At 64.6% G+C, this 57,347-nt stretch carries 50 protein-coding genes (1 of these 50 running past the window's edge); 23 read left to right on the top strand and 27 right to left on the bottom strand.

Features of this window, described 5'->3' with window-relative positions; genetic code table 11:
* The 6 genes from C84B14_RS14815 to C84B14_RS14790 all read left to right on the top strand — a co-directional run.
* Positions 1-285 carry the 3' portion of a GNAT family N-acetyltransferase gene (locus tag C84B14_RS14815; protein ID WP_353225235.1) on the top strand. It extends 165 nt beyond the left edge of the window, so the window shows 285 of its 450 coding nt (coding positions 166-450); its start codon lies off the left edge, out of view; it ends in the stop codon at positions 283-285.
* Positions 282-893: an FMN-dependent NADH-azoreductase gene (locus C84B14_RS14810; protein ID WP_353225233.1), complete on the top strand. Its 612-nt coding sequence runs from the start codon at positions 282-284 to the stop codon at positions 891-893. The genes C84B14_RS14815 and C84B14_RS14810 overlap by 4 nt, the downstream gene beginning before the upstream one ends.
* A gap of 57 nt (positions 894-950) precedes the next feature.
* A complete protein-coding gene (locus C84B14_RS14805) occupies positions 951-1,382 on the top strand; it encodes a carboxymuconolactone decarboxylase family protein (protein ID WP_353225231.1) in 432 nt (143 codons plus the stop codon).
* A gap of 236 nt (positions 1,383-1,618) precedes the next feature.
* Positions 1,619-1,720: a Rho termination factor N-terminal domain-containing protein gene (locus C84B14_RS14800; RefSeq protein ID WP_348766377.1), complete on the top strand. Its 102-nt coding sequence runs from the start codon at positions 1,619-1,621 to the stop codon at positions 1,718-1,720.
* Between the two features lie 244 nt (positions 1,721-1,964).
* On the top strand, positions 1,965-3,395 hold the full coding sequence (locus C84B14_RS14795) for a sodium/glutamate symporter (protein ID WP_353225229.1): 1,431 nt from the start codon (positions 1,965-1,967) through the stop codon (positions 3,393-3,395).
* A gap of 261 nt (positions 3,396-3,656) precedes the next feature.
* On the top strand, positions 3,657-4,577 hold the full coding sequence (locus C84B14_RS14790) for an alpha/beta hydrolase (RefSeq protein WP_353225227.1): 921 nt from the start codon (positions 3,657-3,659) through the stop codon (positions 4,575-4,577).
* Between the two features lie 248 nt (positions 4,578-4,825).
* Here the strand turns inward: C84B14_RS14790 and ligD (C84B14_RS14785) are convergent, their stop codons facing one another.
* From ligD (C84B14_RS14785) to C84B14_RS14775, 3 genes are read right to left on the bottom strand one after another with little or no spacing between them, the layout of a single operon-like run.
* Positions 4,826-5,698, bottom strand: coding sequence for a non-homologous end-joining DNA ligase (gene ligD, locus C84B14_RS14785; RefSeq protein ID WP_353225225.1), 873 nt, complete (start codon positions 5,696-5,698; stop codon positions 4,826-4,828).
* Entirely contained in the window at positions 5,695-6,708 is a 1,014-nt protein-coding gene (gene ligD / locus C84B14_RS14780) for a non-homologous end-joining DNA ligase (RefSeq protein ID WP_353225223.1), read from the bottom strand. Before ligD (C84B14_RS14780) ends, ligD (C84B14_RS14785) begins: the two co-directional genes overlap by 4 nt.
* The gene (locus tag C84B14_RS14775) at positions 6,701-7,318 is read right to left on the bottom strand and encodes a DNA polymerase ligase N-terminal domain-containing protein (RefSeq protein ID WP_353225221.1); all 618 of its coding nucleotides are present in this window, start codon (positions 7,316-7,318) and stop codon (positions 6,701-6,703) included. Before C84B14_RS14775 ends, ligD (C84B14_RS14780) begins: the two co-directional genes overlap by 8 nt.
* 156 nt (positions 7,319-7,474) lie before the next feature.
* On the opposite strand from C84B14_RS14775, the gene C84B14_RS14770 reads away from it, so the two are divergent.
* On the top strand, positions 7,475-7,918 hold the full coding sequence (locus C84B14_RS14770) for a nucleoside deaminase (protein WP_353225219.1): 444 nt from the start codon (positions 7,475-7,477) through the stop codon (positions 7,916-7,918).
* Positions 7,919-8,288: 370 nt separating this feature from the next.
* On the opposite strand, the gene C84B14_RS14765 is transcribed toward C84B14_RS14770, so the two are convergent.
* Complete coding sequence (locus tag C84B14_RS14765) at positions 8,289-10,448, bottom strand: ATP-dependent helicase (protein ID WP_353225217.1); 2,160 nt, start codon at positions 10,446-10,448, stop codon at positions 8,289-8,291.
* 83 nt (positions 10,449-10,531) lie between these two features.
* Here C84B14_RS14765 and C84B14_RS14760 point away from each other — a divergent pair, with 83 nt between their 5' ends.
* Together C84B14_RS14760 and C84B14_RS14755 are read left to right on the top strand one after the other, a co-directional pair.
* Positions 10,532-11,722, top strand: coding sequence for an amino acid aminotransferase (locus C84B14_RS14760; RefSeq protein WP_353225215.1), 1,191 nt, complete (start codon positions 10,532-10,534; stop codon positions 11,720-11,722).
* Positions 11,723-11,815: 93 nt separating this feature from the next.
* Positions 11,816-12,730 (top strand): DMT family transporter, encoded by a 915-nt coding sequence (locus C84B14_RS14755; protein WP_353225213.1) that lies wholly within the window; start codon positions 11,816-11,818, stop codon positions 12,728-12,730.
* A 152-nt stretch (positions 12,731-12,882) separates the two neighbouring features.
* Here C84B14_RS14755 and C84B14_RS14750 read toward each other — a convergent pair whose 3' ends face one another.
* The 4 genes from C84B14_RS14750 to C84B14_RS14735 all read right to left on the bottom strand — a co-directional run bounded on the left by C84B14_RS14750 (position 12,883) and on the right by C84B14_RS14735 (position 17,470).
* Positions 12,883-14,373 carry a flavin-containing monooxygenase gene (locus C84B14_RS14750; protein ID WP_353225211.1) on the bottom strand — a complete coding sequence of 497 codons (1,491 nt, stop codon included), beginning with the start codon at positions 14,371-14,373 and terminating at the stop codon, positions 12,883-12,885.
* Between the two features lie 61 nt (positions 14,374-14,434).
* Positions 14,435-15,700 carry a uracil-xanthine permease family protein gene (locus tag C84B14_RS14745; RefSeq protein ID WP_353225209.1) on the bottom strand — a complete coding sequence of 422 codons (1,266 nt, stop codon included), beginning with the start codon at positions 15,698-15,700 and terminating at the stop codon, positions 14,435-14,437.
* 62 nt (positions 15,701-15,762) lie between these two features.
* Positions 15,763-16,395, bottom strand: coding sequence for a uracil phosphoribosyltransferase (upp, locus tag C84B14_RS14740; protein ID WP_348765949.1), 633 nt, complete (start codon positions 16,393-16,395; stop codon positions 15,763-15,765).
* Positions 16,396-16,501: 106 nt separating this feature from the next.
* Entirely contained in the window at positions 16,502-17,470 is a 969-nt protein-coding gene (locus C84B14_RS14735; protein ID WP_353225207.1) for a LysR substrate-binding domain-containing protein, read from the bottom strand.
* A gap of 99 nt (positions 17,471-17,569) precedes the next feature.
* Between C84B14_RS14735 and C84B14_RS14730 the strand changes: the two genes are divergently transcribed.
* Complete coding sequence (locus C84B14_RS14730; RefSeq protein WP_353225205.1) at positions 17,570-18,529, top strand: DMT family transporter; 960 nt, start codon at positions 17,570-17,572, stop codon at positions 18,527-18,529.
* Between the two features lie 180 nt (positions 18,530-18,709).
* Here the strand turns inward: C84B14_RS14730 and C84B14_RS14725 are convergent, their stop codons facing one another.
* The 5 genes from C84B14_RS14725 to fdhD form a co-directional block, all read right to left on the bottom strand.
* Positions 18,710-18,910, bottom strand: coding sequence for a hypothetical protein (locus C84B14_RS14725; protein WP_293626642.1), 201 nt, complete (start codon positions 18,908-18,910; stop codon positions 18,710-18,712).
* Positions 18,911-19,002: 92 nt separating this feature from the next.
* Positions 19,003-21,186, bottom strand: a complete 2,184-nt coding sequence (locus C84B14_RS14720) for a TRAP transporter permease (protein WP_353225203.1) — start codon at positions 21,184-21,186, stop codon at positions 19,003-19,005.
* Positions 21,183-21,704: a DUF1850 domain-containing protein gene (locus tag C84B14_RS14715; protein ID WP_353225201.1), complete on the bottom strand. Its 522-nt coding sequence runs from the start codon at positions 21,702-21,704 to the stop codon at positions 21,183-21,185. Before C84B14_RS14715 ends, C84B14_RS14720 begins: the two co-directional genes overlap by 4 nt.
* 15 nt (positions 21,705-21,719) lie before the next feature.
* Complete coding sequence (locus tag C84B14_RS14710) at positions 21,720-22,817, bottom strand: TAXI family TRAP transporter solute-binding subunit (RefSeq protein ID WP_353225199.1); 1,098 nt, start codon at positions 22,815-22,817, stop codon at positions 21,720-21,722.
* Positions 22,818-22,950: 133 nt separating this feature from the next.
* Positions 22,951-23,799 (bottom strand): formate dehydrogenase accessory sulfurtransferase FdhD, encoded by an 849-nt coding sequence (gene fdhD, locus C84B14_RS14705; protein WP_353225197.1) that lies wholly within the window; start codon positions 23,797-23,799, stop codon positions 22,951-22,953.
* Positions 23,800-23,964: 165 nt separating this feature from the next.
* On the opposite strand from fdhD, the gene C84B14_RS14700 reads away from it, so the two are divergent.
* Entirely contained in the window at positions 23,965-24,921 is a 957-nt protein-coding gene (locus C84B14_RS14700) for an AEC family transporter (RefSeq protein WP_353225195.1), read from the top strand.
* Between the two features lie 9 nt (positions 24,922-24,930).
* On the opposite strand, the gene C84B14_RS14695 is transcribed toward C84B14_RS14700, so the two are convergent.
* The 6 genes from C84B14_RS14695 to mobA form a co-directional block, all read right to left on the bottom strand.
* Positions 24,931-25,437 (bottom strand): helical membrane plugin domain-containing protein, encoded by a 507-nt coding sequence (locus C84B14_RS14695; protein WP_353225193.1) that lies wholly within the window; start codon positions 25,435-25,437, stop codon positions 24,931-24,933.
* Positions 25,438-25,476: 39 nt separating this feature from the next.
* Positions 25,477-28,473, bottom strand: coding sequence for a formate dehydrogenase subunit alpha (fdhF, locus tag C84B14_RS14690; protein WP_353225191.1), 2,997 nt, complete (start codon positions 28,471-28,473; stop codon positions 25,477-25,479).
* A 135-nt stretch (positions 28,474-28,608) separates the two neighbouring features.
* Complete coding sequence (locus C84B14_RS14685; RefSeq protein WP_353225189.1) at positions 28,609-28,743, bottom strand: MFS transporter small subunit; 135 nt, start codon at positions 28,741-28,743, stop codon at positions 28,609-28,611.
* Between the two features lie 69 nt (positions 28,744-28,812).
* Complete coding sequence (locus C84B14_RS14680; protein WP_348765938.1) at positions 28,813-30,174, bottom strand: L-lactate MFS transporter; 1,362 nt, start codon at positions 30,172-30,174, stop codon at positions 28,813-28,815.
* A gap of 117 nt (positions 30,175-30,291) precedes the next feature.
* Positions 30,292-31,566 carry a molybdopterin molybdotransferase MoeA gene (moeA, locus tag C84B14_RS14675; protein WP_353225188.1) on the bottom strand — a complete coding sequence of 425 codons (1,275 nt, stop codon included), beginning with the start codon at positions 31,564-31,566 and terminating at the stop codon, positions 30,292-30,294.
* 4 nt (positions 31,567-31,570) lie between these two features.
* Positions 31,571-32,188 (bottom strand): molybdenum cofactor guanylyltransferase MobA, encoded by a 618-nt coding sequence (mobA, locus tag C84B14_RS14670; protein ID WP_353225186.1) that lies wholly within the window; start codon positions 32,186-32,188, stop codon positions 31,571-31,573.
* 227 nt (positions 32,189-32,415) lie between these two features.
* Here mobA and C84B14_RS14665 point away from each other — a divergent pair, with 227 nt between their 5' ends.
* Entirely contained in the window at positions 32,416-33,174 is a 759-nt protein-coding gene (locus C84B14_RS14665) for a DUF4197 domain-containing protein (protein WP_353225184.1), read from the top strand.
* Positions 33,175-33,184: 10 nt separating this feature from the next.
* Here the strand turns inward: C84B14_RS14665 and C84B14_RS14660 are convergent, their stop codons facing one another.
* Positions 33,185-33,760, bottom strand: a complete 576-nt coding sequence (locus tag C84B14_RS14660) for an HNH endonuclease (RefSeq protein ID WP_348765934.1) — start codon at positions 33,758-33,760, stop codon at positions 33,185-33,187.
* 223 nt (positions 33,761-33,983) lie between these two features.
* Here C84B14_RS14660 and C84B14_RS14655 point away from each other — a divergent pair, with 223 nt between their 5' ends.
* The 4 genes from C84B14_RS14655 (at position 33,984) to C84B14_RS14640 (ending at position 41,724) form a co-directional block, all read left to right on the top strand.
* Entirely contained in the window at positions 33,984-35,180 is a 1,197-nt protein-coding gene (locus tag C84B14_RS14655; RefSeq protein ID WP_353225182.1) for an efflux RND transporter periplasmic adaptor subunit, read from the top strand.
* The gene (locus tag C84B14_RS14650) at positions 35,177-38,269 is read left to right on the top strand and encodes an efflux RND transporter permease subunit (protein ID WP_353225180.1); all 3,093 of its coding nucleotides are present in this window, start codon (positions 35,177-35,179) and stop codon (positions 38,267-38,269) included. The genes C84B14_RS14655 and C84B14_RS14650 overlap by 4 nt, the downstream gene beginning before the upstream one ends.
* On the top strand, positions 38,266-39,885 hold the full coding sequence (locus tag C84B14_RS14645) for a TolC family protein (protein WP_353225178.1): 1,620 nt from the start codon (positions 38,266-38,268) through the stop codon (positions 39,883-39,885). Before C84B14_RS14650 ends, C84B14_RS14645 begins: the two co-directional genes overlap by 4 nt.
* A 126-nt stretch (positions 39,886-40,011) precedes the next feature.
* Positions 40,012-41,724 carry a methyl-accepting chemotaxis protein gene (locus C84B14_RS14640; RefSeq protein ID WP_353225176.1) on the top strand — a complete coding sequence of 571 codons (1,713 nt, stop codon included), beginning with the start codon at positions 40,012-40,014 and terminating at the stop codon, positions 41,722-41,724.
* Between the two features lie 390 nt (positions 41,725-42,114).
* On the opposite strand, the gene C84B14_RS14635 is transcribed toward C84B14_RS14640, so the two are convergent.
* Complete coding sequence (locus C84B14_RS14635; RefSeq protein WP_353225174.1) at positions 42,115-43,296, bottom strand: acetyl-CoA C-acetyltransferase; 1,182 nt, start codon at positions 43,294-43,296, stop codon at positions 42,115-42,117.
* Positions 43,297-43,626: 330 nt separating this feature from the next.
* A complete protein-coding gene (acs, locus tag C84B14_RS14630; protein WP_353225172.1) occupies positions 43,627-45,582 on the bottom strand; it encodes an acetate--CoA ligase in 1,956 nt (651 codons plus the stop codon).
* A 212-nt stretch (positions 45,583-45,794) separates the two neighbouring features.
* Between acs and C84B14_RS14625 the strand changes: the two genes are divergently transcribed.
* The 4 genes from C84B14_RS14625 to C84B14_RS14610 are packed head-to-tail and all read left to right on the top strand — an operon-like array spanning position 45,795 to position 48,210.
* Positions 45,795-46,520 carry a MotA/TolQ/ExbB proton channel family protein gene (locus C84B14_RS14625; RefSeq protein ID WP_353225171.1) on the top strand — a complete coding sequence of 242 codons (726 nt, stop codon included), beginning with the start codon at positions 45,795-45,797 and terminating at the stop codon, positions 46,518-46,520.
* Between the two features lie 9 nt (positions 46,521-46,529).
* Positions 46,530-46,940: an ExbD/TolR family protein gene (locus C84B14_RS14620; RefSeq protein WP_353225169.1), complete on the top strand. Its 411-nt coding sequence runs from the start codon at positions 46,530-46,532 to the stop codon at positions 46,938-46,940.
* Positions 46,937-47,338, top strand: coding sequence for an ExbD/TolR family protein (locus C84B14_RS14615; RefSeq protein WP_353225168.1), 402 nt, complete (start codon positions 46,937-46,939; stop codon positions 47,336-47,338). The genes C84B14_RS14620 and C84B14_RS14615 overlap by 4 nt, the downstream gene beginning before the upstream one ends.
* Positions 47,335-48,210 (top strand): energy transducer TonB, encoded by an 876-nt coding sequence (locus C84B14_RS14610; protein WP_353225166.1) that lies wholly within the window; start codon positions 47,335-47,337, stop codon positions 48,208-48,210. Before C84B14_RS14615 ends, C84B14_RS14610 begins: the two co-directional genes overlap by 4 nt.
* A gap of 202 nt (positions 48,211-48,412) precedes the next feature.
* On the opposite strand, the gene C84B14_RS14605 is transcribed toward C84B14_RS14610, so the two are convergent.
* Positions 48,413-48,913, bottom strand: a complete 501-nt coding sequence (locus C84B14_RS14605; protein WP_348766264.1) for a CC0125/CC1285 family lipoprotein — start codon at positions 48,911-48,913, stop codon at positions 48,413-48,415.
* A 202-nt stretch (positions 48,914-49,115) separates the two neighbouring features.
* On the opposite strand from C84B14_RS14605, the gene C84B14_RS14600 reads away from it, so the two are divergent.
* The 3 genes from C84B14_RS14600 (at position 49,116) to C84B14_RS14590 (ending at position 54,031) form a co-directional block, all read left to right on the top strand.
* Positions 49,116-51,860: a penicillin acylase family protein gene (locus tag C84B14_RS14600; RefSeq protein ID WP_353225164.1), complete on the top strand. Its 2,745-nt coding sequence runs from the start codon at positions 49,116-49,118 to the stop codon at positions 51,858-51,860.
* 184 nt (positions 51,861-52,044) lie between these two features.
* Positions 52,045-52,617 carry a TRAP transporter small permease subunit gene (locus C84B14_RS14595; protein WP_353225162.1) on the top strand — a complete coding sequence of 191 codons (573 nt, stop codon included), beginning with the start codon at positions 52,045-52,047 and terminating at the stop codon, positions 52,615-52,617.
* Between the two features lie 37 nt (positions 52,618-52,654).
* Complete coding sequence (locus C84B14_RS14590; protein ID WP_348766266.1) at positions 52,655-54,031, top strand: TRAP transporter large permease; 1,377 nt, start codon at positions 52,655-52,657, stop codon at positions 54,029-54,031.
* A gap of 55 nt (positions 54,032-54,086) precedes the next feature.
* On the opposite strand, the gene C84B14_RS14585 is transcribed toward C84B14_RS14590, so the two are convergent.
* The 4 genes from C84B14_RS14585 to C84B14_RS14570 all read right to left on the bottom strand — a co-directional run bounded on the left by C84B14_RS14585 (position 54,087) and on the right by C84B14_RS14570 (position 57,228).
* Positions 54,087-54,614 carry an ankyrin repeat domain-containing protein gene (locus C84B14_RS14585; protein WP_353225160.1) on the bottom strand — a complete coding sequence of 176 codons (528 nt, stop codon included), beginning with the start codon at positions 54,612-54,614 and terminating at the stop codon, positions 54,087-54,089.
* Between the two features lie 4 nt (positions 54,615-54,618).
* Entirely contained in the window at positions 54,619-55,095 is a 477-nt protein-coding gene (locus C84B14_RS14580; protein ID WP_353225158.1) for a hypothetical protein, read from the bottom strand.
* A 37-nt stretch (positions 55,096-55,132) separates the two neighbouring features.
* Positions 55,133-56,224, bottom strand: coding sequence for a TRAP transporter substrate-binding protein (locus C84B14_RS14575; protein ID WP_348766261.1), 1,092 nt, complete (start codon positions 56,222-56,224; stop codon positions 55,133-55,135).
* Positions 56,225-56,574: 350 nt separating this feature from the next.
* On the bottom strand, positions 56,575-57,228 hold the full coding sequence (locus C84B14_RS14570) for a rhomboid family intramembrane serine protease (RefSeq protein WP_348766260.1): 654 nt from the start codon (positions 57,226-57,228) through the stop codon (positions 56,575-56,577).
* Between the last annotated feature and the right edge of the window lie 119 nt (positions 57,229-57,347).

The following is a 57,347-nucleotide window of genomic DNA, read 5'->3' as shown; positions in this document are numbered from 1 at the left end:
GACACGGCGATCGGCCTGATCGGTTATCGCATACAGGAAAACCTGATGAACGGGCGTTTTCTGTTCGTCGACGATCTTGTCGTGCGGTCGGACTACCGAGGTGGCGCCGTAGGCGCACAGCTGCTCGACTTTGTTCGTAATGAGGCGCGTGCCCGCGACTGCCGGCAACTGGTGCTCGATACCGGGCTCGGCATGGCACGCGCGCAGCGCTTTTATTTCCGCCAGGGGATGCTGACCCGAAGCATCGGCTTCTACGAAGATCTCGACGCCGGTGACGCGACATGACGTGCACGCTATTCGTTCATTGCAGCCCGCATCGTGGGCAAGCACACGGCTACCGGCTCGCACAGGAGATACTCCGGCACATCTCGCGTCATGATGCGCAGGCAGCCGTCCTCGAACGCGATCTGACCTGCCCGGCATTACCACCGCTCGACGCCGGATATGCCGCCGCGCTGACGGGTAATGCAGCGACAAATGACGCCCGATTTACCCTGTCCGAGCATTTGATCGGCGAACTCGAGCGCAGCGATCGCACCCTGATCGCCCTGCCCATGCACAACTTCGCCGTGCCGGCCGCGTTCAAGCTCTGGATCGATTACGTGGTGCGTATTCACCGCAGCTTCGCGCCGACTGCACAAGGCAAAGCGGGTTTACTGGCCGATCGCCCGACCACCGTGCTGGTCAGCTCCGGCGGCTTTCACCGCGGCACACACGCCCAGCCCGATTTCCTTTCGCCCTACGTGCAGCAGGTGCTGGCCACCATCGGGATTCGCGATGTCACCTTCCATTACCTGCAAGGGCTGACGTGCGACGCGGCAACGATTGCCACAACGCTCGACGCCGTGCGTGATCAGCTGCGCAGCGCCGGTTTGCTGGATCAGCCCGCCTGACCCTTCGCCGGCCTGCACCACCCTCGCCAACCGCCCATCCAACACCACGAGATCGTCATGAACGCACTTCGCCTGCCGTATAACGAACTGTCCGCTGCTGCCTACCAGGGGCTTTTGCAGACCAAAAAAGCCCTGGCGGACGGCCCGCTCGACCCATGCTTGATCGAATTGACCCACCTGCGCGTGTCGCAGATCAACGGCTGTTCCTACTGTACCCAGATGCATTCTCAGGCACTGCGCAGGCGCGGCGTCGAAAACGCCAAGATCGACAGCGTGGCCGGGTGGCGCGTCAGCCCGCGTTTTGACCATACAGAACGCGCCGCGCTTGCCTGGGCGGAATCGCTGACCCATGTCGAGGCAACGGCTGCTCCGGATGTCGATTACGAAGCACTCAAATCGTACTTCAGCGATGCCGAAATCTCGGATCTGACGATTTCGGTCGCACTCATGAACGCCTTCAATCGGCTGGCTGTCGGCCTGCGTCTTTAATCGATCGGCACGTTCGCTCACGTCCGGAAACCGACCGCGGTTTCAACCGAGCGATCCGTTCTCGTGGCGATATCCACACCCGGGCAGGCAATCGGTGCGTCAGGCACTCACGTCATCTCGGGTTATTTGCGGACTGCGTAGCGGTCCACTTTCAATCATAGTCGTCCAAGAACAAACCGCAGAAATCGAATAAGAAAGCGAATAAACCGGGCGACTGCGCCCTGGCAGGCACCGAGATGACGCGCGACGAGCTCTACGATCGCGCTCAGCAGCTCGATATCAAAGGCCGCAGCCGCATGACGAAAGAAGAACTGGCCGCCGCGATCGACGTCGACTAAAGACTAATGAAATAAAATTTCTTTTATCTTTAGCGGGTTATATTCGTTCAAACTCGACCGCTTGGGGATTGACCACAAACCGGGCGCATCGGCACGAAAGCTGCGTTTGCCTGTGCCATGGAACAGACTACGCTGACAGCCAGGGGTGCCCGCGCCGGCAACGGTTCGCGGGCCGAGCCGTTGGCGGGCCGGATTCCAACGACATCACGACAACAACAAGCACACCGATAAAACAGGGGGCTTCATGACGGCCGATCAGATTGGTTTTTCCTTGCTCATGCTGGCGATATTGCTCTACGCCGGCAAATGGGTGCGCATGCACTGGGCGCCGGCCCAGAAACTGTTTCTACCGGCCTCGATTCTGGCCGGCGCCATCGGGCTGATTCTGGGCCCCGGCGTACTCGGCGCCATCGCGCGTGCGGTGGGCGGTGAGGAAGCAGCGCTCGCGCAGGGGGCAATTCCCGAATCCATGCTTTCGATATGGAGTGACCTGCCCGGATTGCTGATCAACGTGGTGTTCGCCACGTTGCTGCTCGGCGTGCCGCTGCCCAACTTCAATCGCGTCTGGAGCCTGGCCGGGCCGCAGCTGGCCTTCGGCATCACCCTGGGCGCCGGTCAGTACGTCATCGGTATTCTTATCGCTGCCCTCGTTCTGGCACCGTTTTTCGGCGTGCCGATCATGGCCGGTGCACTGATCGAAATCGGCTTCGAAGGCGGCCACGGCACCGCGGCCGGCCTGCAGGGCACGTTTGCCGAACTCGGCTTTGCCGACGGCGCCGATCTGGCGGTGGGCATGGCCACGGTCGGCGTGGTGTCGGGCATCGTGTTCGGCATCATCCTGATCAACTGGGGCGTGCGTACCGGCAAGAGTGCCGTGCTCGACAAGAGCGTCGCCAGCATCCCGCACGATCAGCGCCGGGGTCTGGTTCCCCACGACGATCGCCCGTTATCGGCCGGTAACATGACGGTACGCTCGGAGTCGATCGAACCGTTGACCCTGCATTTCAGCTTCATCGCCATGGCCATTCTCGTGGGCCTGGGCATTCTCGAAGCCATGAGCTGGGTCGAGAGCGTGACCTGGGGCGCAGGCGAGAACGGCATCGAACTGCTCAGTGCCGTGCCGCTGTTCCCGCTGGCCATGATCGGCGGTCTGGTCGTACAACAGATTCTCACGCGCTTCGACAAACACAACCTGCTCGATCGCGGCCTGATGGAGCGCATCCAGGGCTTCGCGCTGGATCTGCTCATCGCCGCCGCCATCGCCAGTCTGTCGCTGACGGTGATCGCCGATCACTGGGCGGCTTTCCTGATGCTCGGTATGGCCGGCATCGCCTGGAACGTGGGCATGTTCCTGTGGCTCGCACCGCGGGTCATCCCGAAGTACTGGTTCGAGCGCGGCATCGGCGATATCGGCCAGTCCATGGGTGTGACCGCCACCGGCCTGATCCTCATGAAGATCGCCGATCCGGACAACAAGACCCCGGCCTACGAGGCCTTCGGCTACAAGCAGATGGTGTTCGAGCCCTTCTTTGGCGGCGGCCTCGTGACCGGCCTGTCCCTGCCCATCATCTACAACTTCGGCCCCTGGCCGTTCTTTGCCGTGATGCTCGCACTCGTGGTCCTGGGCATCGGCTCCGGGCTGCTCTACTTCGGGCGCTTGAAGCAGGACTACTAACGCGAGCGCCGCCTCGTTTGACAACGCCACGCCGCACGCCTGAACAGCGTAGCGGCGTGGCCGACCAGGCTGCCTGGCCCTTCAACGCGGCGGGCAGCCCAGATGCAGGGCTGCACACGGCCGGCGAACTACAGGGCGATTCGCGCTCGTGCCTTTTCCACGCTTGGCGTATTATCAGAAAATAATAATTTTTGCATATGCGCCGCCCTGGCCTGCGCGACCCGCGCTGAACAGGGCCGATGACGCGAACAGGGAGCACGCATGGGTTCGCACAAAAAACGAAACGTCCCCTTCAAGAGCCAGGGCGCGAACTGCGCGGCCACGCTGCATGTGCCCGATAGCGGCGATAACGCCCCCTACCCGACGATTGTCATGGTGCATGGCTGGGGCGGTACCCAGCTATTGCTGGTCACGCCCTTCATCGAAGCGTTCAACGACGCCGGATTCGCGGTTCTGACCTTCGATTACCCCGGCTGGGGCGACAGCGAGGGCGAGCCACGCCACACCATCAACCCTTGGAAGCGCGAGCAAGTGGTCGAGCGCGCAATCGCCCACGTGCGCACACTGGAGGAAGTCGATGATCGCCGGATCATCCTCTGGGGCACGTCGTTCGGCGGCGGCCACGTAGTCAAGATCGCGACCACCCATCCCGAGCTTTACGCTGCGATCGCCCAGGTGCCGATGCTCGACGGCCTACGCGCGGTGACCGCGGTACCGGCCCCACGCATGCTGCGATTCGGGCTGGACATGGTGCGCGACTTCGCCAGCAAAGGGCGTACCCATTACATCCCGATCATCGCCCCGAAAGGCGAGTATGCCTCCATGGACCGGGACGGGGCCTGGCGAATAGATGCCTGGATCGCCTCGCATCTCGACGCGGAATACGACAACCGCGTGTCGGCCGCTTCGCTTGCCACCATGGGCTTCTATCGCCCGTTCAAGCATTTGAAATCCATTCGTATTCCCACACTGATCATCGGCGCGACACGGGATACGGTCGCACCCTTCGACCAACGCCGGGTGGCAGCCCAGGCATCGGATAGCGTCACCATAAAGACGATCGACGCCAACCACTTCGATCCGTACCTGCCACCTTGGTACGAAACGAACATCGGCCTGCAGCTCGATTTTCTGCGCGCGCTGGTGCCGCAACCCACACATGACGCCGATCGCGTCGCGTAGGCGGATAGCAGGCGACGACCAAGCAGGGCGTAGGTTGGATTAGCGCAGCGTAATCCAACAAAGAACGCAGCCGGCGGAGCCGGTCCGCCCCACGCGCCGAGCCGGGCAGACAGGCGTTGCCGTGTTGGCTTACGGCCTTCGGCTCAAGCCAACCTGCACGGATGGGAACGCGCCCCGGCGGTCGTCCTGTTCTGGCACCGTCTTTTCTTACGTCCGCGGCCTACCGGCCCAGCCGTTCGCCGCGGGCATCAATCATCCAGCCGGCGAATCGCGGGCGTCAGACTTTGTGCCTGGCGGTCGATACCGGCCCAGGGGCAATCCCGCTGCGCAAGCCGGCGAAAGATATTGCCCAGATGAAAGCGCTGCGGGCCGATCTTGGCGTCGCCAAGTTCATCCCAATCCAGCGGCGTGGCGATGGGCGCGCCGGGTTTTGCGCGTAGCGAATACGGCGCGATACCGGTCTGGGCGTAGGCATTGCGCCGAATATCCAGATACAGCCGGCCCCGCCGCTTGTCCTTGCGATGCGCGGTCGTGAACTCGTCGGGATGATCGGCCGCAAGGCCTTCGGCAATCCGCTCGGCAAAATCGCGAACCGTGTCGAAGTCGGCGCTGCGATCCAGGGGTACGACAACATGCAGGCCGGAGGAGCCGGTCGTCATCACGAACGCCTGAAGATCGAGGTCGTGCAGACGTTTCCGTAGGCAACGCGCTGCCTTGATCACGAGGCGGAAATCGTCGCCGGGCGGGTCCAGGTCGAAGATCAGCCGGTCCGGATGGTGCGGCGTGTCGGCGCGCGAGAGCCAGACATGAAAGGCAATCGTGCCCTGGTCGACCAACCAGGCCAGCGTATCGGCATCGGGCGCCAGGGCGTGGGTAATCTCGCCGTCTTCCTTATCGACGGTCACCCGCTCGATCCAGTCCGGATAGTGGTCCTGAACGCTTTTCTGGATGAAGTTCACGCCGTCGATGCCGTCCGGAAAACGGTGCAGCGTCAACGGCCGGCCCTCGATCAGCGGCAGCATCTGGGCGGCGATCCGCTGGTAGTAGTCGACAAGATCGGCCTTCGTATAACCGGCATCCGGGTAGAACAGCTTGTCGGCGTTGTCGATTTCGATACTCATGGTGCGCTTTCGGGCTGTTCGCGTACGACTTCGCGTGCGTCCTTGTCGTCGCGTTCGCCAAGATAGCTCGGGTGGCGCAGCCGGCCGTCGTCCGTCCATTCGGTAAAGGCGAACTCTGCCACGCGCTCCGGCGTGACCCAGTGCACGCCGGCCTGCTGGGCGCCCGGGTCGATGAAGGGTGAGGTCTTGCGTTCGATGGCCTCAAGCGACCGGCGCAGACGCGCCAGTTCGTCTTCGTCGAAACCGGTGCCGACCCGGCCGGCATAGTGCAGATCACCGTTATCGTAATAACCGACCAACAACGCGCCGAGACCGCTACGGCTGCCCTGCGGCTCGGTAAAGCCGCCGATGACCAGCTCTTGGCCACGGCTACACTTGAGCTTGAGCCAGCGCCGGGAGCGTCCGCAGCGATAGGGGCTGTCGGCTTGTTTGGCAAGAATGCCTTCCCAGCCTTTGGCCCGTGCTTCGGCGAGATAGTCTTCGCCGCAGGCATTGCGATGCGCGGTATAGCGCAGCGCCTTGCCAAAGTCGAACTGGCTGCGCAGCAGCTGCTTGCGATCGCGCAGCGCCACGCGGCGCAAATCCAGTCCGTCCAGCCAGGGGCAGTCGAAGGCATAGAAATACACGGCCACCCCACTGGCCTTTGCGGCCTCGGGGTCGCTGATGCCGGCACGCTGCTGAAGACGCGAGAAACTGGTGACCTTGCCGTCGAAGGCCACCACTTCGCCGTCGAGCACGAAGCGCCGATGCGGCTGCTGGGCAAAACACGCCACCAACTCGGGGAAATGGTCGGTACGCGACTGGCCGTTGCGGGTGAGCAGCTCCACGTGATCGCCGTCGCGAAAGACCAGCAGGCGAATGCCGTCGAGCTTGCGTTCGAATATCCACTCCGCGTCCGAAAACGGCGTATCGGACAGCGTGGCCAGCATCGGCTCGAAGCGCCGCGGCATGGTCAGGTTGCGCGTATCGTCAAGCACGCGCTCGGGCAATTCATCGCGCCAGTCAGTCATTGTCCGGCCCCTGCGCGGCGATGTCGGCCAGACCGCGATCGCTCAAGACCGAGTCGGGCTCGGTGTTCACCGGGTTGCGGCGGGCATCGGCCGCATCATCATCCATTTTCACCAGCAGCCACTGGCGCTTGCCGTTTTCGCTGCGAAAATGGGTCAGCGAATAGCCGCCGCTTATTTTCTCCCCGTGCAGCACCACGGTGAGATGGCCGTCGGCAAAACAGTCGGCCAGGCTTTTTTCGATACGGCCGTCGTTGTCGCGCTTGGCGTTCTCGAAAGGCCCCGTATCCCAGACCAGCACCGTGCCGCCGCCGTATTGATCGCCGGGAATCACGCCTTCGAAATCGGCATAGTCGAGCGGGTGGTCCTCGGTTTCCACCGCCAGGCGCTTTTCGCGCGGGTCGGTCGAAGGGCCTTTGGGCACGGCCCACGACTTGAGCACGCCGTCGATCTCAAGCCGGAAATCGTAGTGCAGCGTGGAGGCGTCGTGCTTCTGGATCACGAAAATCGGCCGAGCGCCGCCCTTGCCCACGCCGGCCCTGCCCGACGGCTCCGGGCTGCGCTCGGGATCCCGGCGATCACGATAGCGGGCAAGCTTGTCTTGTGTGGTCATGTCGACTCTCTTGCTTGATACACGATTGATAGCGGCTTGCGCGCGTCCCGGCTATTCGCAGTTTTACTCATATGCAGGCGCGCGGGCGTGCAGCACCGGCTCGCTCGCCTGCCAGCGCTTGAGCGCCTAAACTCGCGCTTTTGCGGATCTTTTGCGATGAACCACAGCGATTACATGGCCCAGGCCCTGGCACAGGCACAGCTGGGCCTGGACGAAGGCGGCGTGCCCATCGGCTGCGTACTGGTACGCAACGGCGAGGTGGTCGGTGCCGGCCATAACCGCCGCGTACAGCGCGATAGCGCCATCCTGCACGCGGAAATGGACGCGCTCGAAGCCACCGGCCGCCGCCCCGGGTCGTTCTACAAGGACGTCACGCTCTACACCACGCTCTCGCCCTGTGCCATGTGTACCGGCGCGATTCTGCTCTACGGCATCCCGCGCGTGGTGATTGGCGAAAACGAAAGCTTCATGGGTGAAGAAACCCTGCTGGCCGAACGCGGCGTCGAAGTCGAGGTGCTGGGCGATGCCGGCTGTCGCCAGTTGATGGTCGACTTCATGCGCGAGCGCCCGGATCTCTGGAACGAGGATATCGGCGTTTAGGAAAGCTCTGCACAACCTGTCGCAGTCGCGCCAGGTGCGTTGCGCGCGATTGACAGACAAGTGAGAGCGTAGCGTGCCCAAGCCAATAAGCAAGTTCACGGTAGCGAACGCTGACGCCGATCAAGCGCGCGCAAAGCCCCGGCCCCGAAAGGGGTCGGCCTCACAGACGCCGCGGCCGCGTTGCCAAGCTTGACCTGCCAATAAGGCAGGCGCTGCGCCTGGACGCCTTGCCGCACCGTCTGTGAGCACGCGAACGCGATCCGCGAGAGGTTATGCAGAGCTCCCCTGAGCAATCTCTGCACACCCTGGCGTGGTCGCGCCGGCGTGCTTTGCGCGGGGCTGGCCGGAAGGTGGGCTTTAGCCAAAACGCTTACTGCCACAGCGCCCGTGCGCGGCCCGCGATATCGATCTGTGGCGGGCGCGGCGGTTGTGCTGCCGATGTGCGGGCGGCTTCGACCGCGCCGTCGGTCACCGCCTCGAAATGGCGCATGACGCGCGGGGTGAGAAAACGGCTGGTCGCGCCATAAACATGGCGGTCGCCGTGGCGATGCTGCTCGGTGACGTAGTAGCGCAGCGGCGAGACGATCTCGAGCGTGTTCTTCGCCCGGGTGAAGGCCACGTACATCAGCCGGCGTTCTTCATCGAGCGCGGCGTCGCTGGACGTCGAATATTCGTTCGGGAAGGTGCCATCGGCCACGTGCAGCAGATACACGCTATCGAACTCTCGCCCCTTGGCGCTGTGTACGGTCGATAGCACCAGATAATCCTCGTCGAGGTGGGCATCGTCGTTGTGATCCCCGGTCGCCGAGGGCGGATCGAGCGTGAGATCGGTCAGGAACGCGCCGCGATCGGCGTGCTGGCTGGCCATACGCATCAGGTCGTCGATATCGCCGGCCCGGGCCGTGGTCGGGGGCTCGAAGCGTTCGTCGAGGGTGCGCTTGTACCAGGCCGCCAGCGGTTCGACGCCGGCCGGCCAGTCGGCATGCACCGCGTCTGCCAGCTGGCCTGACAGGGCCTGCCATACGTCGCGATCGCCGCGCGGCAGGCGAAACCCGGCCAGGGCCGACAACGCGTCGTTCTGCGCTTGCAGGTATTCGAAGGCCTGGCGGGCGGTGCCGGGGCCGACACCGGGCACGAGCTGGAATACCCGATAGGCAGCGATCTCGTCGCGCGGGTTTTCGGCAAGGCGCAGCAGCGCGAGCAGATCCTTTACATGCGCGGCTTCGAGGAACTTCAGCCCGCCGTATTTGCGAAACGGGATATCGCGCCGGATCAGCTCGATCTCCAAGTCGTTGGCGTGATGCGAATTACGAAACAGCACCGCCTGTTGCTTGAGCTCAACGCCGGTTTCGCGGCGCTCGAGCACGCGGTCGACCACGTAACGGGCTTCGTCCACGCTGTCGCGCACGGTGACATGGCGCGGTTTCATACCGGCGCCGCGATCGCTGTAAAGGGTCTTGTGATAGCCGGTGCTCGCCTCGCCGATAAGCGCGTTGGCGGCATCGAGAATCGCGCCGGTCGAGCGATAGTTGCGCTCCAGGCGTACCGTCATGCAGCCGGGATAATCATCGGCAAAACCGAGAATATTGGCGACTTCGGCAGCACGGAACCCGTAGATCGCCTGGGCATCGTCGCCCACCACGCACAGCCCGCGACCGTCCGGGCACAGGCGCTTCAAAATCGCCGCCTGGAGGATGTTCGTGTCCTGATATTCGTCCACCAGCACGTGGTCGAAGCGTGCGGCCACGGCCTCCGCCAGGGCGTCGTGGCCCATCATCATCGCCCAGTAGAGCAGCAGGTCGTCATAGTCGAGCGTGGCCCGGGCGAGCTTGCGTTCGGTATAGGCCGCGAACAGCGCCTTGAGGCCGTCGTGATGCTCTGCGCACCAGGGGTAGCGCGTGGCCAGCACGTCCGCCAGCGTGGCCTGGCGATTGACCACCTGCGAATAAATGCCCAGGCAGGTGTCCTTGCGCGGAAAGCGGGTCTTGCCGGCGCCCAGATCCAGGCGCTGGCGGCAGACGTCGAGCAGATCGGCCGCGTCGCCGCGATCCAGAATCGAGAACTGTTCGTCCAGCCCGAGTGCGCCGGCCTCTTCACGCAGCAGCCGTGCGCCGATGGCATGAAACGTACCCGCCCAGGGCAACTTCAGACTGCCGGTACGACGCCCGCGGGCCGCAAACGCCGCGTCCACCACCGCATGCGCACGGCGGGTCATTTCGTCGGCGGCACGACGGGAAAAGGTCAGCAAAAGAATGCGGCGCGGATCCACGCCGGATAAAACGAGATGCGCGGCACGATGCGACAGCGCCTGGGTCTTGCCGCTGCCCGCGCCGGCAATCACCAGCAGCGGGTCGCAGTCGAAACGCCCCGCCACGCGCACGCCGTGGGTCACGGCCTCGCGCTGGGCGTCGTTGAGATCGTCGAGATAAGCCGTATCGGACATGCGCCCAGACTGACCCAGGCGGTGGGTCAGATCATGACCCACCGCCGCGGCGATGCGTGCCCGGGGCAGGCCGAGCCGCACCGACATTCGGCAGCGGCCAGCCGAGACGTTAAACTACGGAGCAACACCCGCGCGCGTTGTGCGTTGCGAAGCGAAACACGAGGAAAACGATGTTCGAATCGATTGAGCGAGTGCCCGGCGATGCCATTCTCGGGCTGATCGAAGCCTTCAAGAACGACAAGAACCCCAACAAGGTCGACCTGGGGGTGGGCGTCTATCGCGACGAGCAGGGCAGTACGCCGATCATGCGCGCGGTCAAGCAAGCCGAGAAGCTGCTCATCGACAACGAACAGACCAAGGCCTATATCGGCTCGCACGGCGATCCGGAATACGGCGCGGACATCCTCAAGACCGTGTTCGGCGCCGAAAGCGAGGTTCTGGCCGCCGATCGCGCCAGCGCCACCCAGTCGCCCGGCGGTACCGGCGCCCTGCGTCTGGCCGCGGATTTCATCAAGAGCAACCTGCCGGGCAAGTCGATCTGGCTGTCGGACCCGACCTGGCCCAACCATCTGGGCGTGTTCGGCGCAGCCGGGCTGAACATCGAAAAATATCCCTATGTCGATGCCGACAACCGGCTCGACTTCGACGGCATGCTCGCCGCCCTCAAGCAGATTCCGCAGGGCGACGTGGTGCTGCTGCATGCCTGCTGCCACAACCCGACCGGCTTCGACCTGTCGCAGGATCAGTGGCAACAGGTGCTGACCGTGCTGCAGGAGCGCGCGCTGCTGCCGCTGGTCGACTTTGCCTACCAGGGCTTTGGCGACGGCATGGACGAAGACGCCTACGGCGTGCGTCTGCTGGCGAACACGCTCGACGAGATGCTCATCACCCAGTCCTGCTCGAAGAACTTCGGCATCTATCGCGAGCGCACCGGCTGCTTCATCGCCGTGGCCAAGGACGCCGACGACATGGCCGACGTGCGCTCGCAGCTGGCGATCACGGCGCGCGAGAACTATTCCAACCCGCCCGGGCACGGCAGCGCGATCGTGGCCACCATCTTCAATTCGGATGAGCTGACCACGATGTGGCGCGAAGAGCTCGACGAAATGCGCGGGCGTATCAACGGCCTGCGCAACGACTTCGTGAAAGGCCTCGCCCCGCATGGCCTCGACCAGCGCTTCGCGCATGTCGCCGAGCAGCGCGGCATGTTCTCGTTTACCGGCCTCAAGCCCGAGCATGTGGAAAAGCTGCGCGACGAACACAGCATCTACATGGTCAAATCCGGCCGGGCGAACGTGGCCGGGCTCAACAGCGCCAACCTCGAGTATGTCTGCAACGCGATTGCCGACGTCGTGAAATAGAATCGTTGACGCCGTGCAAACGGCGGTGACAGGTATCACGAAGCCCGCCGCCCGGCGGGCTTCGTCGTTTCAGGCAAAGGTTGACTGACTGCGATGGCTGACCACACCAGGCCTGAACAATCGCGCTGGAAAATCCCGTTCGCGCTGTGTGTCGCGGTGCTCGGCGTTTCCTCCTCGGCGCCGCTGGTCAAGCTCGCCGACGCGCCGGCACCCGCGGTGGCGGCCTATCGGATGCTGTTTTCCGCGCTCCTGCTGTTACCGGTGGTGGCCTGGCGGCACCGCGCCGAACTCGCGACCATACGCCGCAGCGACCTGCTGCGCTGTATCGCGGCCGGCGTGCTGCTGGGCTTTCATTTTCTGAGCTGGTTCACGTCGCTGGACTACACCACGGTCGCCAGTGCGGTGACCCTGACCACGCTGCAGCCGCTGTTCGCCTTCGTGCTGGCCTATGCCATGTTCGGCGAACGGCTGCGCCTTGCGGCCTTCGCCGGCGCGCTGCTTTCGATCGCGGGCGCCATGATCATCGGCTGGGGCGATATCGCCGTCTCCGGTATGGCCCTGTTTGGCGATGCGCTGGCGCTGCTCGGCGCGGCGCTGGCCACCGGCTATTTCTTCGTGGGTTTTCGGGCGCGTCAGCATCTGTCGCTCAACGCCTATACCTTTCTTATCTATACCGCAGCGGCCGGCGTTCTGTTTGCCTACTGCGCCACGCTTGGCGTGCCCCTGGCCGGCTATGCCGATACCGACTGGGCCGTATTCCTGGGGCTGGCGATCTTTCCCACCCTGCTCGGCCACTCGGTATTCAACTGGAGCATGCGCTGGGTCAGCGCGACCGTGATCTCCATGGTGGTCCTATGCGAGCCGATCGGCGCGTCGGCGCTGGCCTGGCTGATCTTCGGCACCCTGCCCCAGCTCAGCCACTATATCGGCGGCACGGCCGTGCTGGTGGGGGTATTGATCTTCATGCGTTATCGCAACCCGCCGCCGGTGGCGAGCGGCGCTGGCTAGCGGCCGCATGTTGACCGCAAATGAACGCGAAGAAGCGCGAATAAGACAAAAAAGACAGATCGGTCGCAGGCGCGCGACGCGCCATGCCACGGCCATCACTGGCGGCCCGACGGGCAGGCGACCGGTCGCGCCTTATTTCATGACGACAGGCCCTAGCGCACGACCTCGTATTCGCCGAGCTTGAAGCGGCGCATCGACAGCGCGTATTCCGTGGCCAGGCCCGGAAACAGCGTATGGTTTTCGCCGTGCTCGTCGAGATACCAGCTCTGGCAGCCCGAGGTCCAGGAGGTATAGCGCATGCGGTTCTGCAGCTTTTCGTGATAGCGCTGCATGACGTCGGGCTTGACCACGATTGCGGTCAGTTCGTCTTCGAGCAGTTTTGAGATCGCCTGGGTGATATAGCGCGCCTGGGCTTCGGTATAGATGAGCACCGAGGTATGCCCCGGCCCGGTGTTCGGCCCGAGCATGAAAAACCAGTTCGGCACCCCGGCCGTGGCCACGCCCTTGTAGGCCTTGCCGCCCGGCCCGCTCCACAGGTCGGCCAGGCGCTGCCCCTGGCTGCCGATGATGGGAAACGGCGCACTGGCGATATTGATCTTGAAACCGGTGGCAGTAACGATTACGTCGGCCTCGATTTCGCGGCCGTTGCTCAGGCGCAGGCCATTTTCGGTAAAACGCTCGACGCCGGCTGTTTCGAGCTCGACGTTGTCGCGGGTGAAGGCCGGGTAGTAATTGCTGGAGAACAGCACCCGCTTGCAGCCGATTTCGTAGTCGGGCGTGAGTTTTTCACGCAGTACGGGGTCCTTCGCCGCCGAGCGCATGTTCCAGAGCGCGAGCTTTTTCATGCCGGTGGCCAGGGGTGAATCCAGAATCACCGCCGGGCCCACCACGCCTTCGGTAATGGCCAGAATCGCGCGCCGGAACGCGGTCTGGGCAAACGGCAGGCGCCGGAACGTGGTCTTCATCAGGTCCGGCAGCGCCTTGTCGAGCTTGGGCAGCACATAGGGCGCGCTGCGCTGGATGACGGTCAGGCGTTCGACCTCGGGCGCGATCGACGGTATCACCTGCGTGGCGCTGGCGCCGGTACCGATGATCGCCACCTTCTTGCCGGCCAGGGAGACGTCGTGATCCCAGCGCGCGGTATGCATGATTTCGCCGGCGAAATCCTGCATGCCGGCAAAATCCGGGGTGGACGGTTCGACCAACCCGCCCACCGCCGAGATCACGGCACGGGCGGTGTAGCGCGTGCCGTTGTCGCTGGTCAGATGCCAGATACCGCGTGCGTCGTCGAACTCGGCCTGCGCGACGCCCACGCCGAAATGCAGATGGGCATGCAGCCCGTATTTGTCGGCACAGCGCTGGATATAGGCATGAATCTCGGCCGACCCCGAATAGGTGGTCGACCAGTCCGGATTCTGCTCGAACGAGTAGGAATACAGATGCGAGGGCACGTCGCAGGCACAGCCGGGATAGGTATTGTCGCGCCAGGTGCCGCCGACGTCGTCGGCACGTTCGAGAATCACGAAATCCTCGATGCCTTTCTGCTTGAGACGAATACCGGCGTTGATGCCGGAAAAACCGGCGCCGATGACGATTACGTCGTGGGCGATCGCGGTGCGTTCACGTTCTGGGGCCTGCGGCATGATGATGTTCCGTGCCAATCCGACACGGCAGTAGATAACGTGCCATTGCACGCTGTCAACATCAGCGACCCATTCGGCCCCAGGGCAGCACGAGATTGAGCACCACGCCCAGCACGCCGGCCAGGGCAATGCCTTCCAGGACGAATTCCCCAGCCGAGAAGCTCAAGCCACCCACCCCGGTCACCAGAATGATGCCCACGATGGCCAGGTTGCGCGGTTCGGTGAGTTCTTCGTCCGTCTTGGCCAGGCTGTTCATGCCCACCACGATAATGGCGCCAAACAGCAGCACGATGATGCCGCCCATGACCGGCGTCGGAATGCTGGCCAGCAGCGCGCCCAGCTTGCCGACGAATGCGAACACGATGGCAAAGCCCGCCGCCCAGGTCATCAGGGCCGGATTGTAGGCCTTGGTCAGCGTGACGGCGCCGGTCACTTCGGAATACGTGGTATTGGGCGGCCCGCCCAGAGCGGCCGCCAGCGAGGTGGCCAGGCCATCGCCGAGCATGGTGCGATCGATGCCCGGGTCCTTCAGATAATCACGCCCGGTGACCGAACGAATCGCCACGATATCGCCGAAATGCTCGATCGCCGGGGCGATGGCGACCGGCACCATGAACAGCACCGCCTGCCAGTTCCATTCCGGCGCCACGAAGTTCGGCATCGCAAACCAGGGCGCGGCCGCGATCGGCGCGAAATCCACCAGCCCGAACGGCAGACTGACCAGATAGCCGGCCACCACGCCGCACAGAATCGGCACCAGCGAGAGAAAGCCGCGCCCGAACAGCGACACCGCCACCGTAACCGCCAGCGATACGAACGACACCGTCATCGCCGCCGCCGGCTCGACCAGCTGGCTATTGCCGTTGCCGTCCAGGCCCATCGCCAGATTGACCGCCACCGGCGCAAGCACGAGCCCGATGACCATGATCACCGGCCCGGTGACGATCGTGGGCAACAAACGCGTGATCACCCCCACACCGCGCACACGAATGAGCAGCGACAACAGCATGTAGACGCCGCCGGCGGCCATCAGCCCGCACAGCGTGCCCGGGATGCCCCAGGTTTGGACCCCGTAGATGATGGGCGCGATGAAGGCGAAGGACGAGGCCAGAAATACCGGCACCCGCCCGCGGGTGACGATCTGGAACACCAGCGTGCCGAGGCCGGCCGTGAACAGTGCCACGTTCGGATCCAGCCCGGTGAGCAGCGGCACCAGCACCAGCGAGCCGAAGGCCACGAACAGCATCTGCGCGCCCAGCAGGCCGTCGCGTGCACGAAAGCGATAGGCCAGGCCCGCCTCGTCGTCGTGTTTCGGTTCTACCGCCATCACTGCCCCCCTTGCTCAGCGGCCCGAACGCACCGACCCGCGGCCGCGCCCGGTGTCTCGTTTTACTTGGTGCCGTACATGCGGTCGCCGGCATCGCCCAGCCCGGGGCGGATATAACCGTGCTCGTCCAGGCGTTCATCGATGGCGGCGGTGAAGATCGGCACGTCCGGATGGGCTTCGCGCAGCGCGGCCACGCCTTCGGGGGCGGCCAGCAGGCACAGGAACTTCATGTTCTTGGCACCCTGTTTTTTCAGATGCGAGATCGAGGCGATGGCCGAATTGCCGGTGGCCAGCATCGGGTCGACCACGATCACGCGGCGCTCGCCGATATCCTGGGGCACCTTGCAGTAGTACTCGACCGCCTCCAGCGAATCCGGGTCGCGAAACATGCCGATATGGCCGACCCGTGCCGAGGGCATGAGCTCCACCATGCCTTCCAGCAGGCCGTTGCCCGCGCGCAGGATGGATACGAAGCACAGCTTCTTGCCGGCGAGCGTCGGCGCTTCCATCTCCTGCATCGGCGTTTCGATCAGCTCGGTGGTCATCTCGAGATCGCGGGTGATCTCGTAGGTGAGCAGATGGGCGACTTCGCGCAGCAGGCTGCGAAACTTCTGGGTGGACGAGTTCTTGCGGCGCATCAGCGTGAGCTTGTGCGCGATCAGCGGGTGGTTGATGACGGTAACGTTCTCGTCCATGGGCAGCTTCCTTTGTCGGGCGATTCGCGGGCGAACGCGCGCATTAGACCTGATCGGGCGCGCAATCGAAAACCCCGATCGCGCTACGCGCATCCATAGTACGTACTCACGGCCCCCTCGCGGGACTGCAAGATTCGTGCAACGAGGCATCGCGGCGAAAGCGCGCGGCCTGATCGATCAACCAGTCGGCAAACGCCGCGGCCGCGGCCGGCACTTCGCCCGCGGCCGGCATGAGCAATTCGTAGGAGAACGGCGAGTCGATCACATAGCGCGTACCGAACGGCGCGACGAGCACGCCGCTGGCCAGCCGATCGACCGCCAGTACGCTGGTGGCAAGCGCCACGCCCCGTCCGGCGATCGCCTGGTCTAGTGCCAGCCCGAACAGGGAATAGCGCCGGTGTACGGCAATATCCACATCGTGGGCGCCTGCCGCCTGCAGCCATTCGCGCCAGCCCGGGAACAGCTCGGCCTGGTTCGATAACCATTTCACGTGCAGCAGGGTGTGGCCGGCCAGATCCGCCGGCGTGTCGAGGCGCGGCCCGCGTTCCAGAAGCGAAGGCGCACAGACCGGAAAAAGCGTCTCCCGCATCAACGGCTGGCTGCGTACCCCCGTCCAGGGCCCCTGGCCGTAGCGGATGGCAAGCTGGGCACGATCCTCGTGCCAGCCCGGCTCGACCAGCTGGGCGCTGGCCTCCAGCGCCAGCGCGATATCCGGATGACGCGTTTCAAAATCGGCCAGCCGCGGCAGCAGCCAGTGCTGGATGAGCGACGGCGAGGCGCTCACGGTGAGCTGAGCACCGCCGCTGGCCGTCTTGCGGGCGGCTTCGACGCTGCGCGCCAGGCGCGAGAAAGCCTCATCGCACTCGTCGGCCAGACGCGCGCCGCGCTCGGTCAGGCTCACCCCCTGCGCATGACGCACGAAAAGATCTGCGCCGAGCAGCGTCTCCAGCTGCTTGACGTGGCGGCTGATCGCACCGGGGGTGACATGCAGCTCGAAAGCCGCGGCCTTGAAGCTTTCATGGCGCGCGGCAAACACGAACGCACGCAGGGCGTTCAAGGGCAGCCGTTCGATCATCGCGGTTGAGTTTTTCTGAGCCTCGGCGGCCAGTTTAATGGTTTGCGCGCATGCCGCCCGGCTGTTCTCCTTGGCGCCACGATTTTTACCGGCCCACCCATGACGACCCGTGCCGCCACACACCCGACCCGGAACACCCCAGCAACCCGGCGCGCGCTGGATATGCAGGGCAGCCTGCTCATGCTCGTATTCTGCCTGGCGCTGGGATTGCAGCAGGTAGCCATCAAATGGATTGCAGCCGATATCGCGCCGATCGCCCAGATTGCGATTCGTTCGCTTGTGGCCGCGGTGCTGGTCATCGGCGTGGCCTGGGCCCGCGGCGTGCGTCTGGCCGATGCCCGGGCCGTGTTCTGGCCGGGTGTGGCCGTGGGTATCGGCTTTACGGCAGAGTTCTGCTTCGTAGCACTCGGCCTGGAATACACCACGGCATCGCATATGTCGGTGTTTCTCTATACCGCGCCGGTATTCGCCGCGCTCGGGCTGCATTTTCTCGTGCCGGGCGAGCAGCTGGGTGTGCGTCACTGGATCGGTATCGCGATCGCCTTTGCCGGGATCGTGCTGGCGATGGCGCCGACCGGCGGTGGCGCGGCGGATGGCCCGGCGGTCACCTCGCTGATCATCGGCGATATCCTCGGCACGATGGCCGGCATGGGCTGGGCCGCGACGACCGTCGTGGTGCGCACCACTGCACTGTCCGAACAGCGGCCAACGCTGACGCTGGCGTTTCAGCTGACCATCGCCGGCATCTCGCTGCTGCTCATTGCCGCCGGGCTGGGCCATATCGGCGATATTCGTATCACCGCCCCGGTGCTGCTCAGCATGAGCTTTCAGACCTTCGGTATCGCCTTCGGCGTGCTGTTGCTGTGGTTCGCCCTGCTGCGCCGCTATCTGGCCTCGCGCCTGGGCGTGTTCTCGTTTCTATCGCCGGTGTTCGGCGTAATCTTCGGCGCCCTGCTGCTGGGCGAAGCGTTGACCTGGACCTTCGTGGTCGGCGGGGTGGCCATCATTGCAGGGGTGATCATCGTGAGCGCCCCGGCCCGCCGGACAGCCCCGGAATAGCATTAACCGCCCACAAAAACAGCCCGGCCCCGGCATGATTCACATACCGGGCAATCGGGCTTTCCGCACCGCGGGGGACTAGTGCCAGGCGTCACAGGAGATGCCGTCGCATTGCCCGTGCCGGGCGTGTCAGCCAAGGCGCGGTCGCCGATGCGACGGCTTATCTCGCGACGACAGGTCCTAACCCATCTTGGCCAGCTCACGGCCGGTTTCGATCGCTTCCTCGCGGGTCTTGGGCGTGCGGTCGGTGGTCCGGGATTCGGTTTCGTCATCGAAGCGGACTTCGATTTCCCAGCCGCCTTCCTTTTCGATGCCGATGGTTTCGAAGCCGCGGGTTTCGTCGCGTTCCAGGGTTTCCCAATCGGTCAGATTCTTGGTCATAGCGTCATTACGGTCGTATTGAGTGATTCGGCGCAGCCTAACAGGCCGTGGCGATGACCGAATCAGGTTGTTTGCGGAGTCGTGCCGCGGGGTTAGCCGGATAGCGTGCCGCGGCTCTGGCCGGCACCGCCGATCGTGAACAAGGCCAGCACGATCGCCCCCCCTATGCCATCGCTAACCCAGCCGGGGTAGATGAGCGCGAGCGCGCCCAACAGGGCAAGCACGCGCCACGGCGCCCCCAGCGGCCGGCGCAGATAGCCTTCCACCGCGACGGCGAGCAGCCCCACGCCGACCACACCAGTGACCGCTACCGTAGCCACATTCAGCCAGGTGGCATCGATCATGAGCATGCTGTGGGCGAACACGAACATATAGGGCACGACGAAGCCGGCAATCGCCAGCTTCATGGCCTGGACGCCGGTCGCGTTGGGCGAGCCGCCGGAAATACCGGCACCGGCATAGGCCGCAAGCGCCACCGGCGGGGTGAGATTGGCGAAGATGCCGAAATAGAACACGAACATATGGGCCACGAACACGGCCGTATCGTTCGAGCCGGCCAGCTCGCGGAACAGCGGCAGGTTGAGCAGAATCGGCGCGGCCATGGTCGAGGTGATGATGTAGCAGGGAATGCTGGGCAGGCCCATGCCCAGCACGATCGACGCGCCCATGGTCAGCGCCAGCGTCACCAGCAGGCGCAGCATGTCCGACGGAATGGCCTGGCCGAGGTTGACCACCGCATCGGCGGCATCCAGCGCGATGCCGGTGAGCGTGGCCACGCCCACCACAATCCCCACCGCCGCACAGGCGATCGCCACCGGGATCGAGTTGCGTACGCCCTCGGTCATGGCATCGCGACAATCGGCCAGATTCATGACCTCCGATTCGAGCTTCAGCTGGCTGCGGATCGCGTTAATGGCCATGGGCACCGCGATGATGGCGAACAGCCATAACCGCGAGGCCGGCAGGCCGGGCAACGGCCGCGATTCGATCAGCGCCCAGATTTGCGGCTCGAACACGAGGGCGACCAGCACCGCCGCCAGACCCAGCACCAGATTGCGCGTGCCGCAGATCAGAATCGTGGCTGCGATCGACCAGAAGGCAGCAAAGAACGGCGCACGGCCGTCGAAGATCAGCCACAGCAATACGACCATGGGCAGCAGCAGATGGCCGCGTTCGAGCAGGACGCTTTTCAGCGGCGTGAGCTCGGAACGCGGAATGCCTTCCAGGCCGTTGCGCAGCGCCCGCAGGTGCACCTGAAACAGAATGCCCAGATAGAACAGCAGCGCCGGGATAATGCCGGCCAGCATGACCTGGGTATAAGGCACCGACAGCACCTCGGCCATGATGAAGGCGGCCGCGCCCATGATCGGCGGCAGGATCTGGCCGCCCACGCTGGCTGCGGCCTCCACCGCGCCGGCGAAGTTGGCGCGATAGCCGGTGCGCTTCATCAACGGAATGGTGAACGCGCCGGTGGTCACCACGTTGGCGATCGCCGAGCCGTTGATCGAGCCGAGAAAACCGCTGGCGATGACGGCGACCTTGGCCGGCCCGCCGCGACTCGGCCCGGCCAGGGCCAGGGCCAGATCGTTGAACAGCCGCCCCAGGCCGGACTTGACCAGAAACGCACCGAACAGAATGAACAGAATGATATAGCTCGCCGACACCGCGATCGCCGTGCCCAGCAGGCCTTCGGTGATATACACCAAGTGCGACACGATCTGGCGCGTGCTCGCGAGCACGATGGATTCGGTCAGCTGCGGATAGAACGACAGCTTGGCGTAGAAGCCATAGACGAGGAACACGATGGCCAGCCCCGGCAGCCCCCAGCCGGTCACGCGCCGGGCAGCGTCGATGACCAGGGCAAGCGCGGCCAGCCCCACGATCATGTCCAGCGTATTGATCCGCCCGGCCGAGGCGATGACCCGGTCGGCCGACCACACCATGTACAGACCAATGGCAAAGGCAGCCACGGCCAGAATCACGTCGCCCACGGCCACGCGATCGCGCGCGCCGCGCATGGCCCAGGGGTAGAGCACGAAGGTCAGCCCGAGCAGCACGTACAGATGAATGCTGCGTTGAACCACGTCCACCAGCGGCCCGGAAAACGAGGTATACAGATGAAACAGCGCCAGCAGCACGCAAAGTACGGTGACGAACTGCATCACCCGCCGGGGCAGCGCGTGGCGTACCCGGCTTTCGCGGTCGTATTTTTCCAATGTTTCCGGGTCGGCGACGGCTGGTTCGACCGCGTCGGACGCTTGCTTGGCTTGATTCATGGCTTTCCTGTATCCGGGGCACGCCATGCACCGACCATACCGCGCCACATGGCGATAACGGGCGCCCGGCGTACCGCAAACGTCAGAATCGGCGCCTCGCCGGGCCTCGACAGGGCGAACCAGCGGCCGCCGTAGCGCATACGGTAACGCTCGGCGGCGGCCGCCTGTACCGCCAACGGATCGACTATACGATCGATGCCATCCATCACCACCCAGCCGTTCTCCAGGCGCGTTTCGTGCCCGGCATGGTCGGGCACACCGGCACCGAACGTCTTGAACCGGGTCGATACCAGTGCGATCGATCCGTGGTCGATACGAAACGTCTCGACCCAGTTCTCTTTTTCTACCGAATGGGTCCAGGCCAGCGAGAAACGCGGCTGCTGCTGTACGACAAACGCATAGCGCAGCCCTTGGGCATCACGCACCACAAGCCAGGTCCGCGGCCAGCCGGCCAGGCCCGCGAGCGCGAGCAAAAACGCCGCGCAGACGCCGAAAGCGCCGGCACGAAAATGCGTCACGGGCTGCGCTAGCGGCTAGCTGGCATCGGTCTCGGTGTCGTCCGGGCTCGCTTGATCCGTATCGCCGCTCGTTTCGTCATCGCCCGAGGCGCCGCTGCCGGTTTCGCCGTTGAGGCTGTCGTAGAACGACTGCGCGCCGGCAGCCAGCGGCACGACCACATCCTGGCCCATGCGCGCGCGATCGAACTGCTTGAGCGCGCCGACCGAGACCTTGTCGGTGCCCAGATAATCGTAGAAACGCTGGGCCAGCTCGCGGCTGACGTCGTCCGACATCGAAGCCGGTGCGATCAGCAGGTTGCGGATGGCGACCGTGTTGACGGCGGTGTCGAGGTCGTAACGCTCGGGCGCGCCGGCCGGGATCTCATAGGTTTCGTAGTAGGGATACTTGTCGAGCAGCGTAGCGGCCGTGTCCCCGTCGACGTTGACGAAATTGACGTCGGTGTTCTGCATCAGCCCGGTGATGCTGGAATTGGGCACGCCGGAGGTGAAGAAGGCGGCATCCAGATTGCCGTTGCTCATTTCGGTCACGCTGTCGGCATAGCCGGTATGGCTGACGCGGGCGAGGTCGTCATAGCTCATGCCGGCCGCTTCCAGAACCTTCTGGGCGCTTTGTTCGACGCCGGAGCCGACCTTGCCCACGCCGATACGCTTGCCTTTCATGTCGGCCACGCTCTGGATGCCGCTATTGGCGGTGGCCACCACCTGCACCACGTTCGGATAGAGTCCGGCAATGGTCTTGATATCGGCGGTACGGCCTTCGAACTGGCCCTGGCCGTTGATGGCGTCGTAGGCGACATCGCTCATCACGATTGCGAGCTGATTGGTGCCGTCCTCGATATTGTTGATGTTCTGGACCGACGCGCCGGTCGATACCACCTGCACCTGGTCGATGCGGTCGCTGTCCTCGAACACCCGCTTGAGCGCGCCGCCAATCGGATAATAGCTGCCCGAGGTGCCGCCGGTACCAAAGATGAGGCTCACCGGTTCGCTGCCCGTGCTTTCGGTCGAGCTGGTCGCATCGGTCTGGCCGGCCTCGTCGCCGTTGCCGCAGCCGGCGAGCAGCAAACCCATGCAGGCAATGCCTGCAACCCACAGCCGGTGTTTAGTGGCCATATCGCTTTCCCTGTTCAATCTTTGTTCGTGGCCGGCACCTGCATGCCGGTAAAGCGCCAGAAATACCAGAGGCCCTCGGGGCCGACAATTAGGCCATGGTGGCATCGGCCACGCAGACGAAGCCCTCGCGCGGCTAGCTCGCGCCGCAAACGCGCTCGGGGTGGGTATACACGTTGAAGCGATCGCCTCTCAGGAATCCCACCAGCGTCACGCTGAACTGCTCGGCCAGCGCAACCGCATAGCTGCTGGGCGCGGATACCGCGCACACGATCGGCACGCCGGCCATCACGCTCTTCTGCAGCAGCTCGTAGCTGGCGCGCCCCGAGAGCATGACGATGCAGTCGGATAACGGCAGGCGATCATCGAGCAGCGCCCGACCGATGAGCTTGTCGAGCGCGTTGTGGCGGCCGACGTCTTCACGCACCGCCAACAGCCGGCCCCGGGCATCGAACAGCCCGGCCGCATGAATACCGCCGGTGGATTCAAACACGCCCTGCTCGGCGCGCAGCCGATCCGGCAGGCCCAGTAACAGATCCGGCGCGACCTGCCCCGGGCCGGCGGCGCTGGGCGAATGCTCGGCCGGCCGGGGCGGCGAGAAGCTCGGCTTGCCGCAGACGCCGCAGGCGCTGGTGGCCAGCGTATTGCGTTCGACCCGATCCAGGCGCGCGCGGGCCTCGGGCTTGAGCATGAGACGTATCACGTCGGCCTCGCCCGGGGCCGCACGCAGATAGACGATGTCTTCACGCGAGCGGATCACGCCCTCGCCGTGCATGAGGCCGGCCGCGAGTTCGGCATCGGCGCCCGGGGTGCGCATGGTAATCAGCGGCTCGGCGCCGGCGACATGGATTTCCAGCGCGCGTTCGACGGCCAGCGTGTCGTCGCGGCTTACAAAGCCGTCGCGCGAGTAGGCATGAATGCGCACGGCCTGGCGCGCCGCGCTGGGCTCGGCTGTGCTGGCGGGGGCGGCATCATCGACGCTCATCGTCCCACGGTAACCCATCGCAGTCGGTCCTGGGCAACCGCCGGGCCGCGTGCCAGTTCGAATCTGTGTATTCTGCACGCGCGCAGCCCGGCTCGCCCCACGGCGAACACAGTACGGCACGGCGCATGCAACCTTATTAATTCTCTGCGCACGCGCGATCTCGTCATGGATCTTTTCGCTGTATTCGTTCAGACCCTCAACGTCACCCTGCCGGTGTTCTCGATGGTCTTTCTCGGCATTGGCCTGAAGCGCGCGGGCTGGATCGACGACGCCTTCATCAATACCGCCTCGACGCTGGTATTCAAGGGCAGCATGCCCACGCTGGTGTTCATCAGTATCGTCAAAGCCGATCTGTCCCAGGCCCTGCTGCCGGGACTGATGCTCTACTTCGCGGCGGCGACGCTGGCCTGCTTCGGCCTGACCTGGCTGTGGGCGATATGGCGGGTCGAGAGAATCGAGCGCGGCGTATATGTGCAGGGTGCGTTTCGCGGCAACTGCGGCATCGTCGGCCTGGCTCTGGCGGCCAGCATGTACGGCGATTTCGGGCTCTCCGCCGGCGGCATTCTCGTCGGCCTGGTGATTCTGCTCTACAACGTGTTTTCGGTGGTCATTCTGGCCTGGTACCAGCCCGACCAGAAGGCCGATTGGCGCAGCATCAGCCGGGGCATCATCACCAACCCGTTGATCATTGGCACGCTGGTGGCCATACCGGTGGCCGCGGCCGGGCTGCCTATTCCCGAATGGATCATGACCTCGGGCGAATACTTCGCCCGTCTGCCCCTGCCGCTGGCGCTGATCTGTATCGGCGGCACGCTGTCGCTGGGCGCGCTTTACGAAGCCCGCGGCATCGCCTTTTCGGCGGCCGCGATCAAGATGGTCGTGTTCCCTGCCCTGGCGACCGCGCTGGGCTGGCTGTGCGGTTTCGAAGGGCGGGAACTGGGCCTGCTGTTCCTGTACTTCGCCGCGCCTACCGCCGCGGCCAGCTTCATCATGGTGCAGGCCATGGGCGGCAATGCGCGGCTGGCCGCCAACATCGTGGCGGTGACCACCCTGGCCGCGAGTGCGACCATCACCGCGGGCGTTTTCATGCTCAGCGCGCTGGGCATGATCGCGACGGCCTAACGCGCCGATCTATTCGGCCGCGTCGCCCTTTTTCCCCGGCTCGCTGCCATCCTCTTTCCGCGCCTGGGAAAAGGCTTTGGCGCCGGCAATCAGCGGCGACAGCGTGGCCCATAGCTCCTTGTCGTGCAGCAGCTTGAACACGCCGGTCACGCCCGGCGGGTTGTAGGGCGTATCGTCGCTCACCGGTTTGGCGGCCTCGGTCATGCCGGCATTGACCGCATTGAACGTGCGCTCGAGCTGATCGGGGTCGATCTTGCCCAGCTGCTGGGCGACGACCAGCAGATTGCGCATGCCGGCATGGCCCTGTGGGGTGTTCATGCTTTCGACGGCAATACTGGAAATCTGCGGAAACGCGCCGGCGAAATCCTTGAGCCAGCGGATCACGCCGGATTCATACAGCTCGTCGAGCAGGCCGTTGATCTCGGCGACCCGTCCTTCCAGACGCTCGAACTCGGCCAGCGTGTCCTGGCGATACTGCTTGGCCTCGGCGGGCCGGTAGTGAATCTGTTCTGCCATGGCGAAGTCCCAAAAAGCGTTGTGGGAAGACGAACGTGATTAAAGGCCGCTATCGGCCGGCCGCGCCTTGGGCGGACGCTTGTAGTCTTCGCGCTTCCATTTGGCGTTGACCTGCACACCGGACACCGGGTTCCGCGTTGCGTTGCGCTGGTTGTTGGCCTTGAGCGGTGCGTGACCGTCGACGCTGAGCACTTCCATCTTCACCGCCAGCTCCTTGTAGGCCGGGGTGTCGGTGTCCTTGTCCGACTCGAAGCTGGTGAGCACGTTGATCGCTTCGATGTTCTTCTTGCCGTGCATGGGCATGTACATCTGCTTGCCGGCCACGCGATCGGTGACTTCCACGCTCACCTTGATCGCACCGCGGCGCGAGACCAGCCGTACGATGCTGCCCGGCTTGATACCGCGCTCGGCCGCCAGTTCCGGCGAGACTTCCACGAAGCTGCCCGGAATCTTGAACACGATACCGGCCGTTTCGTCGGTGAGATTGCCTTCGTGGAAATGCTCGAGCAGACGACCGTTGTTGAGATGCAGGTCGTACTCGTCGTCGGGCTGATCGGTCGGCTCGGTCCATGCCACCGGATGGAAGCGGGCCAGGCCGTTGTCGAAATGGAACTGTCCGTTCGAGTACAGATTGGTCGCACTGGTGCCGTCGGCGGCCACCGGCCACTGCTGGGAATTGAAGCCTTCCAGCCGGTCGTAGTGCACGCCTGCGAACATGTCGGCGATCGAAGCCGCTTCGTGCATGATTTCGCTGGGGTGGCTGTAGTTCCAGTCCGCGCCCATCGCCCGGGCCAGTTCGGTATGAATGAGCCAGTCCGGCTTGGAATCGCCGAGCGGCTCGAACACCTTGTACAGCCGCTGGATACGGCGTTCGGTGTTGGTGAAGGTGCCTTCCTTTTCCACCGAGGGGCTGGCCGGCAGCACCACGTCGGCGAATTCGCAGGTACGCGAGAAGAACATGTCCTGTACGACCATGAATTCGAGCTTCTCGAAGGCGGACTGCACGTGCAGCGCATCGGAATCGACGATGCCCATGTCTTCGCCAGCCACATACAGCGCCTTCAGGTCGCCGTCGTGCATGTGGGTGACCATTTCATGGTTGTTCAAGCCCTTGCGCGTGGTCAGCTCGACGCCCCAGGCCTGCTCGTAACGGGCGCGCACGGTGTCGTCGGTGACGAAGTCGTAGCCGGGGAAGCGGCCCGGCATGCAGCCGAAGTCGCTCGCGCCCTGCACATTGTTATGGCCGCGCATGGGGTAGCCGCCGGTGGCGAAACGGCCCATGTTGCCGGTCAACAGCAGCAGGTTGCACAGCGCGGTAGCGGTATCCGCGCCCATGGTGTGCTGGGTCACGCCCATGGCCCAGACGCCGCAGATGGTCTTGGCTTCGAGCACCATATCCAGAATACGGTCGAGCTCGTCCTGGCTCAGGCCACAGCGCTCGCGGGCGAATTCCATGGTGAACGGTTCGAGGCTCTTGACGTAGTCGTCGTATTTCTCGACGTGGTTTTCGATGAAGTCGGCGTCGGCCCGGTCCATCTCGACGATGCGCTTGGCGATCGCGTTCAGCCAGATCATGTCCGTGCCCGGCTGGGGTTTGACGAACAGATCGGCGCGCTCGGCCATTTCGTTCTTGCGCAGGTCGGCGACCAGATGCTTCTGGCCGCGCAGCTTCTTGGCCCGCTTGAAGCGGGTGGCGATCACCGGATGGCTTTCGGCAGTGTTCGAGCCGACGATCATGAGCAGGTCGGCGGACGCCAGATCGGCGATGGAGCCGGTATCGGCCCCGTAGCCGACGGTACGCCACAGGCTTTCCGTCGCCGGCGCCTGACAATAGCGCGAGCAGTTGTCGATATTGTTCGTGCCCATGACCGCACGGGCGAACTTCTGCATCAGATAGCCTTCCTCGTTGGTGCACTTGGAGGAGGCGATATAGGCCAGCGCATCCGGGCCGTTGGCATCGCGAATTTCGTTGAAGCGGCGGGCGATCAGCGCGTAGGCCTCGTCCCATTCGGCTTCGCGGAAGGCGCCGTTTTCGCGGATCAGCGGCTTGGTGAGGCGATGCTCGCTGTTGATATGCCCCCAGCCGAACTTGCCCTTGATACAGGTGGAAATACCGTTGGCCGGGGCTTCAGGCTGCGGCTGCACCTTCAGCAGTTCTCGCCCCCGGGTCCACATCTCGAACGAACAGCCCACGCCGCAGTACGTGCAGACCGTCTTGGTACGCTTGAGCTCGGTTTCGCGCATCGCCGCATCGACTTCCGAGACGGCGAAGATCGGCCCGAAGCCGGTGGTGTGTTCGGCGGCCTTGACCAGGTCGATGGCCGAGCGGCCGAGCTTCTGGTAACGCCCTCGTGCCTGCGGCGACAGCCCGGTCATGGGCCCGACGTTGCCGAGCATGGTCTTTTCCATCAGCGCGTTGCAGGGGCACACCGTCACGCAATGGCCACAGGAGACACAGGAGGAATCCTCGATCGGAATATCGTCGTCCCAGATCACGCGCGGACGCTCGCGGCTCCAGTCGATCGACAGGGTTTCGTTGACCTGCAGGTTCTGGCAGGCCTCCACACAACGCCCGCACAGGATGCACTGATCCGGATCGTAGATGTAGAACGGGTTGGAGTAGTCCTTTTCGTAGGGCTTGCCGCGGAACTCGTAGTGCTGACCCGGCACTTCCATGTCGCGCACGGTGTTGTGCACTTCACAGTTGCCGTTGTTGTTGTCGCAGACCGAGCAGTACAGATCGTGATTCGAGGCGATCCGGTCGATGCCCTCGTGGCGGGCGGCATGGGCGGTATCGCTTTCAATGGTCACGTCCAGGCCGGGCTTGACCGCCACGCTGCAGCCGCGCACCAGGTTGCCGTCGATCTCCACGAAACAGGTATCGCAGGTCTGCAACGGCCCCAGGCTCGGGTGATAGCAGACATGCGGCAGATAGATGCCGGTGCCGTCCAAGGCCTCGGGCAGAAGCTGGCCGGGTCGAGCCCAGACGGTCCGGCCGTCTACGGTGATTTCGATCTGTTCGGCAACGTCATCCATGGGGTGTCTCCTGAGCCGGCCTCTATGCTCTGCATCTTCGCACGATTATGTTGCGCGCGAGATAAAAGCCGGAGAAGCCCGTCGTTTACTAGAGAACGGGCTTGGATCAATTGCAGGCCCTGCTTTCCGGCCCACCTAGCCGGTGAACAGCCGCGATGCCTTGACCAGCGTTTCGAAAAAGCCCCAGAGGGCGGGAATCGTGACCAGGGCCCAGAGGCCGGCGACCTGCCATGCCGGCGTGGTCGTTGCGGTGTTGGCTTCGGTATTCATCATTGTCTCCTGCATGATGCAGCGAATCAAACCATCTCGTTCGACGTCGGCCCGGCGCCGTCGGGCGCCCTAGTCCGGGTTCGCCGGGTCACCCTCATAGTGGTGCTTTTCGGCCACCGGACGCACGAGCAGATTGCAGACCAGGCCCACCGCCAGCAGCGCCACCATGATGTAAAGCGTGGTGGTATAGGCATCCGCCGGGGCCACGCCGGCTTCGATGCGGCCTTCGCGCAGCTGGTTGAGCAGTACCGGCCCGACCACCCCGGCCGCGGCCCAGGCGGTGAGCAGACGCCCGTGAATCGCGCCGACATGCATGGTGCCGAAGATATCGCGCAAATAGGCCGGCACCGTCGCGAAGCCGCCGCCATACATGGATACGATGATGCAGCAGGCCAGCACGAACAGCACGATATTGCCGCCCGCGGCGATACTCGGCACCCCCGCATAGAGCAGCATGCCGAGCACGAAGAAGATCACGTAGGTCATCTTGCGGCCGATGTAGTCCGACGTGGAGGCCCAGAAGAAGCGCCCGGCCATGTTGAAGATCGACAGTACGCCCACGAAACCCGCAGCCGCAGCGGCGCTGGTACCGACCATTTCCTGGGCCATTGGCGAGGCCTGTTCGAGGAGCGCGATCCCCGCGGTCACGTTCAGAAACAGCACCAGCCAGATGAAGTAGAACTGCGGCGTCTTCATGGCCTGATTCACGTGCACATGACTGCGCGTGATCATCTTGTCCTGCTTGCCGTCCTGTTCCGGGTCGAAGCCCTGCGGCTGCCAGTCCTTGGCCGGAATACGCACGATCAGCGCGCCGATCATCATGAACAGGAAATAGATGATGCCCATGGCCACGAAGGTGGAACCCACACCCACCGTATCCGGCCCGGAGAAGAACGCCATCAGCGAGGTGGCCAGCGGCGAGCCGATCATCGCGCCGCCGCCAAAGCCCATGATCGCCATGCCGGTGGCAAGCCCGGGGCGGTCGGGGAACCATTTGATCAGCGTCGAAACCGGCGAAATATAGCCAATACCCAGACCGATGCCGCCGATCACGCCGTAGCCGAGATACACCAGCCAGATCTGGTGCCACCACACGCCGAAGGCCGAAACAATGAAGCCGCCGCCGAAACAGGCCGCGGCCAGCGCCATCGCCTTGCGCGGGCCGACCCGCTCCAGCCACTGGCCGCCGAAGGCTGCCGCCAGACCGAGGGCAGCGATGGCCAGCGAGAATATCCAGGCCAGCGTGGACTGCGACCAGTCGGCCGGCGCCGATTCGGTCACGCCGACGATCTGCGTCAGGGGAATCTTGAATACCGAGAACGCATACACCTGGCCGATGCACAGGTGGATACACAGCGCCGCGGGCGGCACCATCCAGCGATTGAAGCCCGGCTTGGCCACCGTGCTGGACTTGTCGAAAAACCCGGCCATATCTCCCCCCGACAAAGACGCGGCACAGGCCGCGCACATGAGCTTGCGCGCACCGTAGCAGCTGTATGCGACACAAAAGCGTCTCTGCGACCAAAGTCGAGGCGCACGGCCGATCTGTCAGTCCGGGGGATGCCCCCAGAGCGTCTGCGCGAAAGGCTCGACCGTGACCATCTCGCCGGCCGGCACGTCCTGCTGCGCGGCCGGCAGTACGATGAAGCAGTCCGCGCTGCTCATCGAACGCATCACGCCCGAGCCCTGGTGATCGATCGGATCCACCGCCAGCTGGCCAGCGTCGGTGGTCACCAACCGGGCACGCAGGAAATTCTCCCGACCAAGGCTTTTGCGCAGGTCGGCCAGGGTGGGCAGATCGAGCCGGATGGGCAGGGCCGGATGCCCCCCGGCCATGCGCACCAGCGCCGGTCGAACCAGCTGGATGAAGGTCACGGCCGTGGATACCGGATTGCCCGGCAGTCCGAAGAAACGGGCATTACCCAGGGTGCCGAAGGCCAGCGGCTTGCCGGGCTTGATGGCAACCCGCCAGAAGTCCACCGAGCCTTGTTCGCCCAGCACGTCCAGCACAAAGTCGGCCGCGCCCACCGACACCCCGCCGCTGGTCACCACCGCATCGTAGCCCGCCGCCTGTTGGAATGCGGCGCGTAGGGCCTCGGGCGAATCGCCGACCACGCCCAGATCGATGCCTTCCATGCCCAGTTCGGCGAGCAGCGCGGCGAGGCCGTGCCGATTGCTGTCGTAGATTTCGCCGGGCTCGATCGGCCCGTCGATCGGGCGCAGCTCGTCGCCGGTGGAGAAGAAGGCCACCCGCGGCCGGCGTACCACCGCGACCTCGCTGACCCCGACCGACGCCAGAATGGCGATATCGGCCGGGCGCAGGTAACAGCCGGCCGCGAGCACCGTGGCGCCCGCGGCAATATCCTCGCCCGCCGCGCGAATATTGCTGCCCGCTTTCGGCGGTTGCTCGACAACCAACCGGCGGCCCTCGGCCCGCGTGTTTTCATGCATTACCACCGTATCCACGTCGGCGGGAACCACCGCGCCGGTCATGATGCGGATGCACTCACCGGCATCGAGTGAACCGTCATAGGGGTGGCCGGCCAGGCTTTCGCCGACGATCTGCAGCGTATCGCCGGCGGCGGCCAAATCGGCCGCGGCATAGCCGTAGCCGTCCATCGAGGCGTTGTCGGCGCCGGGCACGTCGATGCGCGATACGACGGTCTCGCCCAGCACGCGATGCAAGGCGGCCTGCAGCGGCACGCGCTCGCAGTCGCGAATCGGCGTGATCGCCGCGACGATGCGCGCGCGGGCCTCGGCCAGGGGCATCGGCTTGTTGTCCGGGGTCGGACGAAAATCCGAGGGGTCGGAGGATTGCAACATCGGCTCACTCATGACGATGGAACGAAGCAGCGATCGAGCGTGTGTCTTGCCACGCCCGCGCATCGCCGGGGGCGTTGATATTGGCAAAGGCCTGCGCCTGCGGCCAATCGACCTCGGCCACGGCAAGCCGCGCCTGCCAGTCGGTCACCCGGGCCGTGCCCGCGGCCAGCGCTTCTTCCAGCGCGGCCAGCACCCGTCGGTGCATGAGCGCATGCAAAGGCTGGCGCCGCCCGGCCGCTCGTGCACAGACCAGATCGATGCCCGGCGTCATCGCCGCGGCCAGGCGCTGGCCGAGATCGTCGGGCAACGCCGGCGTATCCACCGGCACCACCAGCAGATAAGGCGTCGAAGCGGCATGCAGCAGGCTGGCCAGCCCCTGTAACGGGCCGCCATGGCCGGGCTGTCGATCCCTCACGACCTCGCAGCCCAGCCCGCGATAGCGGGCCAGCGAGCGGTTGGCGCTGATCAGCAGTGAGCCGGTCTGGGGTTGCAGGCGCGCCAGCGTGTGTTCGACCAGCGCGCGGCCCTCGAGCACATACCAGCCCTTGTCGATACCGCCGAGCCGCCGGCCCGCGCCGCCGGCCAGCACCCCGGCCGTTATCTGACTACGATCGATCTTCATCGCTGCGATTCTGGATCCGAGGCCTGTACAGAGGCAACGAACGCGGCGTTCATTTGCCAGACGAACCGCCACGGTATGATCGCGCAGGCAAGCTTTGCACAACCTCTCACGGGCCGCGTTCGAGTCCTCACAGACGCCTTGCCGCAGCCGGTGAGGCCGAACCGCTGAGCGGCGGTGACAGGCTGTGCAAAGCTTGCCCAGACATACGACCCAAGGACCCTTCTCCCATGCGACGCACACTTATCCGGATCATAGCCAGCGGCGCGCTGGCCGCGGTCGCCACCACCGTCAGCGCCCAGAGCCTGGGCGATCGCTTCAAGCAGTTCATGGGCGAAATGGAGGGTTCACAGACCAACACCAGCGCTCGCCAGCTGCCGGAAAGCGAGGTCGTCAGCGGCCTGCGTGCCGCACTGGCCGACGGCGCTTCGGCCGCCGTGACCCAGCTCGGCCAGACCGACGGCTTCTGGGGCAATACCGCACGCCGTATCCCCCTGCCCGGCTGGATGGGCCAGGCCTCGTCGGCATTGCGCGGCGCCGGCTTTGGCGACCAGCTCGACAGCTTCCAGCTGTCCATGAACCGAGCCGCCGAGCAGGCCACTGCGGAAGCCGGGCCAATCGTGCGCGAAACCATCAACAACATGAGCGTGCGCGATGCCTACGACATCCTGCAGGGTTCTAACACGGCGGCCACCGACTACCTGCGCGAACACGCCGGCGACGATCTGGCGGCCAGGTTCGAGCCCATCATCGCCAACACCACCGCCCAGTCGCAGGCGGTATCCCGCTACGAGGCGCTGACCTCGCGCGCCAAGCCCATGCTGGCGTTCGTGCCGGGCATGAATCTCGACGTCAACGACTATGTCACCCAGCAGGCGCTGGACGGGCTGTTTGCGGTCATCGGCCAGCAGGAGCAAAAGATTCGCGCCAACCCCACCGCCGCCGGCAGCGCGATCGCCGAGAAGGTGTTCTCTACCGTGTCCCGATAACGCCGGCGCGTTAACCGTCGAAACGCGCGTGGCGCTTGGGGGCGAGGCGTTCGAGAAACGCCTGCTGGTCGGCCAGGATGCGGCGATTCGCCAGAATGAGCCATTCGGCCAGATTGGGCTCGTAGGGCAAGGCCAACAGCGTCATGCCGGCCTGTTCCGGCGTACGGTCGTCCTTGAAACGATTGCAGCCTTCGCAGGTGGATACCACGTTGGTCCAGGCATGGTCGCCGCCTTTCGAACGGGGTACGACATGCTCGATCTGCATCTGCGAGAAACTCAGCCGGGTACCGCAGTACAGACACAGGCCGCCATCACGGTGGAACAGCTCCCGCCGCGTCAACGCCGGCACCAGATTACGGGCAAAACGATGCGAACGATCGCGTACCGCGATGATGGAATCGATCTCGATCTGGCTGCGCAGGCCGGTCGAACGCGAGCGGCCACCGCGCAGGCAGATCTTTTCGCTGCCGGCTTCCCAAGCGATCTTGTCGGTAAAGTACAGGCCGACCGCTTCGCGCCAGTCCACCCATTCCACGGGCAGGCCGCCGGCATCCAGTTTAAGTATGCGTGGGATCGTTGCTGCCACGACGTCTCATCCTCTGTTGCAACCGCAGCGTCCGGCCACGGCGCGGGCCGACCGGTTTGCGGGTTACCCTCACACGGCGATATGACCGTATGTTGACGCGCATGAACCTTGTTTTACCGGATATTTGTGATCGTGCGCAACGCCGTATCGACGCACCTGTCAAACCCAATACCGTAGTTTTCGAACCCCGGATGCACGCCGTACGACCGCGCGAGCATGCCCGGTGAGCCGGCGTGTATGGCTACTGGCGGGCGGCGCCGTCATTCTGGTGTGCGTGCTGGTCTTGTTCGGCTATCGCAGCGATGATGCCGCGCCGCCGCAGGCCGCAGCGGGCGCTCGGGTGGCGGTGGAAACCCAAACCGCCGAGCGGCGCTCGATTGCCGATGTCCGCGAGTTCTCGGGCACGCTCGAGGCCAGCGCTACGCTGACCGTGGCCCCCAAGATTGCCGGCCAGATCGCGGCCGTCGCCGTGGATATCGGCGACCGGGTCGACAGCGGCGAGACGCTGGTGCGCCTGGACGACGAAGAGTACCGGCAGGCGCTGGCCGAGGCCGAAGCCCGGCTCGAGGTCGCCCGTGCCCAGTACGAGCAGGCACGCAGCGATGCACGCACCGCCGAACGCACGCTCTCCCGGGTGCGCTCGCTCAACGAAAAAGGCATTGCCGCCACCGCCGAACTGGATAGCGCCGAGGCAGAAAGCGCCAATGCGCGCGCGGCGGCCACGGTCGCGCGTGCCAACATCGCCGAGGCGCGTTCGCAGGTCGAAACCGCGCGTATCCGCCTGGGCTATACCGATATCCGTGCGCACTGGTCCGGCGCCGACCAGGGTCCACGCCAGATCGGCGAACGCATGGCAGAGCCGGGGGATACGGTCGCGGCCAATACAGCGCTGCTGCGCGTGGTGGCCGTCGATACGCTCACCGCCGTGATTCAGGTTCCGGAAGCGCTCTATCCCAAGCTGGCCCGCGGCCAGGCGGCCCGGCTGCGTATCGCCGGGGCCGAAAGCGCAGATTTCAAGGCCGAAATCGCGCGTATCGCGCCGGTGTTCGATCCCGAAACCCGACGCGCCCGCGTGGAGCTGACCGTGCCCAATGGCGAAGGCCGTCTTGCCCCCGGCATGTTCGTGCAGGTGGGCCTGGTCGCCAACCGGCTGGACTCGGCCGTGGTCGTGCCGCGTGCCGCGCTGGTTCGCCGTAACGACCGCGACGGCGTGTTCGTTGTGGATTCGCAGGCCGGTATCGCCCGCTTCGTGCCCGTGGACGTCGCCTTCACCGAGGGCGATCGCGCCGCGCTGCGTGCCCCCGACACGCTCGAAGGCCCGTTGGTCACGCTCGGCCAGGCTCAGCTCGAAGACGGCATCGAGGTCGCCGTGGACGACGACGCCGCGCGCTCGGCGGCCAGCGAGAGCGACGGCGCATGACGAGCCTGCCGGCATTTTCGGTCGCCCGTCCGGTAGCGACCTGCATGATCATGGCGATCGCGCTGTTGTTCGGCGCGGTGGGCCTGAGCCGCCTGCCGGTCGACCTGCTGCCCAGTATCGAAACGCCGTCGCTGACCGTCTCGGTCGACTATGAAAATGCCGCGCCCGAGACCATGGAAGAACTGGTCACCCGCCGCGTGGAACAGGCCGTTGCCGCCACGCCCGGCCTGGAGGAAATGGAGTCCACCTCGGTGGAGGGCACGGCCGACGTGACCCTGCGCTTCGGCTGGGGCGTGGATATCGACGCGGCCGCCAACGATGTGCGCGACCGGCTGTTCTCGGAGCTCGACGAACTGCCCGAAAATGCCGGCCGCCCGCGCCTGCGCAAGTTCGATACCGCCGACCTGCCGGTAATGGGCCTGGGCCTGGCCAGCGGCATCGACCCGATCGAGCTGCGCCGGCTCATCGATAATCAGCTGTCGTATCGGCTGCAGCAGATTCCGGGCGTGGCCGCAGTGGAGATCTGGGGCGAGCCCGAGCGCGAGATTCAGGTCAATCTGGATATCGATCGCGTACGCGCACTCGACCTGTCGCTGACCGATATCCGCGATACGCTGGCCGCGGCCAACCGCAACCTGCCTGCCGGCGCTATCGAAATCGGCAATCAGGAGCTGGTGCTGCGCACGCCGGGGCGATTCGCCGATCTCGACGATCTGCGCCGGGCGGTGGTGCTGGTACGCGACGGCACGCCGATCACGCTCGGCGAACTGGCCACGGTACGCGACACCCAGCAACGCGCCGAACGGTTGGTGCGTATCGGCGGTGAACGCGGCGTGCGCATGGGCGTACGCAAGCAGTCCGGCGCCAATACCGTCGAGGTGGCCGAACGCGTGACCCGCGAGGTGGCCGAACTCAATCGCGAGTTCCCGCAGGTGCGCATCACGCCGTTTTTCAACACCGCGGACTATATCAATCGCTCGATCGCCAACGTCTCGCGGGCGCTGTTCTACGGCAGCGTGCTGGCCTTCGTCGTACTGCTGGTATTCCTGGGCCACCTGCGCGCCGCCCTGGCCGTGTCGGTGGCCATTCCGGTATCGCTGGTCGCCACCTTTGCGCTGATGTACGGCTTTGGTTACACCATCAATCTGATGACGCTCGGCGGGCTGGCGCTGGGCGTGGGCCTGATGGTGGATTCCGCCATCGTGGTGCTCGAAAACATCCAGCGTCGACGCCTGGAGCTGGGCGAATCCGACCATGTTTCGGCGGTGGCCGGCAGCAACGAAATGGCCGGCCCGATCGTGGCCAGCACGCTCACCACGCTGGCGATCTTCATCCCCATGCTGTTCGCGCGCGAGCTTACCGGCCAGCTGTTCCGGGAGCTGGCGATCGTGGTTGCCCTGGCCCTGGCCTGTTCGCTGGTGGTAGCGCTCACGATCATGCCCATGCTCACGGCACGCTTCGTGGGCCGGCGCAAGGCGCCGACGGGCGCGGGTCTACGCCGGCTGGAGAAGGTCGGCATCAACGCGTACGCGCGCCTCGAAGGCGGCTATCGTCGCCTGCTCGAAGGCGCGCTCGCCGCGCCGCGGCGGGTGATCGCCGCGGCGGTGCTTGCCACGCTGGCCGCGCTCGTTGGCTTTACCCAGCTGGGCAGCGAATTCATGCCGGCCACCGACGAAGGCGAGGTGCGCGTGGGCCTGGAAATGCCGCCCGGCACCCGTCTGGCCCTGATGGACAGCCAGGCCCGCAAGGCCGAAGCCGTGGTACGACGCGTGGTGCCGGATGCCGTGTCCGTCGTCACCACGGTGGGCAGCGGCGGTTATCGCGCCGATGCCGGGGCCGAGGCCGATATTCGTATCGAATTGCCGCCGGCCGGCGCGCGTACGCGCAGCAGCCAGCAGGTCGCGGCCGATCTGCGCGCGGCGATCGGGGAGCTGGCCGACACCGAGGTACGCGTACGCGTGCGCCAGCCGTTCTTCTTCCGCATGCTGGACGTGGGCAGCGCCGACGAAAGCCTGGAAATCGAGATCCGCGGCTACGACTTCGGCGTGTTGCAGCGCCTGTCGAAACGTATCCAGCAGCGCATCGCCGATATCCAGGGCATCACCGACCTGCGCGCCTCGCGCGAAGGCTCGGCACCGCAGCGCGACGTCATCATCGACCGCGCGGCCGCGGCAGATCGCGGCGTCACGGTCGAGGCGATCGGGCAAACCGTGGAAACGGCCATCGCGGGCACCAACGCCGGCTATTTCCTCGACGACGGCGACGAAGTGCGCGTACGGGTACAGCTGGCCAATCCGCGCCAGGTCAGCCCCGATCAGATACTCGACCTGCCGGTGCCGGCCGGCGACGGTCGCCGGGTCCGCCTGGGCGACGTGGCCCGGATTGTTGAAGCCACGGGGCCGATCGAAATCGATCGACGCAACCAGCAACGGCTGGTCAGCGTCAACGCCAATATCGCCGGGCGCGACCTGGGCTCGGTGGTCGAGGACGTACAGGCCACGCTCGACGATATCGCCATTCCCGCCAACTACGACGTGCAGCTGGTGGGCGAATACGAAGCCCAGCAGGCCGCGTTTCGCGAGATCGGCGTGAACGTCGCCCTGGCGCTGCTGCTGGTTTATATGGTCATGGCCTGTCTGTACGAATCGCTGATCGACCCGTTGATCGTGATGGTTACCGTGCCGCTGGCGCTGATCGGCGTGGTCGCCACCCTCATGCTCACGAACACCACGCTCAATTCACAGTCGTTGCTGGGCTGTCTGATGCTCATCGGTATCGTGGTCAACAATGCGATTCTCATCGTCGACCAGGCCAACCTGCTGCAGCGCGAAGGCATCGGCCCGGTCGATGCCGTACGCGAGGCCGGCCGGCGCCGGCTGCGCCCGATTCTGATGACCGCCGCGACCACCGTGTTCGCGCTGTTGCCGCTGGCGATCGGCCTGGGCGAGGGCTCCGAGTCGCAGGCGCCGCTGGCACGGGCCGTGGTGGGCGGCATGACCACCGCCACGCTGATCACACTGGTGGTGATTCCGGTGGTCTATACCGGCGTGCACCGGGCCTGGCCACAGCGACAAGGTGTGCCGACATGAGCGCGGCACGGCGATACCGCTGGGCCGTGCTGGTGCTGGCTGCCTGTGCTGCGCCGGCCGGCGCCTTTCTCGACCCGCAGGCCCTGGTGTGGCCAGAGCAACCGCTGCCTGGACAGCCCGCCGAGCCGGCCGCCACGAGCGCGCCGCCCAGCAACGACGAACTGGCGGCGCTCGGCCAGCGCAACCGGCTCGATCTAAGCGTCGAGGAAGCCGTGGCGATGGCCGTCGAACACAACCCGTCGCTGGCCGCACAACGCCTGCAGCCGGTGATCGCCGGCACCTTCGCCGCGGTCGAACGGGCAGTGTTCGACCCGAGCGTATTCGCACGCATCGAAACCTCGCGCGAAGTGGCCCAGCGTGTGTCCGAGGACATTCAGCAGAACTTCGATGTGCGCAACGACGGCGAAGCCGCACGCGCGGGTATTCGCCAGACCCTGCCCACCGGCACCGAGTTCGAACTGAGCGTGGAACAGGACTTGAGCGAGTCCAACCGATCGCCGCGCCAGGCCAGCACGCGGGTCGGCCTGACCCTGACCCAGGCCCTGCTCAACGGCTTTGGCGTGGCCAGCAATCTCGTGACGCTGCGCCAGGCACGGGCCGATGCCCTGGCCTCGGCCTACGAACTGCGCGGCTTCGTCACGTCGCTGGTGGCGGATGTGGAAAGCACCTACTGGGACTATCTGGGCGCACGCCGGCGTATCGAAATTCTGAACAACGCGGTCGAGGTGGCCGAGCGCCAGTCCGAGGAAGCCCGGCTGCGGATCGAGGCGGGTACGGTAGCCCGTGTCGAACAGGCTGCGTTCGCCGCCGAAGCGGCCCGCCGTCGCCAGGACCTCATCGACGGCCGGGCCGAGGCGGCGCGTCTGCGTATCCGCCTGCTGCAGCTGATCAGCGCGCCCGAGCGCCTGCGTTACGAGCGCGCCGTCGAACCTGCCACCGAGGTGGCCACCGACGCGGCACCGCTCGATGCACCGGCCGACTATGTCAGCCTCGCCGCACAACGCCGGCCCGAGCTCAATCAGGCGCGCCTGGACGTGGCCCGCAACGAGCTGGAAGTGGTAGCCACCCGCAACGGCCTGCTGCCGCGCCTGGATCTGTTCGTCACCCTCGGCCAGACAGGCTTTGCACGCAATTACGGCAGCGCCTACGAAAATCTCGACGGCGGCGATACCTACGACCTGTCCGGGGCGCTGGAATTCGAGTACCCGCTGGGCAACCGGGCAGGGCGCGCGCTGCAGGAGCGCGCCCAGGCCAGCGTGCGCCAGGCCGAAGCCAGCCTCGACAACCTGCAACGGGTGATCGAGGCCGAGGTCCGCTATGCCCTGATCGAGGCCGAACGCGCCGCGGCCCAGATCGAGGCCAGCGCGGCCACCGTCAGCCTGCAACGCCAGACCCTGGAGGCCGAACAGGCCCGCTTTGATGTCGGCCGCTCTACCGGCCTGCTCGTCGCCCAGGCCCAGCGCGACCTGCTGGCCGCAGAACTCGACCGCATTGACGCCTTCATCGCTTATCGCCAGGCGTTGATCGATCTGTACGTTGCCGACGGCAGCCTGCTCACCCGTCGACTGGTAGACGCGCCCGGTGAGCTGCCACCGGCCCTGCCCTGGCGCGGCTAGTGGCAAACAACGTCTCGCCGATGTAACGACCGGAACCGGCAAAAGAAAACGCGCTCGCGACCGATATAAAGACCACTGGGATTCGCCGCGCCACCGCGGCGATGGTTTGAGCCTCGCGAGCCTGTGATGAAATTACTCGACAACATGAGCGTCAAGACCAGCTGGGCGCTGGTGCTGGCCAGCTTTACCGGTCTGCTGCTGCTGGTGGGCGCGATCGGCGGCTACACAATCTGGTACAGCCAGGGCGCGCTGGCCAAGGTGCGCGATGTCCAGGTCGAACAGAAATCCCAGCTCAATCGGGCCAACAGTGCCCTGCTCAACCTGCGGCTGCACGTGCAGGACAACTATCAGGCGCTGGGTACCACCGCCACGACCCGAACCACGGCCGATGCGCTCAGCCAGGAAGCCGAATCGGTCGATGCGCTGTTCCAAGCCTTTTTCGCCACGGACTTCACGCCGCGTTATCAGGCACAGGTGGCACAGGTCGAACAGGCCTATCGCGCGCTGCTCGATACCGCCGTCGTGCCGCGTATTCGTGCACTGGCGGCCGGCGATCGCGATACCTATCTGGCCCTCGACGACGAGGCCGAACGCCTGACCCAGCAATTCACCACCCAGGCGGTGGGCTATTTCGAGCTCGTGGAAGAACAGGGCAGCGCGCTCTACGACACTTTTCAACGCACCGCGATCGGGCTTGAAATCGCGATGGGCATTGCCTTCCTGGCGACCGTGCTGCTGATCGTCGTCGTGGTCTGGGGCATCACCGTCAACGTCACCCGTCCGATGGGCCGTCTGGTCGACCATGTCGAGCGGATTGCCGGGGGCAATCTGCACGGGCGTATCGAGAGCCGCGGCAACAACGAAATCGGTCGCCTGTTCGCCGGGCTGACGCACATGCAAAGGGCGTTGGCCGATACCGTGGGCCAGGTCCGCGAAAGCAGCGACGCCATTCACGGCGATTCCCAGACCATTGCCCGCGGCAACGGTGATCTGTCGGCGCGTACCGAGCAACAGGCGGCCTCGCTGGTGCAGACCGCTTCCAGCATGGAAGAGCTGACCTCCACCGTCGACCAGAACACCGAGAACGCCCGCGAGGCCCGCCAGCTCACCCACGAAGCCTCGGCCACCGCCGAACGCGGCGGCAAGATCGTCGATGAGGTGGTGGAGACGATGCAGGGCATCAGCCGCAGTTCGCACGAAGTCAGCCAGATCATCGACATGATCGAGTCGATCGCCTTCCAGACCAACCTGCTGGCCCTCAACGCCGCGGTCGAAGCCGCCCGCGCCGGCGAACAGGGCCGCGGCTTTGCCGTGGTCGCCGGCGAAGTCCGCAACCTGGCGACCCGCTCGGCCAAGGCCGCCGAAGAGATTCGCGGGCTCATCGACGTATCGGTGAACCGCGTTGACGCCGGCTCGAAGCTGGTCGATCAGGCCGGCAGCGCGATCAACGAGGTGGTGTCGGCGGTCAAGCGGGTCGATCAGATCATGACCGAAATCGCCACGGCATCGGAAGAACAGGGCCGCGGCATTGCACAGGTCAACCAGGCGGTGACCGAACTCGATCAGGTCACGCAGCACAACGTGCGCCTGGTCTCGGAAGCCTCCAGCGCGGCCAACGCCCTGGAAGCCCAGGCCCGCACGCTGCGCGAGGCGGTCGCGGTATTCCAGCTCGACGTTACGACAGCGGCTACGCCCACGTCCCCGGCCACACCCGCACCGGCGCCAGCCCGTACAACCGTGGCGCACGCACCGAGCCGGGCCCCGGCCAAATCGCCAGAGACGCGCGCCGCGGCGTCTAAGGACGACGAGGATGCCGATATGGAGTGGCAGACGTTCTAGCCCCCTCGACATTGGCGCAGCCCCGAGCCAGTCACCGGATCGGGATGCGGGCAAGGCCGTGAGCCGTCGCGGTCGTCGTGCGGCTACAGGGCCGGATCAATCCAGCCAAACCGCCGCGGGATTCTTAATTCGTGGCGCATAGAAAACCGGCCGGCGCGCTGCGCCGGCCGGAAGCCGCGATCGTACAGCGACTCAGTAGAAAACTTGGCGCGGGCGTATTGGAGGAGAACAACACGGCGCAAAATCGCTGTACGCCTCTACCGATGCAAAACCGGTGCCATGCGCGTTCGCAGGCCTAGCCCGTTTGCTGGAGCACGTCCGGCGCGCCCAAACGAATCGCATTCCGATCAATGGTTTACAAGACCCGCCAATAAATGACGCCCGGCGTATTCAGCGCTCGACTGCCAGAGCGACGCCCTGACCGCCGCCGATACACAGGGTCGCCAGACCCTTCTGCACGTCGCGGCGCATCATTTCGTGGATCAAGGTGACCAGCACACGACAGCCCGATGCACCAATAGGGTGCCCCAGCGCGATCGCGCCCCCGTTGACGTTGACCTTGTCGCTATCCCATTCGAGCTGTCGACCCACGGCGACCGACTGGGCCGCAAACGCCTCGTTGGCCTCGATGAGGTCGAGATCGGCGACCTGCCAGCCAACCCGCCTGAGGCAACGCTGGGTGGCCGATACCGGGGCAATGCCCATCAACGCCGGGTCGACGCCGGCATTGGCATAGCCGGCAATACGACACAGCGGCGTCAGACCCAGCGCGTCACATTTTTCGCGGGTGGTGACGACCACAGCGGCTGCACCATCGTTCAGGCCCGAGGCGTTGCCGGCGGTCACCGTGCCGTCGCGGGTGAAGGCCGGCTTGAGCCCGGCGAGACCTTCGGCGGTCACGCCCGCGCGCGGGCCTTCGTCGCGGGCAAAGGAAATGGCGTCGCCTTTCTTCTGCGCCACTTCGATAGGCAATACTTCGTCCTCGAAGCGGCCATGTTTGAGCGCTTCTTCGGCGCGCTGCTGCGAGCGCGCGGCGAATTCGTCCTGCTCCTCACGCGAAACCCGATATTTTTCGGCCACGTTCTCGGCGGTCTGACCCATGTGGTAGCCGTTGAAGGCATCCCAGAGGCCGTCGCGGATCATGGTATCGACCAGTTCCCAGTCGCCCATGCGCTTGCCGTTGCGCGAATTCGGTAGCACATGCGGCGCCGAGCTCATGTTCTCCTGGCCGCCGGCCACAATCAGTTCGGCATCGCCGAGTGCGACGGCCTGGGCGGCCAGCATGACCGCCTTCAGGCCACTGCCGCAGACCTTGTTGATCGTCATCGCGGGCGTTGCGTCGCCCAGCCCGGCCCGAATCGAGGATTGGCGCGCCGGATTCTGGCCGGCACCGGCCGCAAGCACCTGGCCCATGATGACTTCGTCAACCGCGTCGACAGGAATATCGTGACGGGCGAGCAACGCACGAATGGTATGGGCGCCGAGTTCGGTCGCGCCGATGCCGGCCAGGGTGCCGCCGAAGCGGCCGATCGCGGTGCGCCCGGCGGCGGCGATAACGATGTTGTCTTTCACGTGGCGATACTCCAGAACGGGAATGGATTGCCGCACAGCGGCAAGATGGCCGCCATGTTACGAAAAATCCGCCTGTCGGCGCACGCCGGGCACTCGCGGCGTCGTGCGTATGCGTGAGACTCAGGAGGCCGCCATCAGCCAGGCGGGATGTGCGCAAATCAACGCTCTCGCTGCATGCAGAACTTTGTACACGAGCGGCAAGCGGCATAGGACGGGCATAAAAAAGGCCGGCGCCGGCGTGCGCAACGCGCAACACCGGGCCAGCCACCCCCTGCGATCGTCAGCGACGGCGCCCGGTCGGCGCCGCCGCTTGTTCAACCACCCTCGACGCTAGCTGCCCTTGGCCTGCAGCTGGTCGATGATCTGCGGATTTTCCAGCGTCGACACGTCCGACGTGATCTCTTCATCGCGCGCCACGGTGCGCAGCAAACGACGCATGATCTTGCCGGAACGGGTCTTGGGTAGACCGTCCGCGAAACGGATTTCCTCGGGCTTGGCGATGGCGCCGAGCTGTTCGGTCACCCAGTCGCGCAGTTCCGAAGCCAGCTCATCACTGCCGCCGTCCTGCTTGAGGATGACAAAGGCCACGATGCATTCGCCCTTGACCTCGTGCGGACGGCTGACCACGGCCGCCTCGGCCACGGCCTTGTGGGCCACCAACGCCGATTCGACCTCCATCGTGCCCATGCGATGGCCGGAGATATTCACCACGTCGTCGATGCGACCCAGAATACGGAAGTTGCCCTGTTCGTCGCGCTGGGCCGAGTCGCCGGCGACATAGGTATGTTCGTCGAACATACCGAAATAGGTGTCCTTGTAGCGCTCGGGGTCGCCCCAGATGGTGCGCAGCATGTACGGCCACGGCTTCTTGACCACCAGAATGCCGCCGGCGTTGGCGTCGCTGACCCGTTCACCGGACTCGTCGATGATATCGGCCGCGATGCCGGGCAGCGCCTTGGCCACCGAGCCGGGCTTGGTCGGCGTGCTGGAAGGAATCGGCGTGATCATGTGGCCGCCGGTTTCGGTCTGCCACCAGGTATCCACGATCGGGCAACGCTGCTTGCCGATCATTTCGCGATACCACATCCAGGCCTCGGGGTTGATCGGCTCGCCGACCGTGCCCAACAGGCGCAGGCTGTCCAGCGCGTGGCGCTGCGGGTATTCGTCGCCCTGCTTCATGAGCGCGCGAATCGCGGTGGGCGCGGTATAGAAGATGGTGACCTGATGGGTATCCACCATCTTCCAGAAGCGATCGGCTTCCGGATAGGTCGGCACGCCTTCGAACATCACCTGGGTCGCACCACAGGCCGTGGGCCCGTAGGTGATATAGGTATGCCCGGTCACCCAGCCGACGTCGGCCGTGCACCAGAACACGTCGCTGTCGTTGAGATCGAATACCCAGCGACAGGTGCAGATCGCGCCCAGCAGATAGCCGCCGGAGGAATGCTGGATGCCCTTGGGCTTACCGGTGGAACCGGAGGTATACAGAATGAACAGCGGATGCTCGGCATCCACCCATTCCGGCTCGCACTGGTCGGCCTGGCCGTCGACGGCGTCGTGCCACCACAGGTCGCGGCCGTCGGCCATGGTGACGTCGGCACCGGAGCGCTTGTAGACGATGACTTTTTCGATGCTCTTGCAGCCTTCGGAGAGCGCCTTGTCGGCGGTTTCCTTGAGCGGAATGAGCTTGCCACCGCGGTAGTTGCCGTCGGCGGTGATCAGCATCTTGGCTTCGGCGTCGTCGATACGATCGCGCAGCGATACCGCGGAGAAGCCGCCGAACACCACCGAATGAATCGCGCCGATACGCGCACAGGCCAGCATGGCCACCGCCGCCTGCGGAATATTCGGCAGGTAGATGACCGCGCGATCGCCCTTGCCCAGACCGTTGGCCTTGAGTGCGTTGGCGAAGCGGCAAACGCGGGCATGCAGCTCGCGATAGCTGATGTGTTCGACCTCGCCATCGTCACCTTCGAAGATGATCGCGGTCTTGTCGCCGCGGCTGTCCAGATGCCGGTCGAGGCAGTTGTAGGAGACGTTAAGCTCGCCGTCGGCGAACCATTTGAAGAACGGGGCGTCAGATTCATCCAGAACCTGATTGAACGGCGTGTGCCAGTCGATCTTGTCGCGTGCCTGATCGGCCCAGAAGCCTTCGTGATCGGCCTCGGCGGCCTGATACAGAGCGTCGACGTCGGCAGCCTTGAGCGTGGCGCTGTCCAGAAACGCCTGCGGCGGATCGAACTGTCGATCCTCTTTCAGAACCGATTCGATCTTGTTATCAGCCATGGAGTCTCCCGATGCGTAGTTGCAAACACGAATCAGCATACGCACTTGCAAAGCCTGTCTGCATAAGACGAAAGGCGCATGGAGCGGCACGTTCGCCAAACCGCAGGGTCCGCATCGGTAATAATAATCGTTCGCATTTGGACTCGGTTTGCTGCATACTCCCGCGCCTTGTCGCGCAATGCCTTTAACGTCCCACAGTCGAGAAAACTGTCATGACACCCGATAGTTCCGCGGTCTTCGATCTGGCCGGCCTGATAGATCTGTTGCGCCTCGGCGGCCCGGTAGTGGCCGTACTGGTGGCCATGTCGGTGATCGCGCTGGCGATCATCCTGCTCAAGTGCTGGCAGTATGCGAGCGTGCGCGTAGGTAAACGCCGCTTCATCGCGCCCGCGCTGGACCAGTGGCACAGCGGCGACCGACAGGGCGCGATCGCCGCCCTCACCGACGAGCGCAACCCCATTGCCGACACGCTGGGCGTGGCGATGCGCGGGGTCAACGCCGGCGCCAACGTAACGGTCGTGCGCGAGGAGGCCTCCCGCGTGGGCGCGCGCCATCTCAGCCAGATGCGCAGCTACTTCCGCCCGCTGGAGGTGATTGGCTCACTGGCCCCGCTGCTCGGCCTGCTGGGTACGGTCATGGGCATGATCACGGCCTTCCAGCAGCTGGCGAACGCCGGCAGCCAGGTGGACCCGTCGGTGCTTTCCAACGGTATCTGGGAAGCCCTGCTCACCACCGCGGTGGGTCTGGTGGTAGCGATTCCGGCCGTGGCGGCGCTGAACTGGTGCGAACGCGTGGTCGAACGCCTGCACGAAGACATGCAGGACACCCTGACCCGCTTCTTCACGCGGCATGAAGTCGGCGCCTTCAATCAGGGCGATACGAAGGCGCAGACAGCGCAGACGAGCGCCAGCACACAGTCGTCCACCGCCCACGCCTGAGCCAGCGCCATGCATATCGAAACACTCGAGCGGCGTACCCATTCGATCAGCCTCACGCCGCTGATCGACGTGGTGTTCATCCTGCTCGTGTTCTTCATGCTGGCCACGAGCTTCACCGACTGGCGGCCTATCACCCTGGCCACCGGCACCAGCGAAGCGGCGCCCGGTGAAACGCCGCCTGCGGTAGTGCGGGTGGATGCGGACGGCACCCTGCACTACAACGGCAGCGCCAGCCGCGATACGCGCTCGCTCGCCCAAACCCTGAACGCCGCGATCGAAGCCGGCAATGTATCGGCCGTGATCGTACAGCCCGAGGCCGAGGCCACGCTCGATGTCACCGTCGGCGCGCTCGACGCGCTCGCCGGTGCGGGGGTCGCCCCCATGTCGCTGGCCACGGGCGCCAAGGCGGATCGGCCATGATCGTTGCACCGCCCAAGCGGCCGCGTTCCACCGAAGAGAACGTGCTGCCACTGATCAACATCGTTTTCCTGCTGCTGATCTTTTTCATGCTGGCCGGGGTTCTGGCACAGAACCCGCCGTTCGAACTCACGCCGCCTGCCACGGCCGATACCGAGCAGTCCACCCAGCTGGAAAACCAGGTGCTGGCAGTGGCCGCCGATGGGCGCCTGGCCTTCGGCGGCAAGCCGATCGAGCGTGATGCTCTGGCCGATGCGCTGGCCGACTGGCCGGACGACAAGCCGCTGCAGATCCGTGCCGACGGCGGCCTGAAGGCCGATGCCCTGAGCGGGCTTTTCGCCACCCTGCGCAGCGCCGGCATCGCCGAAGTCAACCTGCTGACCCAGCACAAAGACCCATGAAACGCATCGGCCTGCATCATTGGGTGATCGTGCTCGCGATCGCCATCGCCGCGCATGCCGCGCTGTTCCTGCGCTTTCAGCTGGACGACACCATCACCACCGCGAACACGGGCGCGGCCGGCGTACGCATTGCGCTTGCCCCGACCCAGGGCGAACCCCAGCCCGAGCAGGTCGCTGCCGACGCGGTGGAACAGCAAGAAGATACGCCCGAGCCAGAGGCGAAACCGGAACCCGAACCGAAGCCAGAACCAGAACCGGAGCCGGCCCCCGAGCCAGAACCCGAGCCCGAGCCGGAACCGCAGCCCGAGCCGACACCGGTACCGGAGCCGAAACCCAAGCCCCAGCCAAAGCCCGAGCCCAAACCGGCGCCGAAGCCCGAACCCAAACCGCAACCCAGGCCCGAACCGCGGCCGGAGCCCAAGCCGGAGCGGCGCAGCGAGCCCGAGTCGCGCACGGCCAGCAGTAGCGCACGGCGAGACGCGAACGCCGAGGCCGCCGGCGGCCAGGACCGGACCAACGCACCGGCCAAGGCACCACAGACCGCCCAGACCACCCAACAGGGCACGACTGGCAGCGTATCGGACACGCCGCCGGACTATCGTGCCGAGCTCGGCGCCTGGCTGCAGCGTTATAAGGACTATCCGCGTCGTGCACGCCGGCTGCGCCAGGAAGGCACGGTACTTCTCTATTTCGTCATGGACCGCAACGGCCACGTGCTGGACTGGGAGATACGCCAGAGCTCGGGCCACGAACTACTCGATGAAGCGGTACGCGACATGATCCGCAAGGCCGACCCTCTACCGGCCCTGCCGGACAGCGTATCCATGCAACGGCTGGCCCTGACGGTGCCGGTGAGGTTTCAGCTGCGCTGAGCGCTGTCGCCGCAGCGATCAGAGGCCAGACCGCAACGGCCACAAAGACCACCACGACGATTCGTGGTGTTCAGCGCCCGGGAATCGATAGCTGCAACTTACCGTGCAGCTCACGGCTCGCACGCCAGTTCGGACAGACAACCCAGAGCCGCAACGGTCGGATCAAAGCGGCCAGCGGCGCCCGCCCGATCGATTGGCGTGACTAGCGCTGCTCGCCGGCTGCGACCGCGGCCGAAAGATTGCGCTTGAGCTCGTTCGCGTCGTAGACCTCGGCGCCCTGCTCGGGCACTTCATCACCGAGCTGGATTTCGAGCACCGCCTCATAGCGCGTACGGCTCGAACCGCCGGTCGAATACCCGATGCTCGTGCCCCAGGCCGGGTAGCCCCAGCCATAACCGATGCTCGTGCTCGGCCCGCCGCCGTAGTTGCTGGTGACCGGGGAGGTATCACGCGAGACGATACGAAAACGCGTCGCGCCGTGGTCGACGGCCAAGTCCGCGGCCCGGAACAGGGCAAAATTCTCGACCGTTTCGCGTGCCATGCCGTAGTCGCCGGAAAAACTCACGCGATAACGATCGGCGGTCAGCTGCGTATCGCGATAGCCGTAGCCATCGGCCGTGGGCGCGGCGCGATAGGCCGGACCGCTGGCACAGGCGGCCAGGAGCGTGCTGCAGAGGATGATCGACAGTAATCTCGTGTTCATAGCGTCAATATAGCGCCGATTGGTCCCGGCGGATGCAAACATTCAACGATATTTCACCCGGCCCGGCCCACAGGTCGCGCGCGTGCCGACCGTGCAAAACGCGAACCGTCGAGCTATGATCGACTCACGACCGAACGGCCGTTCAGCGCAGCCTAGGCATCGGTCCGGGTTATAAACAAAATCGATAATTCGAGGGGAGACCATGAAAACATTTGCTTGGAAGCGACCGCTGGTCGCAGCCGGCGTATCGCTGTGCCTGGGCGTTGGCCTGATCGGCTGTTCCTCCGATAGCAGCGACGACGACCGCAGCAATAACCGCGATACCGGGCCCAGCGCACTGAGCGACAGCCAGATCAGCGCGCCCGATGGCCAGCTGTCGGCTAGGGTACAGACCACCACCGGCGGCGTACCCCATATCACCGCCGACAACCTCGAATCGGTCGCCTTCGGCTCGGGTTATGTTCAGGCCCGTGACAATATCTGCCTCATCGCGGATTCGATCGTGCGCGCGCGCGGCGAACGGGCGATGTATTACGGGCCGGGCGAGAATCTCAGCCCACAGCTGCCGATCGGCATCAACATCATCACCGACTTCAGCTACAAGGCGCTGGGGCTGTACGAAAAAGCCCAGGCCGAATTCGATGAACTCTCGGCGCCCTCTCAGGCCATGCTGCGAGGTTTTGCCGCCGGCTATAACAAGTACCTAAACGACACGGGCCGGCAGAACCTGCCCGCCAAGTGCAACAGCGGACCCTGGGTACGCCCGATCTCGGCGACCGATGTCTATGCCTACTATCAGCTGGTGGCGCTCTATGCGAGCGGCGATCAGTTCACCGGCGGGCCGATTTTCCTGGCCGTGCCCCCAGAAACGAACCCGGGACCGAGGCCGGCCGGCCAAGCGGCCACAACAGCCCAGTCGTCGTCGAGCCTTGCCAGCGCCGATCCGGCATCGACCGACGCTTTCGACGCTCAGGCGCTCGCCCGGTTCGCGCGTGCCGCCACCCCGGAATCGATTGGCGCCAAGACCGACTTCAACGATCGCGGCATGGCCAGCAACGGCTGGGGTATCGGCTCGGAAATGACCGAAAACGGTAAGGGCGCATTGCTCGCGAACCCGCATTTCCCCTATACCGGCAATCGGCGCCTGTACCAGATGCAGCTCACCGTGCCGGGCGTCTACAACGTCAACGGCGCCGGCCTGATCGGCATCGTGGTGCCATTGATCGGCTTCAATGAAAACATCGCCTGGACCCATACCGTATCCACGGCCCAGCACTTCACGCTTTATGACCTGACGCTGGATACGAGCGATTCCACCTGGATGACCTATATCAAGGACGGGGAGGCGAAAAAGATCGAGTCGAAGACGCTGTCGATCCAGGTCGCCAACGGTTCGCCCACCCCCACCACTTTGCAGCGCGAGTTCTATTTCTCGGAATACGGCCCCATGCTCGCCGGCAACGTCATCAATGAAAACCTACCGGCCTGGGGCGGCGAGTTCGCCGGCCGCGCATCGGCACTGACCTATCGTGACGCCAATACCGAAACCGCCCGCCAGGTGGTGGACCAGTGGCTGAACATGGGCCGGGCCTCCAACCTCACCCAGTTCAAGCAGCCCTTCCAGGCCTGCGGCAGCGTGCTGTGGGTGAACACCATGTATGCCGACGCTTCCGGGCAGGCCTTCTATATCGACGGCACGTCGGTTCCGCAGCTATCCCAAGGCGCGTTGCAGGCGTTTCAGTCGCGGATAAACTTCAACCCGGTCGTAGCCGGCCTGTTCGACGCCGGCGTGACCCTGCTCGACGGCAGCCGTTCGCTCAACGACTGGATCGAGGGCGACTGCGATGGCCGCGTACCCTATGCTGGCGCGCCCAAGCTCGAGCGCCGCGACTATGTCCAGAACTCCAACGACAGCTACTGGGCAACCAATCCCGATGCCTTCCTGACCGGCTATTCGCCGCTCTACGGCAAGACCAACAGCATTCTCTCGCCGCGTACGCGCATGGGCCTGAAGATGCTTGAGAATCCGACCGACCCCGGGCTGTCAACGGTGGCCCCCGCAGGCAGCGACGGCAAGTTCACCGGCGAGGAAATCATCAAGGCCCTGTATTCCAACCGCGCCTACTACGCCGAAACCCTGCTCGACGAACTGCGCACCCGCTGTACAAACGCTGGCGATACGGCCATCAACACCGGCTCGGGCAGCCGCTCGGTTGCCGCGGGCTGTGCTGCGCTGGCGAACTGGGACGGCGTCTACGACGTGAACAGCACCGGCGCCCACGTGTTCCGCGTGTTCATGGCGGACTACAACCCGACCTTCCCGGCGCAGTTCTCGGTGGACTTCGATCCGGCCAGTCCGGAAACCACGCCGAGCACGCCGAATGCCGCACCCAGTGATCCGGCCCAGGATCCGATGCTGGCCTCGCTGGCTCGCGGCCTGAACCGGCTCGATCAGGTGAACATCGCCTATGCCGCACGCCTCGGCGATGTCCAGCAGGTGCAGCAATCGGCCGGCACTCGGCCTAACGGCGCGCCGGCGAAGTCGGGCAGCCCGATCGAATGGCACGGCAACCAGAACCTGGAAGGCGGCTTCAATATCGTGCGCCCGGATACGAGCCCGGTAGAAGACGGAACCCGCTATCCACGCTATGCGCCGGCAGGCACGATCCCCGGCACCGGCGATCTGTCGAGCACGCCCAACGAGGGCTGGCTGATCGGCTACGGCACCAGCTGGCACTTTGGCCTCAGCTTTGGCGACACCGGTCCCGAAGGCTATGGGCTAGTCAGCTACAGCCAGTCGGACGATGCGACCTCACCGCATTTCTCCGATCAGGATCAGCGGTATTCGAACAAGAATTACCGCCCGCTGCTTTATCGCCAGGCCGATATTGCCGCCGATCCCAATCTGGAAACGGAAACCATCGAAGCCACCGTCGACACGCAATAGTCGGTGACATGGCCCGGTGCGCAACAGCGCGCCGGGCTTTTTTCGGGGACTTTTACCGTATTCGCTCAGTACCCCGTCCAGGTACGGCCCCGGCTTGGGCTTTGCGCATGGGGTCGGCTAGAATCGCTGCCCTGCCCGCGCGCGCTGGACGCGGGTTTTTCCGAATGCCCGGTAAGGAGACAAAGTGAACATTCTGCTGGGTGTATCGCGCGCGATCGACGGCTTCTCGACGTTTGTCGGTCGCACGATGTGGTGGCTGACCATCGCCATGGTGCTGCTCGGCGCCTATAACGTGATTACCCGCTATCTGGGCCAGTATCTCGGCGTGCAGTTGTCGGCCAACGTGTATCTCGAGCTGCAGACCTATGCCTTCGATCTGATCTTCCTGTTGGGCGCAGCCTATCTACTGCGTGAAGACGGCCATGTGCGTGTGGATATCGTCTACAGCCGGCTGGGCCCACGGGCCCGGGCGTGGATCGATATCTTCGGCACGCTGTTCTTTCTGGTGCCGTTCTGCGTTTTCGGGCTGTATTTCTGCCTGGGCTATGTCGAGCGCTCCTGGGCAGTGATGGAACAAAGCCCCAACCCGGGCGGGCTGGCCCGCTACCCGATCAAGACCGTCATGCTGGTGGCGTTCGCGATGCTCATCCTTCAGGGCATTAGCGAGCTGATCAAGAATATTGCCTATCTGGCCCGCGAGCCCGGCTTCGCCGAGAACGAAGCCCACCGCGCCACCCAGGAAACCGAGGGCCTCTAGGCCAGCCGTCCATGCGCGCATACCCCGACTACAGGCTCTGACCGTGGATTACCTCGCTCTCTGGATGTTCGCGACCGCGATCGGCCTGTTGCTGATCGGCTATCCCGTGGCCTTCACGCTGGGCGGCACGGCCGTGCTGTTCACCCTCATCGGCAGCGACATGCTCCCGGATATGGGTATTGCCCTGCCGTGGGAGCCCGCGTTTCGCATGGCCCGGCTCAATATCCTGCCGGGGCGTATCTTCGGCAACATCATGGACAACTACGAACTGGTCGCCGTACCGTTCTTCGTGTTCATGGGCGTGATGCTGGAAAAATCACGCCTGGCCTCCGACCTGTTGCAGACCATGGGCCTGCTGTTCGGACGCGTACGCGGCGGCCTGGCGATTTCCGTGGTGGTGGTCGGCACCCTGCTGGCGGCGTCGACCGGCGTTGTCGGCGCCTCGGTGGTCACCATGGGCGTACTCGCCCTGCCGGTGATGCTCAAGTACAACTACGACAAGGGTCTGGCCTCCGGTACGGTCGCCGCTTCGGGCACGCTCGGCCAGATCGTGCCGCCCAGCATCGTGCTGATCATCCTCGGCGATCAGATGCAGGTCTCGATTGGCGATCTGTTTCTGGGCGCACTGATCCCGGGCATCCTCCTGGCAGGCCTGTTCGTGCTCTGGATCATCTACGTGGCGCTGCGCCATCCGGAACGCGCACCGGCGTTGCCTGCCAGCGAACGCGCTATCAGCCGCGGCCATCTTATCGGACGCGTGCTGGTGATGATGGCGCCGCCGTTGGCGTTGATTCTTGTCGTGCTGGGTACGATCTTCGCCGGTATTGCCACGCCGACCGAAGCCGGCGCCATGGGCGCTCTGGGCGCAACATTGCTGGCTGCGATCAACCGCCGTCTGAACTGGCAGAGCCTGCGCGCGGTGATGGATCAGACCGTCAAACTTACGGCCATGGTCTTCATCATTCTGCTGGGCGCGACCGCGTTCACCATGGTGTTTGCATCGCTGGGCGGCCCGCAGCTGGTCGAGGAAATCCTGCTCGATCTACCCGGCGGCGCGCTTGCCTTCCTGTTCTTCACGATGCTCACCATCTTCGTGCTGGGCTTCTTTGTCGACTTCATCGAGATCAGCTTTATCGTGGTGCCGGTGATCACCCCGATCGCCATCCAGCTGGGCATCGACCCGCTCTGGTTCGCGGTCCTGATTGCAGTCAATCTGCAGGCCTCGTTCCTTACCCCGCCCTTCGGCTTCGCGCTGTTCTATCTCAAGGGCGTAGCGCCGCCCGAGATCCGTACTGTCGATATCTATCGCGGCGTGGTGCCCTTCATCTGCCTGCAGCTGTTCGCGATCGTACTGCTGTGGCTGTTCCCGCAGCTCGTGCTCTGGCTGCCGCAGCTCAGCAACGCGGTGCAGTAAAAGACACGCACAATCGGCAATTGCTGGTTGTGGTCGGCGCAACATGGCATAGGGGCTATGAGTTGGCCGCGCTCAACTCTCGTTCCACTTCAGCGAATCGCGTCTTCGAGCCGTTCGCCTGTGCTTTACGGATAAGCTGCAGTGGCGTGCGACCTGCACTATCCGTGGCGTCCGGATTCGCCCCGGCATCCAACAACAGCTTCACCGCTTGCGCGTCGCCACGCAGGGCAACCGCGTGCAACGCAGTGAGCCCCGAGCCGCTGGCGCGGTCAACACTGTTGATATCCACACCATTTCGAATCATGTGCTTCAACAACGCTTCTGCCTGCTGCGGGACCGGGAACGTTGCGGCGTATCGGGCCCCCGCTTCGGCACTGAGCTGTGCAGCCTCAGCCGGGGTCGGATGAAAGGCGTAGAACGCGTGCCGAGCGCTCCAACGCAGCACGCCTGAAGAGTCATCCGGCTGCATGTAGACGATCAGCTCGACCGGCGACGCCTTGTACAAATGGTAGGTGAGTGAACCTGCGGCCAAAACGCCGCAGAGGACGACAAACACGAAAATGCCCGCCACTGTTTTTTTCATCGGGTTAGACCCAAGCAATGCCTGTGGTAGGCGCGCTTTGAACAACAACGTACGATTTGTCCAGCTCGTCCGACGCAAGAGAATTCAGCAGTAGCTCAAAGCGACCTCGTTGCTTGAGCGCAATCGACGCCCGCACCGTGTCATATATTCGGGCATCACGAAGATCTGCCCGAGTCGCGTGTTTCCACCAGTGCGCCGTAAACCTGCGTCCAAGCTCGGCAGCAAAGCGACCCACGTTAAACCGCGGCATCTTTCTGAATAACGTGTTCACCAAAATTTCAACGTAACCCACCGTATAAGACGCATCTATAGCAACGATGAGAAGTGCCTGCGCATATCGCCGGTGTTCATTCTTGATCGCCAAACCCTGAATGGCGGAACGGCGTGACGGCCAAAAAAAGAGAAAAATCTCTCTCGTTTCCGACACGCCGAACACCAGATTACGATCGCTGATGTTGGGTAATTGCAACGTTACCGACATCACATGATTCCGATACTGACGGCTCTGGCGGGCAGTACTAGCTCAGATCGCCATTGATATAGCGCAGGAAGTTGTACTCGCTGACGTCGGTCCAGGCCCGCACCTCGTCGCGAAAGCCCTGCCACTGATCGTAGACCTTGGCGTAGAGCTTGTTCTTGTCGGCATGCTCCTGCTGGATTTCGTCGGTATAGCCCTTGAGCACGTCGAGCACGTCGGAGGGGAAGGTACGCACCTGGGCACCGCCGGCGATCAGGCGCTTGAGCGCCGGCCCGTTGCGGGCCATGTACTGGGCAAACATGCGTTCGTTGGCGGCTTTGGCAGCCACCGGGATCGTCTCGCGAATATCCTTGGGCAGGTCCTTGAAGATATCGTTGTTCACGTACAGGCCGAGGGTGGCGCCGGGCTCGGCCCAGCTGGGCATGTAGTAGTACTTGGCCGCCTTGTGCAGCTGCAGGATTTCGTCGTCATAGGGGCTGACCCAGTCGGCCGCGTCGATCACGCCGCGCTCGAGCGCGAAATAGACCTGGCCGCCCGGCAGATTCTGGATATTGACGCCCGCGCGGGCCATGACTTGCCCGCCCACGCCGGGAAAACGCATTTTCAGGCCCTTGAGGTCCGCAGGCGAGTTAATTTCCTTATTGAACCAGCCGCCGGTCTGACCGCCCGTATTGCCCGCCAGGAATGCCACCATGTTGCTGCGGGCGTTGAGCTCGTTCCAGAGGTCGCCACCGCCGCCTTCCTCGATCCAGGCGTTCTGCTGCTGGCCGGTCAGGCCGAACGGCATGGAGGTGAAAAACGCATGGGTCGGATCCTGGCCGATGTAGTAATAGGAGGCCGTATGCCCCATGGCAAAGGCGCCACTGGAAACAGCGTCGAATACTTCCAGTCCGCCCACCTGTTCGCCGGCGGCAAACACCTCGACCTCCACATCGCCGTCGGTGGCGTATTCGATGGAACGACCGATGTACTCGGCGGTGCCGTAGAGCGTATCGATCGAGGACGGCCAGGACGTGACCATGCCCAGGCGATACTTCTTGTTGCGCGCGATCGTCATGGGCGAAAAGACGGTACTCGCGGCCGCAACAGCGCCGGCCGCGCCGGTTAGAAACTGACGACGTTTGATGCTCATGGCTCCCCTTTGCTCGGCCGCGGCTCGTTAGACGAGCCGGCCGTTTGCCTGCTTATGAATTTGTTATGTTCGGCCCGTACCGCGTTGCACAATCACGCAAAAGCGCCGATCCCGCCAGATTGCCGCAAAATCCGGCCCGCGAAAAGTCGACCAACGGTTGATGTGCTCGCGAGCACGGACATCATTAATGCCTGAACCAGAAAAGCTGACCGGGCGGGCACCCGGTGGTGGCCTGTTTGCCGATCGCCTCGCCGCCGTCGGCGGTGGCGCGCGTGCTTTCTTGCAGGCAATTTATCAAGCCGGAAAACATCCACTTTCATGCCGGGCCGATAAGCACGGCCAGCGCGGCGTCAGATACGCGGGCCACCGCCCTGCTTGCGCCAGTAGGTGATCAGCCCGAAGCCGAACGCCATACCGCCCAGATGCGCGAAATGGGCGACGCCGGCCTGGGTGCCGGTCACGCCAAAGAACAGTTCCATTGCGCCGTAACCGATCACCAGCCATTTCGCCGTCATTGGAATCGGCGGGATGAGCAGCATCACCCGGGCGTTCGGAAACATCATGCCGAAAGCCAGCAACACGCCGAACAAGCCGCCCGAGGCGCCCACCGTGGGCACCGGCTGCCCCGGCGACATCACCGCCAGCGTCAAAACCTGGGTGATGCCGGCGCCGACGACACAAACCAGGTAATAGATCAGAAAGCGCTGGCCGCCCCAGACCTGTTCGATCACGCGGCCGAACATCCACAGGCCGAACATGTTGAAGAACAGATGACCAAAACCGCCGTGCAGAAAACCGTAGGTCAGCAGTTGCCAGATTTGAAAGCCAACGCTGCCTACCCCCGCTGACGTACGCACCGGATAGTCGCCGAAAGGCCACAGTGCGAAATACTGCATGACCGGCTCATGCGCATACATCAGCAACAAAAAACCCAGCCCGTTCGCGATCAAGAGCCATTTGATCATCGGCGGCACGCTGGAAACGGCAAACGGGTCCTGTCGCATCGGCAGGCAAGCTCGGCTGGCAATTAAACCCGCCAAGCATACCGCATCGTCTTTTGCGGGCACACGGCACGCGACTCCGCCACCCGCGCACGCATAAAAAAAGGTTCATCGCACATTAC

Origin of the sequence: Salinisphaera sp. C84B14 (assembly GCF_040361435.1) — a bacterium.
Classification (GTDB): domain Bacteria; phylum Pseudomonadota; class Gammaproteobacteria; order Nevskiales; family Salinisphaeraceae; genus Salinisphaera.
The sequence above is the reverse complement of the archived record's forward strand: the minus strand, read 5'-3'. Positions and strand labels throughout refer to the sequence as shown.

Excerpts from the sequence above, each read along its gene's own strand:
- C84B14_RS14730 (WP_353225205.1), top strand. The coding sequence starts at position 17,570 with ATGACGACCCGTGCCGCCACACACCCGACCCGGAACACCCCAGCAACC.
- C84B14_RS14810 (WP_353225233.1), top strand. The coding sequence starts at position 282 with ATGACGTGCACGCTATTCGTTCATTGCAGCCCGCATCGTGGGCAAGCA.
- C84B14_RS14610 (WP_353225166.1), top strand. The coding sequence starts at position 47,335 with ATGAAACGCATCGGCCTGCATCATTGGGTGATCGTGCTCGCGATCGCC.
- ligD (WP_353225225.1), bottom strand. The coding sequence starts at position 5,698 with ATGAGTATCGAAATCGACAACGCCGACAAGCTGTTCTACCCGGATGCC.
- C84B14_RS14640 (WP_353225176.1), top strand. The coding sequence starts at position 40,012 with ATGAAATTACTCGACAACATGAGCGTCAAGACCAGCTGGGCGCTGGTG.
- C84B14_RS14745 (WP_353225209.1), bottom strand. The coding sequence starts at position 15,700 with ATGGCGGTAGAACCGAAACACGACGACGAGGCGGGCCTGGCCTATCGC.
- C84B14_RS14665 (WP_353225184.1), top strand. The coding sequence starts at position 32,416 with ATGCGACGCACACTTATCCGGATCATAGCCAGCGGCGCGCTGGCCGCG.
- C84B14_RS14805 (WP_353225231.1), top strand. The coding sequence starts at position 951 with ATGAACGCACTTCGCCTGCCGTATAACGAACTGTCCGCTGCTGCCTAC.
- fdhF (WP_353225191.1), bottom strand. The coding sequence starts at position 28,473 with ATGGATGACGTTGCCGAACAGATCGAAATCACCGTAGACGGCCGGACC.
- C84B14_RS14710 (WP_353225199.1), bottom strand. The coding sequence starts at position 22,817 with ATGGCCACTAAACACCGGCTGTGGGTTGCAGGCATTGCCTGCATGGGT.
- upp (WP_348765949.1), bottom strand. The coding sequence starts at position 16,395 with ATGGACGAGAACGTTACCGTCATCAACCACCCGCTGATCGCGCACAAG.
- C84B14_RS14790 (WP_353225227.1), top strand. The coding sequence starts at position 3,657 with ATGGGTTCGCACAAAAAACGAAACGTCCCCTTCAAGAGCCAGGGCGCG.
- C84B14_RS14750 (WP_353225211.1), bottom strand. The coding sequence starts at position 14,373 with ATGCCGCAGGCCCCAGAACGTGAACGCACCGCGATCGCCCACGACGTA.
- C84B14_RS14765 (WP_353225217.1), bottom strand. The coding sequence starts at position 10,448 with ATGTCGGTGCGGCTCGGCCTGCCCCGGGCACGCATCGCCGCGGCGGTG.
- C84B14_RS14650 (WP_353225180.1), top strand. The coding sequence starts at position 35,177 with ATGACGAGCCTGCCGGCATTTTCGGTCGCCCGTCCGGTAGCGACCTGC.
- C84B14_RS14580 (WP_353225158.1), bottom strand. The coding sequence starts at position 55,095 with ATGTCGGTAACGTTGCAATTACCCAACATCAGCGATCGTAATCTGGTG.
- mobA (WP_353225186.1), bottom strand. The coding sequence starts at position 32,188 with ATGAAGATCGATCGTAGTCAGATAACGGCCGGGGTGCTGGCCGGCGGC.
- C84B14_RS14645 (WP_353225178.1), top strand. The coding sequence starts at position 38,266 with ATGAGCGCGGCACGGCGATACCGCTGGGCCGTGCTGGTGCTGGCTGCC.
- C84B14_RS14760 (WP_353225215.1), top strand. The coding sequence starts at position 10,532 with ATGTTCGAATCGATTGAGCGAGTGCCCGGCGATGCCATTCTCGGGCTG.
- C84B14_RS14770 (WP_353225219.1), top strand. The coding sequence starts at position 7,475 with ATGAACCACAGCGATTACATGGCCCAGGCCCTGGCACAGGCACAGCTG.
- C84B14_RS14775 (WP_353225221.1), bottom strand. The coding sequence starts at position 7,318 with ATGACCACACAAGACAAGCTTGCCCGCTATCGTGATCGCCGGGATCCC.
- acs (WP_353225172.1), bottom strand. The coding sequence starts at position 45,582 with ATGGCTGATAACAAGATCGAATCGGTTCTGAAAGAGGATCGACAGTTC.
- C84B14_RS14800 (WP_348766377.1), top strand. The coding sequence starts at position 1,619 with ATGACGCGCGACGAGCTCTACGATCGCGCTCAGCAGCTCGATATCAAA.
- C84B14_RS14625 (WP_353225171.1), top strand. The coding sequence starts at position 45,795 with ATGACACCCGATAGTTCCGCGGTCTTCGATCTGGCCGGCCTGATAGAT.
- C84B14_RS14735 (WP_353225207.1), bottom strand. The coding sequence starts at position 17,470 with ATGATCGAACGGCTGCCCTTGAACGCCCTGCGTGCGTTCGTGTTTGCC.
- C84B14_RS14620 (WP_353225169.1), top strand. The coding sequence starts at position 46,530 with ATGCATATCGAAACACTCGAGCGGCGTACCCATTCGATCAGCCTCACG.
- ligD (WP_353225223.1), bottom strand. The coding sequence starts at position 6,708 with ATGACTGACTGGCGCGATGAATTGCCCGAGCGCGTGCTTGACGATACG.
- C84B14_RS14755 (WP_353225213.1), top strand. The coding sequence starts at position 11,816 with ATGGCTGACCACACCAGGCCTGAACAATCGCGCTGGAAAATCCCGTTC.
- C84B14_RS14720 (WP_353225203.1), bottom strand. The coding sequence starts at position 21,186 with ATGAATCAAGCCAAGCAAGCGTCCGACGCGGTCGAACCAGCCGTCGCC.
- C84B14_RS14605 (WP_348766264.1), bottom strand. The coding sequence starts at position 48,913 with ATGAACACGAGATTACTGTCGATCATCCTCTGCAGCACGCTCCTGGCC.
- moeA (WP_353225188.1), bottom strand. The coding sequence starts at position 31,566 with ATGTTGCAATCCTCCGACCCCTCGGATTTTCGTCCGACCCCGGACAAC.
- C84B14_RS14795 (WP_353225229.1), top strand. The coding sequence starts at position 1,965 with ATGACGGCCGATCAGATTGGTTTTTCCTTGCTCATGCTGGCGATATTG.
- C84B14_RS14725 (WP_293626642.1), bottom strand. The coding sequence starts at position 18,910 with ATGACCAAGAATCTGACCGATTGGGAAACCCTGGAACGCGACGAAACC.
- C84B14_RS14680 (WP_348765938.1), bottom strand. The coding sequence starts at position 30,174 with ATGGCCGGGTTTTTCGACAAGTCCAGCACGGTGGCCAAGCCGGGCTTC.
- C84B14_RS14695 (WP_353225193.1), bottom strand. The coding sequence starts at position 25,437 with ATGGCAGAACAGATTCACTACCGGCCCGCCGAGGCCAAGCAGTATCGC.
- C84B14_RS14570 (WP_348766260.1), bottom strand. The coding sequence starts at position 57,228 with ATGCGACAGGACCCGTTTGCCGTTTCCAGCGTGCCGCCGATGATCAAA.
- C84B14_RS14685 (WP_353225189.1), bottom strand. The coding sequence starts at position 28,743 with ATGAATACCGAAGCCAACACCGCAACGACCACGCCGGCATGGCAGGTC.
- C84B14_RS14585 (WP_353225160.1), bottom strand. The coding sequence starts at position 54,614 with ATGAAAAAAACAGTGGCGGGCATTTTCGTGTTTGTCGTCCTCTGCGGC.
- C84B14_RS14600 (WP_353225164.1), top strand. The coding sequence starts at position 49,116 with ATGAAAACATTTGCTTGGAAGCGACCGCTGGTCGCAGCCGGCGTATCG.
- C84B14_RS14575 (WP_348766261.1), bottom strand. The coding sequence starts at position 56,224 with ATGAGCATCAAACGTCGTCAGTTTCTAACCGGCGCGGCCGGCGCTGTT.
- fdhD (WP_353225197.1), bottom strand. The coding sequence starts at position 23,799 with ATGAGCGTCGATGATGCCGCCCCCGCCAGCACAGCCGAGCCCAGCGCG.
- C84B14_RS14700 (WP_353225195.1), top strand. The coding sequence starts at position 23,965 with ATGGATCTTTTCGCTGTATTCGTTCAGACCCTCAACGTCACCCTGCCG.
- C84B14_RS14615 (WP_353225168.1), top strand. The coding sequence starts at position 46,937 with ATGATCGTTGCACCGCCCAAGCGGCCGCGTTCCACCGAAGAGAACGTG.